Origin of the sequence: Rhodopirellula halodulae (assembly GCF_020966775.1) — a bacterium.
GTDB classification, from domain to species: Bacteria; Planctomycetota; Planctomycetia; order Pirellulales; family Pirellulaceae; genus Rhodopirellula; species Rhodopirellula halodulae.
The window spans coordinates 115221-172891 of the sequence record NZ_JAJKFV010000007.1; the positions used below are offsets into that span (position 1 = coordinate 115221).

General features: G+C 56.7%; 40 protein-coding genes and 1 tRNA gene (2 of these 41 cut by a window edge). 20 read left to right on the forward strand and 21 right to left on the reverse strand.

The window, feature by feature from the left end; translation table 11 throughout:
- Nucleotides 1–167, reverse strand: partial view of a penicillin-binding protein activator LpoB gene (locus LOC70_RS05895; RefSeq protein WP_315857205.1) — the start only. The gene continues 745 nt to the left of window position 1, outside the view; 167 of the gene's 912 nt are visible here — the first part of the coding sequence; its start codon is at nt 165–167; the stop codon falls past the left edge of the window.
- A 291-nt stretch (nt 168–458) separates the two neighbouring features.
- Between LOC70_RS05895 and LOC70_RS05900 the strand changes: the two genes are divergently transcribed.
- From LOC70_RS05900 to LOC70_RS05920, 5 genes are all read left to right on the forward strand, one after another.
- On the forward strand, nt 459–986 hold the full coding sequence (locus tag LOC70_RS05900; protein ID WP_230252490.1) for a hypothetical protein: 528 nt from the start codon (nt 459–461) through the stop codon (nt 984–986).
- Entirely contained in the window at nt 983–2293 is a 1311-nt protein-coding gene (locus LOC70_RS05905) for a glycosyltransferase family 4 protein (RefSeq protein ID WP_230252491.1), read from the forward strand. The genes LOC70_RS05900 and LOC70_RS05905 overlap by 4 nt, the downstream gene beginning before the upstream one ends.
- A 245-nt stretch (nt 2294–2538) precedes the next feature.
- Nucleotides 2539–3480 carry an SMP-30/gluconolactonase/LRE family protein gene (locus tag LOC70_RS05910; protein WP_230252492.1) on the forward strand — a complete coding sequence of 314 codons (942 nt, stop codon included), beginning with the start codon at nt 2539–2541 and terminating at the stop codon, nt 3478–3480.
- Between the two features lie 96 nt (nt 3481–3576).
- A complete protein-coding gene (locus LOC70_RS05915) occupies nt 3577–4875 on the forward strand; it encodes a metallophosphoesterase family protein (protein ID WP_230252493.1) in 1299 nt (432 codons plus the stop codon).
- On the forward strand, nt 4872–8963 hold the full coding sequence (locus LOC70_RS05920; protein ID WP_230252494.1) for an ATP-binding protein: 4092 nt from the start codon (nt 4872–4874) through the stop codon (nt 8961–8963). Before LOC70_RS05915 ends, LOC70_RS05920 begins: the two co-directional genes overlap by 4 nt.
- A 27-nt stretch (nt 8964–8990) precedes the next feature.
- Here LOC70_RS05920 and LOC70_RS05925 read toward each other — a convergent pair whose 3' ends face one another.
- The 3 genes from LOC70_RS05925 to LOC70_RS05935 are packed head-to-tail and all read right to left on the reverse strand — an operon-like array spanning nt 8991 to nt 10680.
- A complete protein-coding gene (locus LOC70_RS05925) occupies nt 8991–9443 on the reverse strand; it encodes a hypothetical protein (protein WP_230252496.1) in 453 nt (150 codons plus the stop codon).
- Complete coding sequence (locus LOC70_RS05930; RefSeq protein ID WP_230252498.1) at nt 9404–10360, reverse strand: HD-GYP domain-containing protein; 957 nt, start codon at nt 10358–10360, stop codon at nt 9404–9406. The genes LOC70_RS05925 and LOC70_RS05930 overlap by 40 nt, the downstream gene beginning before the upstream one ends.
- Before the next feature lie 59 nt (nt 10361–10419).
- Nucleotides 10420–10680: a hypothetical protein gene (locus LOC70_RS05935; protein ID WP_230252500.1), complete on the reverse strand. Its 261-nt coding sequence runs from the start codon at nt 10678–10680 to the stop codon at nt 10420–10422.
- Between LOC70_RS05935 and LOC70_RS05940 the strand changes: the two genes are divergently transcribed.
- The gene (locus LOC70_RS05940) at nt 10639–11835 is read left to right on the forward strand and encodes a glycosyl transferase (protein WP_306796883.1); all 1197 of its coding nucleotides are present in this window, start codon (nt 10639–10641) and stop codon (nt 11833–11835) included. The genes LOC70_RS05935 and LOC70_RS05940 overlap by 42 nt on opposite strands.
- A gap of 7 nt (nt 11836–11842) precedes the next feature.
- Here the strand turns inward: LOC70_RS05940 and LOC70_RS05945 are convergent, their stop codons facing one another.
- Together LOC70_RS05945 and LOC70_RS05950 are read right to left on the reverse strand one after the other, a co-directional pair.
- A complete protein-coding gene (locus LOC70_RS05945; protein WP_230252503.1) occupies nt 11843–13903 on the reverse strand; it encodes a hypothetical protein in 2061 nt (686 codons plus the stop codon).
- A 192-nt stretch (nt 13904–14095) separates the two neighbouring features.
- Nucleotides 14096–15547 carry a tetratricopeptide repeat protein gene (locus LOC70_RS05950; RefSeq protein WP_230252606.1) on the reverse strand — a complete coding sequence of 484 codons (1452 nt, stop codon included), beginning with the start codon at nt 15545–15547 and terminating at the stop codon, nt 14096–14098.
- 491 nt (nt 15548–16038) lie between these two features.
- Between LOC70_RS05950 and LOC70_RS05955 the strand changes: the two genes are divergently transcribed.
- The gene (locus LOC70_RS05955) at nt 16039–16860 is read left to right on the forward strand and encodes a DUF6690 family protein (RefSeq protein ID WP_230252505.1); all 822 of its coding nucleotides are present in this window, start codon (nt 16039–16041) and stop codon (nt 16858–16860) included.
- On the opposite strand, the gene LOC70_RS05960 is transcribed toward LOC70_RS05955, so the two are convergent.
- Together LOC70_RS05960 and LOC70_RS05965 are read right to left on the reverse strand one after the other, a co-directional pair.
- On the reverse strand, nt 16832–17830 hold the full coding sequence (locus LOC70_RS05960) for an NAD-dependent epimerase/dehydratase family protein (RefSeq protein WP_230252506.1): 999 nt from the start codon (nt 17828–17830) through the stop codon (nt 16832–16834). The genes LOC70_RS05955 and LOC70_RS05960 overlap by 29 nt on opposite strands.
- A complete protein-coding gene (locus LOC70_RS05965) occupies nt 17830–19152 on the reverse strand; it encodes a TCR/Tet family MFS transporter (RefSeq protein ID WP_230252507.1) in 1323 nt (440 codons plus the stop codon). Before LOC70_RS05965 ends, LOC70_RS05960 begins: the two co-directional genes overlap by 1 nt.
- 291 nt (nt 19153–19443) lie before the next feature.
- Here LOC70_RS05965 and LOC70_RS05970 point away from each other — a divergent pair, with 291 nt between their 5' ends.
- Nucleotides 19444–20475 (forward strand): DUF4261 domain-containing protein, encoded by a 1032-nt coding sequence (locus LOC70_RS05970; protein WP_230252508.1) that lies wholly within the window; start codon nt 19444–19446, stop codon nt 20473–20475.
- 301 nt (nt 20476–20776) lie between these two features.
- Here LOC70_RS05970 and LOC70_RS05975 read toward each other — a convergent pair whose 3' ends face one another.
- Nucleotides 20777–22054: an outer membrane protein assembly factor BamB family protein gene (locus LOC70_RS05975; protein ID WP_230252509.1), complete on the reverse strand. Its 1278-nt coding sequence runs from the start codon at nt 22052–22054 to the stop codon at nt 20777–20779.
- Nucleotides 22055–22116: 62 nt separating this feature from the next.
- Between LOC70_RS05975 and LOC70_RS05980 the strand changes: the two genes are divergently transcribed.
- Entirely contained in the window at nt 22117–22371 is a 255-nt protein-coding gene (locus LOC70_RS05980; protein WP_230252510.1) for a hypothetical protein, read from the forward strand.
- A 136-nt stretch (nt 22372–22507) separates the two neighbouring features.
- Here LOC70_RS05980 and LOC70_RS05985 read toward each other — a convergent pair whose 3' ends face one another.
- From LOC70_RS05985 to LOC70_RS06000, 4 genes are all read right to left on the reverse strand, one after another.
- Nucleotides 22508–23212 (reverse strand): hypothetical protein, encoded by a 705-nt coding sequence (locus LOC70_RS05985; RefSeq protein ID WP_230252511.1) that lies wholly within the window; start codon nt 23210–23212, stop codon nt 22508–22510.
- A gap of 400 nt (nt 23213–23612) precedes the next feature.
- Nucleotides 23613–24971 carry an amidohydrolase family protein gene (locus LOC70_RS05990; protein ID WP_230252513.1) on the reverse strand — a complete coding sequence of 453 codons (1359 nt, stop codon included), beginning with the start codon at nt 24969–24971 and terminating at the stop codon, nt 23613–23615.
- Nucleotides 24968–28447: an amidohydrolase family protein gene (locus LOC70_RS05995; RefSeq protein ID WP_390889002.1), complete on the reverse strand. Its 3480-nt coding sequence runs from the start codon at nt 28445–28447 to the stop codon at nt 24968–24970. Before LOC70_RS05995 ends, LOC70_RS05990 begins: the two co-directional genes overlap by 4 nt.
- A gap of 158 nt (nt 28448–28605) precedes the next feature.
- Nucleotides 28606–29076 (reverse strand): YaiI/YqxD family protein, encoded by a 471-nt coding sequence (locus tag LOC70_RS06000; protein WP_230252517.1) that lies wholly within the window; start codon nt 29074–29076, stop codon nt 28606–28608.
- A 297-nt stretch (nt 29077–29373) separates the two neighbouring features.
- On the opposite strand from LOC70_RS06000, the gene LOC70_RS06005 reads away from it, so the two are divergent.
- The 3 genes from LOC70_RS06005 (at nt 29374) to LOC70_RS06015 (ending at nt 34718) form a co-directional block, all read left to right on the forward strand.
- The gene (locus tag LOC70_RS06005; protein WP_390889003.1) at nt 29374–31557 is read left to right on the forward strand and encodes a sulfatase/phosphatase domain-containing protein; all 2184 of its coding nucleotides are present in this window, start codon (nt 29374–29376) and stop codon (nt 31555–31557) included.
- Nucleotides 31558–32053: 496 nt separating this feature from the next.
- A complete protein-coding gene (locus LOC70_RS06010; RefSeq protein WP_230252520.1) occupies nt 32054–33244 on the forward strand; it encodes a patatin-like phospholipase family protein in 1191 nt (396 codons plus the stop codon).
- Nucleotides 33245–33395: 151 nt separating this feature from the next.
- Nucleotides 33396–34718 carry an APC family permease gene (locus LOC70_RS06015; RefSeq protein ID WP_230252521.1) on the forward strand — a complete coding sequence of 441 codons (1323 nt, stop codon included), beginning with the start codon at nt 33396–33398 and terminating at the stop codon, nt 34716–34718.
- A gap of 42 nt (nt 34719–34760) precedes the next feature.
- Here LOC70_RS06015 and LOC70_RS06020 read toward each other — a convergent pair whose 3' ends face one another.
- Entirely contained in the window at nt 34761–36086 is a 1326-nt protein-coding gene (locus tag LOC70_RS06020; protein WP_230252522.1) for a polysaccharide pyruvyl transferase family protein, read from the reverse strand.
- 206 nt (nt 36087–36292) lie between these two features.
- Here LOC70_RS06020 and LOC70_RS06025 point away from each other — a divergent pair, with 206 nt between their 5' ends.
- From LOC70_RS06025 to LOC70_RS06045, 5 genes are all read left to right on the forward strand, one after another.
- Complete coding sequence (locus LOC70_RS06025) at nt 36293–36811, forward strand: sigma-70 family RNA polymerase sigma factor (protein WP_230252523.1); 519 nt, start codon at nt 36293–36295, stop codon at nt 36809–36811.
- Entirely contained in the window at nt 36808–38325 is a 1518-nt protein-coding gene (locus tag LOC70_RS06030) for a FecR domain-containing protein (RefSeq protein ID WP_230252524.1), read from the forward strand. The genes LOC70_RS06025 and LOC70_RS06030 overlap by 4 nt, the downstream gene beginning before the upstream one ends.
- Before the next feature lie 273 nt (nt 38326–38598).
- Entirely contained in the window at nt 38599–38892 is a 294-nt protein-coding gene (locus LOC70_RS06035) for an EF-hand domain-containing protein (RefSeq protein WP_230252525.1), read from the forward strand.
- A 97-nt stretch (nt 38893–38989) separates the two neighbouring features.
- A complete protein-coding gene (locus LOC70_RS06040) occupies nt 38990–41446 on the forward strand; it encodes a PSD1 and planctomycete cytochrome C domain-containing protein (protein WP_449314293.1) in 2457 nt (818 codons plus the stop codon).
- 49 nt (nt 41447–41495) lie between these two features.
- The gene (locus tag LOC70_RS06045) at nt 41496–43043 is read left to right on the forward strand and encodes a DUF1501 domain-containing protein (RefSeq protein ID WP_230252526.1); all 1548 of its coding nucleotides are present in this window, start codon (nt 41496–41498) and stop codon (nt 43041–43043) included.
- Between the two features lie 5 nt (nt 43044–43048).
- On the opposite strand, the gene LOC70_RS06050 is transcribed toward LOC70_RS06045, so the two are convergent.
- Nucleotides 43049–43741 (reverse strand): cohesin domain-containing protein, encoded by a 693-nt coding sequence (locus LOC70_RS06050; protein ID WP_230252528.1) that lies wholly within the window; start codon nt 43739–43741, stop codon nt 43049–43051.
- A gap of 216 nt (nt 43742–43957) precedes the next feature.
- Nucleotides 43958–45145, reverse strand: a complete 1188-nt coding sequence (locus LOC70_RS06055; RefSeq protein WP_230252530.1) for a cohesin domain-containing protein — start codon at nt 45143–45145, stop codon at nt 43958–43960.
- 440 nt (nt 45146–45585) lie between these two features.
- Here LOC70_RS06055 and LOC70_RS06060 point away from each other — a divergent pair, with 440 nt between their 5' ends.
- Nucleotides 45586–51267: a cadherin domain-containing protein gene (locus LOC70_RS06060; RefSeq protein ID WP_230252532.1), complete on the forward strand. Its 5682-nt coding sequence runs from the start codon at nt 45586–45588 to the stop codon at nt 51265–51267.
- Between the two features lie 198 nt (nt 51268–51465).
- Here the strand turns inward: LOC70_RS06060 and LOC70_RS06065 are convergent, their stop codons facing one another.
- The 4 genes from LOC70_RS06065 to LOC70_RS06080 all read right to left on the reverse strand — a co-directional run bounded on the left by LOC70_RS06065 (nt 51466) and on the right by LOC70_RS06080 (nt 54184).
- The gene (locus LOC70_RS06065) at nt 51466–52893 is read right to left on the reverse strand and encodes a BBP7 family outer membrane beta-barrel protein (RefSeq protein WP_230252534.1); all 1428 of its coding nucleotides are present in this window, start codon (nt 52891–52893) and stop codon (nt 51466–51468) included.
- Nucleotides 52894–53177: 284 nt separating this feature from the next.
- Nucleotides 53178–53259, reverse strand: a tRNA-Ser gene (locus LOC70_RS06070).
- Between the two features lie 45 nt (nt 53260–53304).
- Nucleotides 53305–53769: a hypothetical protein gene (locus LOC70_RS06075; RefSeq protein ID WP_230252536.1), complete on the reverse strand. Its 465-nt coding sequence runs from the start codon at nt 53767–53769 to the stop codon at nt 53305–53307.
- Between the two features lie 85 nt (nt 53770–53854).
- Nucleotides 53855–54184: a hypothetical protein gene (locus LOC70_RS06080; protein WP_230252538.1), complete on the reverse strand. Its 330-nt coding sequence runs from the start codon at nt 54182–54184 to the stop codon at nt 53855–53857.
- Between the two features lie 255 nt (nt 54185–54439).
- Between LOC70_RS06080 and LOC70_RS06085 the strand changes: the two genes are divergently transcribed.
- Together LOC70_RS06085 and LOC70_RS06090 are read left to right on the forward strand one after the other, a co-directional pair.
- On the forward strand, nt 54440–55873 hold the full coding sequence (locus LOC70_RS06085; protein WP_230252539.1) for a multiheme c-type cytochrome: 1434 nt from the start codon (nt 54440–54442) through the stop codon (nt 55871–55873).
- Nucleotides 55874–56157: 284 nt separating this feature from the next.
- Nucleotides 56158–57402, forward strand: a complete 1245-nt coding sequence (locus LOC70_RS06090) for a tetratricopeptide repeat protein (protein WP_230252540.1) — start codon at nt 56158–56160, stop codon at nt 57400–57402.
- 83 nt (nt 57403–57485) lie between these two features.
- Here LOC70_RS06090 and LOC70_RS06095 read toward each other — a convergent pair whose 3' ends face one another.
- Nucleotides 57486–57671: the end of a DUF1559 domain-containing protein gene (locus LOC70_RS06095; RefSeq protein ID WP_230252541.1), read on the reverse strand. 1044 nt of this gene lie beyond the right edge of the window; the window shows 186 of its 1230 coding nt (coding positions 1045–1230); the start codon falls outside the window, past its right edge; its stop codon occupies nt 57486–57488.

The window sequence follows — 57671 nt, forward strand, 5'->3', positions numbered from 1 at the left end:
GTTCCGATGGCCGTCAATCCGACGCCGACACCAAAGCGGGCCAAAGACCGCACCAGCATTTCGCGGCGGGAGCATTCAACCGGTGACGGTTGGGTTTCGTCCGGTGAAACCGGCGACGAATTTGATGCCGAAAGTTGCGACAATTTTGTTTGCAAGTTGCCATCCATGGCGGTGGGTCACCCAGTCGATTGGTGGGCCGAAACAACGTCATTGGCCGGAAAACCTGATTCAGAGCGGTTCTGATCAGCGAATTTCCGCGAACAATTCCGGGTTGTCGGCTTGTGAATGCTGTGCCAGTTAGCAAAATGATCGGCCCCACGTCGACCCGATCCTCGATGGAATCCCTGAAACCCCCATGGTTCGCCAAACCCGACCGGGTTCGCCAAACTAACGAAGGCTTCGAAAATAGCCTATCTTCTCAGTGGTCCATCTTCCCCATCCGCGATTGCCATTCGTTCATGCCTGCCACTTTGACCGCCCCCGTTGCTGACTCCGTCGTTTCCTCGCAACCAGGAAACGAGGCGGAAGAAACGCTGCTGTTGTCCAACCCGTCGCCCGTCGAGGTGATCGGTTCGGCCAATGTGCCGGTGTCGGTTTCAGCCGGCGTGTTGGACGCGACGGAGCCGGCACCCGCCTTCACGTTCCCACAAGTCCCAACCGTTTCGCCGACCTTGGTCGACGACGATGACGATGACGACGACGTGGATGACTCGGACGACGATGATGGCGACGGCGACGACAGCCCCGGAATCGGTGATGACCTGGACGACATCGATGACGACGTGGACGAGTTCGACGACATCGACGAAGACGACTTTGATGACGACTTCGACGATGACTTTGAAGAAGAACTCGACGACGACTACGAAATCGAGATCGATGATGAAATCAGTGCCGAGTTCGGCCTGAACACCGCTGGCGATGACGACGACGAAGACCTCGACGACGACTTGGACGATTTCGACGACTTCGAGTCAATCGATTGAAAATCGTCTTCCTGACCGCCGGTGCCGCGGGGATGTACTGCGGCAGTTGCATGCACGACAACGCGATTGCCAAAGCGTTGCGTGCCGGCGGTGACGACGTTCTTTTGCAACCGGTTTACACACCGATCCGAACGGACGAATCCAGCATTGCCTCGGACGAAGTGTTCTTCGGAGGCATTCATGTTTACCTGCTGCAGCAAATGCCTTGGCTGCGTTGGTTGCCTCGATGGACACGATCGTGGATGGATCGGCCGGGGCTGATTCGGATGCTGACCAAGAAGGCCGTGAAGACCGACCCGGCCAAGTTGGGTGCGTTGACCATTTCAATGCTTCGCGGAGAACACGGCCGACAATCCGAAGAGGTGTCTCGGTTGGTGGATTGGTTGGAACGAGACATCCAGCCCGACGCGATCATCTTCAGCAACCTGCTGATCGGCGGTGCGATCCCGACGATTCGCCGACGATTGCCGCAGACGCGTTTGGTCGTGACGTTGCAGGGCGATGACATCTTCTTGGATCATTTGCCCGACGATGCCCGATCCGAAGCAATCGCTCTTTGCGCGGAGCTGTCCCACCAAGTCGACGTGTTCGTGACGCACAGCGAATTCTATCGCGACAAGATGGGAGCGATCTTGGGCGTGGGGCCCGATCGATTCGACCTTCACCCCTTGTCAATCGATTTGCAGCCGTTTCAAACGGCGGCGGATCCTGGCGAGGAACCAGCGATGGTGGCGGGACCGGATGACGAGTTTCGGATTGGCTATTTGGCACGCATTGCACCGGAGAAAGGCCTGCACCACTTGGTCGATGCGTTCCTGCGAATCGGTTCGCGGCCCGAGCATGCCAATGTCACCTTGCACGCGGCAGGTTGGCTGGGCGAGCACAACGTCGCCTATCTGAACGAGTTGAAATCGCGTGTGGCGGACGCGGGATTGGCCGATCGATTTGTGGTGACCGAAAGTCCCGAACAATCTGAAAAGATCTCGCTTCTGAAAAGCATGGATGTGCTCAGCGTTCCGGCTCCCTACGAGGATCCAAAGGGTCTGTTTTTGCTGGAAGCCATGGCGTGTGGCGTGCCGGTCGTCCAGCCGGATCATGGAGCCTTCAGCGAATTGGTGCGATCGACCGGCGGTGGTGTTTTGTTCCATCCAGAAGACACCGAAGCCCTGGTCCACCAGTTGATCGAGTTGAAGAACGATCCCGACCGACGAGCGTCGTTGGGCGAAACCGGTCGGCAATCCGTTCACCAGCTTCACCACATCGAATCCGCCGCCGAACACATGCGCCGCACCTGCCAGCGCAGCTAGCCTGCACCGGCTGAACCTTCTGCCGCAAAACCTGTAGCTCGGCGGTCCCCCGCCGAGACGAACACCACCTCCACCGCGACGGCATTGGCGTTCGATGGAAAAGCCGTTCTCGGTGGGGGACCACCGAGCGTCAGGTTGTGGATTTCGAGCTGCGGGTAATTGGCTCTACCCCGCTTTCTCGTCTCGGGTTGATCTACAATGGCGGCCTTCCCCACTCCGTCTGTCCCCACCCCGAATGAACCTCCATGAATTCGCGATTTGCATTTGTCTTTGCCTCGGTCGCTGTCCTAATCAACGCACCCCTCGGCCAAACGGTCCGCGCCGAAACGATCGAACCCGTTGGTCCGGTGAAGCAAGTTCACACGGGGTTTGACTTCACCGAAGGCCCCGCCGCGATGGACGACGGACGTTTGTACTTCACCGACATCCCGAACACCGCGATTCATTTGCATTCGCCAGATGGCAAGTTGTCTTTGTTCACCGACGATTCGCGTCACGCCAACGGCTTGTGGCCTTTGTCGAATGACAAATTACTGGCGTGCGAAATGGACGGTGCCGTCACGATGTATGACTTGTCAGGCGACACGCCCAAGCGAACGGTTTTGGCTGACACTTACAACGGCAAACGATTCAACGCGTGCAACGACTTGGTGGTCGACAACCACGGCGGGTTGTACTTCACCGACCCGCAATACCGAGCCCCGGAGCCATGGCCGCAGACCGAACGTTGCGTTTATTACATCGCGAATTTTGAGAGCGATCCGAAGGTCACGCGTTTGACCGATGATATCGCCGCACCCAACGGAATTGGTTTGTCACCGGATGGCAAAACGCTGTATGTGATCCCATCGATGCAAGCGGAGATGCTGGCCTACGAGGTTTTGGGCCCCGGCAAACTCGGCCCGTCTCGCGTGCTTTGCAAGCTGGCTCAACCCGAAGGCGAGACCAACGGCGGCGGCGACGGGATGGCACTCGACGTGAAGGGGAACCTGTACATCACGACTCATTTGGGCGTGCAAATTTTTTCTCCCGCCGGGAAACCTTTGGGCGCGGTCGAGTTTCCTGAGATCCCCGCGAATGTGACCTTTGGTGGTTCAGAGTTCCGCACGATGTTCGTGACGGCCCGCAAATCGTTGTATTCGGTGGAAATGCCGCTGGCGGGATTCCGCGAGTTTCCCGCAAATTGATTTTGCAGGATCTCCGGAGTTTCGTTACAGTTTCACGCGAGCGCAGGACCTGGATCGGTCCGCGCGGCCGAAAAACGCCGTTTCAAGGAGGAAACGATGCCCGGAGAATCATTCCGATTCATTCACGCCAGCGATTTTCATTTGGAAACTCCGCTGGGTGATCTCGACCATCTGCCGCCGCAATTGCAATCCGCCATGGCGACGGCCCCTCGTGATGCGGCGGCGGCCGTTTTCGAAGCTGCTCTCGCGGAAAACATCGACTTTCTCGTGCTGTCCGGCGATTTGCTGCATCCCATCGCCGCCGGACCGCACGGCATGTCGTTGTTGCTGGATGGCTTTGAAAAGCTGCACGCGGCCAACACACCGGTCTACTGGTCCGCGGGGATCGCGGACGACCCAAAACAATGGCCCGAAGCGGTTCCGTTGCCACCCAACGTGACGCTGTTTCCTCGCGACCGTGCCGTGGCGATTCCTCATCAACGAGCCGGCCGAACGGTTTGCTCGGTGATTGGTCGCAGCAGCGAAGGCCGCAACACGCTGCACGTTCCCGGTTATCAAACCGAAACCACGGATGAGTTCACCGTCGGCGTGGGACACGGAATCGCGGACGCGAATGCTTTGGCCGGGGCTCGGATGGATTACTGGGCTCTGGGCGGTCCTCACAATCACACTGAAATCGAAGGCGGTGCCGAAGCCGGAGCCATCGCCCCCGGTTCCCCCCAAGGTCGCAGCAGCGACGAACCGGGACCGCACGGCTACGTCGTGGTCGACGTGGATGCCGAACACACCGCTCGCGTGCGTCGAGTGGAAACCGATCGATTCCGTTATCTGAATGTTGCCATCGATTCAGACGAAATTCGATCGGCGGGCAGCCTCCGAAACTTGCTCGGTCAAAAGATCGGCTCGCTGGCCAACGAACACGGTGGCCGGCATTTGTTGGTGTCTTGGGAAGTCACGCTGGACAACGCCGAGGTGTTGCCATCCGTGGGCGATCCTTCGGAGTTGTTGCGAAACCTTCGTCGTGATCATGGACAATCCAATCCCGCGGTTTGGACCACGCGACTCAGCGTGCGACCTCCTCACCATTACCCAAAATCTTGGCAGGACGAAGACACGATCCTCGGGGACTTCTTGCGAGCCAGCAAGAAATTCGCCGGAGCACGTCGTGTTGCCACCAGTTCCGGATCGGGCGGTGAGTCAACCTCGTCCTCAGAATCCAAAGATCGTTTGGACTTGATGCCTTTCACGGAAGAGCACGCCGAATTGTCCAGCACCGCGTCGTCATTGTTGGGTGACGTGCCCGCCGATCAACGCGAATCCATTCTCGCGGAAGCCACCTTGATGGGCGTCGAATTGCTTCGCGGTGGCAAACCCTCTTGGGGACGAAAATCATGAAGATCAAAGACATCCAAATCGACGGTTTTGGCGTCTGGACCGGATTGTCGGTCGATTCGTTGCCCGAAGGCATGACGTTGTTTTACGGCCCGAACGAGGCTGGCAAAACAACGCTGATGCAGTTCCTGCGAGCCATGCTGTATGGCTTCACCGAGGAACGCCGCCAAAAGTACTTGCCGCCCATTCATGGTGGAACACCCGGCGGTGCGATTCGCGTCACCGGTCCCGGCGGTGGATACGAAGTGCGCCGGCACAGCCAACTGACGGACACCGATGTGACCGGTCGATTGACGGTCACGGGATCCGACGGCTTGGCTCAGGGCCAGCATCGATTGCAAATGCTGTTGGGACAGATTGACGAGCCGATCTTCACCAACGTCTTCGCCATCGGAATTCGCGAATTGCAAGAGTTGTCGACGTTGGACGACACCTCCGCCGCGGATGAACTGTACAAACTCAGCAGCGGTTTGGACCGAGTTTCGTTGGTGGACGTGCTGCGCAGTTTGCGTGCCGGACGTTCGGAAGTCGTTGGCAAACGCGATGCTGAATCGGAAGACAACGAAGCCGCCGCAGGCAAACTCGCGTCGATGATGTCACGTCGCGAAAAGTTGCGTGATGAAATTCAGCGGCTTTCCGGTAGCACCCGTCGATGGAGCGAATTGGCGACCCAGCGTCGAACGCAAAGCCAAGAAATCGAAACCCTTCGCGGCCGCATGGTGGCTTGGGAACGTGAAGCTCGTTGCGTGGAAATCGCGACCAGCGTCTACGACAAATGGCAAGAACGCGAGCAGATCGAAGAGGAAATCGCCGCGATCGAAGGAGAAGCTTCCCTGCCCGATGAAGCTCCCGGGCAGCTGGTCCAGATCGAAGCCATGATCGAGGACCGTCGATCCAAGCTGGACGAAATCAAGAACAAACGTCGCGGGCTGCGTGACAAGTCCGAGCAATTGCCAATCAACAAACGATTGTTTGACTTGCAGGGACGCATCGAAGCGGCTTCGCAACAGGCGACTTGGATCGAAGCACTCGAAGAACAGATCGCTCGGTTGGACAGCCAGATCGAAAAGGCTCGTAACCAGGTCGATGCCGACGCCGATCGTTTGGGAATCGACGAAGACGATCGTTTGCGATTGGGCGACGGTGACGAAGGCGATTTGCCTGACTTGTCGCGTTCGACCTTGTCCGCTTTGTCGGAACCGGCCAAACACGTTAAAGAGCAATTGTTCTTGCTGAAACAGGCTCGCGCCGAAGGCAAGACCCACAAAGCTCGCAAAGAAAAACTGCAGGATCAGTTGCAGGAGATCCTCCAGCGTGCTCATGCGTCCGATTTGCAGCAGGCGATCCGACGCGAGAACGACAGCATTTCAACGTTGCGTCAGCGCATCCAGTTGGGACAACACCTGGAGAAACTGAAGCGACACCACAGGGATCTTGAACGCGAATCGGTGGAATTGACCACAGATGAAGCGGTGCCGATTGATCGGTTGTGGTTGTTGTCGTTGCCGTTCATCGCCGGCGGAATGCTGCTGCTGTACGGATTGTTCAACGTCTTCCAAATCACGACTTTTGTTTCGGAGCCCAACCCGACGCAGGGCATGCTCTGCATCATGTTTGGTGCGATGGCGTTGCTCGTGTACTACCTGTCACGAGAGAAAGGGCAACGCAACACGGCCCGCGATTTGGACGATTGCGAACGTCAAATCGAATCGGTCAAACGTCAGCTTCGTGAATTGGAAGCCGAACGCGAAGACCTGGATTCGTCGTTGCCGGTCAGCAATGAATCGCTCGAGGCTCGCTTGCGTGAGTCCGAGTCGCTGCTGGCGGAACTCGACGAGTCGATGCCGCTGTATCACGCTCACCAAGCCGCCCAGCAATCCTATCAAGCATCTTACAAACGAGCCCAAAAAGCCGGCGAAGGTCTGAAGGCGGCTCGGCGAGAATGGACCGCCACGCTGGATCGGCTCGGCTTGTCGACCACGTTGTCACCCAAGAGCGTCCGTGTGCTCGGCGATGGCTACGAAGCGTTGCAAACCAGTCTGCGTCGTTTGAACGAACTGAAGGACGAACGTGGTCAGCGAACTCGCGAACGTCAGTCGTTGGCCAAACGCATTGAAACGTTGTATCTGGAAGCCATCGACGCGTCCGACAACGCGATCGATGCGTTGAACGAGAAGAACGATCGCGAATCGGATACCGCCCACGGGTACGACGAGGACTACGCGACCAACTACGACGAGAGCGAATACGAGGACGTTGAAGAAGACGACTACACCGAGTCCTACGCTCGTTCGCAGCGAAAATCGTCGAAGAAGAATCGCAACGACAAACGAAATCGTCAGCGTGATCGACGTCAAGAATCGGAATCCTTCGAGGCGGCCGACAACAATCGTGGAAAGCGTCCGGTCACGATGCGATCCAATCCGCTGGATCAGTTGAATCATCTGCACGAAGAAGTCGCTCGCCAGCAACACTGGGTGAAGCAACGTCGTCAGTTGAAAGAGCACGACCAGCATTTGAAGAAGCAACAGCAGGCTCACGCTCGTGCGATCGAACGTGGCGAACAACAGCGTCGTGCCTTGTGGGCCAAGTGCGGTGTGGCAACTCCGGAGCAGTTCTACGAGATTGTTGACCGAAAATCGTTGCTGGTCGAGCACCGATCGCAATTTGATTCGCTGGATCAACAAGTGCGTTCGATGATCGGCAACAGCGTTCAATACGATGATGTCGCTCGTGAAATCGAAGGTGCAAAAGCGACCGATTTGGAACGTCGCTGGGATTCACTGACCACTCGCATGACCGAGACTGAAGCTCGCATCGCCACGTTGCAAACCGCTCAGGGCGAATTGGCCCAAGCGATGAAACAGCTTGGCGACGATGATCGTCTGATGACGGCGCGTTTGGAACTGGGATGTTTGGAACGTCAACTGAATCAGTTAGCACGTCGTTGGCAAACGTTGTCGATGGCGAGCTGCTTGCTCGAAGACGTTTGCGGAACGGTGGAAAACGAACGCCAACCCGAAACACTGCGAGAAGCATCGTCATTCCTGAATCAATTGACCGACGGCAAGTACGTTCGCATTTGGACGCCGTTGGGGTCGAATCAGTTGAAGATCGATGATGCCGATGGCAAGTCGCTGCCGTTGGAAGTTCTCAGTCGCGGAACGGGCGAAGCCGTCTTCATCGCACTGCGTTTGTCACTCGCGGCCGCCTATGCACGTCGTGGTGTGATGCTGCCATTGGTTTTGGATGACGTGTTGGTGAACTTCGACGGCACGCGAGCAGAACACGCGGCACGAACGCTGAAGACGTTCGCCGAGCTTGGCCACCAAGTGATGATGTTCACTTGTCATGAGCACATCGTTGACATCTTCCACCAAATCGGTGTCGAAGTGCGACAGATGCCAGCCCAGGGAACTCCCGGTCGTGCCCACATCCTGCCGCCTGCAGTCGAGGAAACTTACGAAGAAGAATACGAGTACGTCGAAGAAGAGGAGTACGTCGAAGAAGAACCCGAGTTGGTGGTCGAGGAACCGGCACCTGAACCGCTTCCAGTGGTCGAGTTGCCCGAACCTGAACCTGTTGTTCCCGAACCCGTCGTACCCGAACCCGTTGTCATCGTCACGCCACCCGTCAAACCCGAGCCCATCGAATTGGTCGTGGAAGACCGGCGTCCGAGCAAGCCCAAGTCGAAGTTCCACTTCAAGTTCCGCGACATGACGCGTCAGCATCGTCGCGTGCGTCCGCCTCAATTGCTAATCGAGCGACCAATTGTCGAGAAGAAAATCCAACGTCCGAAACCGGCACCGAAGGTGGAAGTGATCGAGGAGATCACCGAATCCGCGGATGACATCGGTTGGGCATGGTTCCAACGCGAACCCGCCGACGGACGAATCGATGCGGAAGAGGCCGCTGCGGAGATGGCTCGCAATCAATGGTTGGACGAAGAGGACCGTGAAATGCAAACGGTCGTCAACGAAGCCGAAGCCATTGGTTCGCTGGTTCACGACGAAGCCACTCGTTCACGTGCTCGCGATGGCGGCGATTCGTCCTCGTCGTGGTGGACCGGTGAACGCAGCAAGAGTTCTTAGGTTTTCCGTGGGACCGGGCCGACGGAATCAGGCTTCGGCAAAGCGGCCGCCGATCATAAAGGCGTCTTGAGACGGGTTGTTGCGGTGCAGCAAACGCATGCCGATTTCGTAGCATTTGGCTTGGTGGCGGAAGGCACGCACGACGCGAAGCTGAAGCCAAAAGGTGGGTAGGATCAGTCGGACGTCTTCTTCGGGATACAGTTCGATCGGTGTGATGATGCCACAGGCATTTTTCGAAAAATCTCGCGTGAAGATGCCCAGTGGTCGGCATGATCGCGGCATGCAAGGCAATGCGCGGTCGAAGTACAACAGCCCGCAGGTCCGCACAATGCGTCGCTGCGATTGACGTTGGTCGGAATAAGCCACCGGTGCCACGCCCGACTCATGAAAGAAGTCGGACCATTCTTCTGGCAAGTCGATGTCCCAGTGCGTGGCCCTGACTACTTGGGCATAGTGCTGTGGATAATCGAAATCCAACATTCCACCATCTCCGGGTCGAGGGCCTTGCCGCTTTCGCGACGAATCAGGTTACATGCATCCGAGCGTGACATAGGAGTCCTGTAGGGACGTTGGCTGGTCACGGCTTCGTAAATATCCACGACGGCGCAAAGCTTTGCCCATGGATGGATCTCTTGGTCGTGACTGCCGACGGGATAGCCGCCGCCATCGAGTCGCTCGTGGTGTTGGTACACCATCATCAATTGAGCGAACGTCAGGTCTTCGCGTCGTGCGAGTTGACGAAATCCTTCCGCCGGATGGCGTTTGATCTGTGCGAATTCGTCTTCGTCCAAACGTCCTGGCTTGGTCAGAATCTGATCGGGAATCTCCAGTTTGCCGAGATCGTGCAGCAATCCACCGGCGACCACCAGCTCAATGTCCTCTTCCGTGAAGCCCAACTCGCGGGCCAGCATCCCCGCGTACATGGCCACGTTGGCACTGTGAGTGAACGTGGCGTAGTCGTGATTGAGAACTCGGAACAGATCGCCCGCCGCGAAATCTTCTCGCGATACCAAACTCGCGGCGAGACCGCCCAGGTCGCTGGCGGCTTCCACGGTGTTGTCTTGGTCGTTGGTTTCAAAGCTTCCTTGCAGCACATCCAGCACGACTTCGTTGAGAGCCGCTGAACGCTGAGCGTTGTCAGCGTTTTCGCTGCCGCCACCGGCCGCCAAGTCGCGCAGGTAGTTCTGGTAGGAATCGCGGCCTTCGCGTTCGATGAACAGCTTGGTCACACCTCGGGACTTCAGCTTGTTCAAGTCCTGCGGCTTCATGGGGTAATCCGCACCGCGATACAGTTTGGCCTCATCGGTTTGGCCGACACGGCAATACAGATCCGCACCAATCGCCGATGACGGCGACAGGGTGGAGACGCTGATTGCGATGAGGTCCGATACGAGCATGAGTGACAAGAACCGCTGACACACGAGTGGGGGGTGTGGACCCATCGGTTTGGATCCATTCAAACGTACAGCAAGGAAAGATGCCGGTCGGGATTGGCAGTGATTTCTTCAGCCATTTCAGTTTGGCTCGTTGTTACAACCGGACCTTCCGATACCACGAATACGATCATTCCGCGAGAAATTTGCACTCGTTGCTCATCTGACGACATTCGTTCAGACTGCTGCGTTGCCGGGATGGTGCCCGAATCACTTGCTTTTGGACGACGAGAAAGGTTGGCATGCCAGACTTCTATCAGCACGATATGATCACGACGATCCACGATCTCCGGTCGGCGAAACTGGAGAGTTTGGAGTCGATGCTTCGCGAATCGACGCAAAACCACGCGATTGGCTTGGTTTTGCCCGTGACCGCATCGGACATGCGTGCCGAACCGTTCGACGTGATCGTGCGAGAACTATCACAAGCGGACTACATCGCGTCGATTGTGGTCAGCCTGGGCGTGGCGCCCGACCAAGCGGATTACGACGAAACCTGCGCGAAGATCGCACCGCTGGGTGACCGAGCGAAAGTGCTTTGGACCGACGGCCCAGAAGTCCAGGGGCTGTACCAAGAGTTGATCGATGCGGGGATCGACGTTTCGGTGCCCGGCAAAGGTCGAAGTGTATGGACTGCGTTTGGATACTTGTTGGACGATCCCAACATTGAAACGTTCGTGCTGCACGATTGCGACATTGTCGACTACGACCGGCAATTGCTGTCACGCCTGTGTTTGCCGATGGTGCACCCCGGATTGGACTTCGAATTCTGCAAGGCATATTACGCTCGCGTCACGGATCGGATGCACGGCCGCGTTGTCCGGTTGTTGGTGGCGCCGTTGTTGCGTGCCTTGATGCAGTGCTTCCCCGAAAATCAGTTCGTGCGATTCCTGGGGAACTTCCGTTATCCGTTGTCCGGGGAATTCTCGCTGACTCGCAACTTGGCGCGAACCAATCGAGTCGCCAGCGATTGGGGATTGGAAGTCGGGACGCTCGCCGATGTTTACCGCAACACGTCGCACAAACGAGTGTGCCAAGTCGATTTGGCTCGGCTGTATGAGCACAAGCATCAAACGTTGGCGGTGGATCAACCGTCCAGCGGTTTGATCAAAATGGCGCTCGACATTTTGACCACGATCTATCGAACGCTGGCCAGCCAAGGCATTGTGTTTGGCGAATCAACGTTTGTGACCTTGCGAGCTTCGTTCCTGCGGATCGCTCAAGATTGCATTCGCCAATACGCCGCCGACGCGCGAGTCAACTCGCTGCACTACGATCGTCACTCCGAGGAAATGGCAATCGAAGCCTTTGCACAATGCGTGACCCAAGCCGGGGAAGTCTTCGCGGCGGATCCGAGTGGTAACCCGTCGATTCCAAACTGGACTCGCGTGCGAGCTGCCTTCCCCGAGTTCACCTCGCGGCTTCGCGACACGGTTTGAAACGCGATCAGTTGGCCTGGGACGCATCCAATGCATCCAGGGCCACATTGCGGTAGCGAACACGGTCGCTGGCGGTCAGGCTAGGCAAGTGTTCGCGTCGACGACTGTCCAGCAACAGTTCGTACAAACCAGCGGCCGAGCTGGGTCGCGGCATGGAGCGGATCAGTCCCGCACGAAGCGACTCGTCAGCCCATCGAGTTTGGCCGATTAATTGCAGGTCCAGTTCTCGCTTCTTGGTCCAATCACGGTCGACTTCCCCGTAGAGCAGGCTCCGCTCGATCTTGACATCCAGGGATGCGATCCCGCCGCGGACACCAAACTGATCCGGCAAATTCGCGTCAAATGCTTTTTGAGCCTCGGTGCGTTGATCCAGCTCTTCTTCAATGATTTCAGGTCCTTCGATCTCGATCGCCGGGGAATAGATCAACAGCGGAATGTCTCGGCCGAGCGGTTGTCGCCGGACCACGTCGATCATCTCGATGGCGGATGCGTCTTTGGGTTCGCGTTTGGAAACCACCAAACGAACGTCATCGCCCAGTGCAATCATTCGCTCCAGCGATGCCACCGTCGAAACGATACGGGCATCGTAGCCAGCGCTGTTCATGATGCGTTCCCAGCCCGAGATGATCTCGGGGCGGTTCTCGAGCACAACGGAAATGGGGCGGTTGCCGAGCGTGGCCATCTGTTGCCAACGTTTTTCGACTCGCGACATCCCCGCGAAATTGAGTTGCGGATCGGAATGGAGCAATCGAGCGATCGCGGAAGCGGCTTCGTATCGGACGGTCGCATTGGGATGGTCCACGGCTTCGACCAGCACGCTCGCGGTGGCTCCATTTCGAAGCAACGCGTTGGCCAGCGAGCGATCAAGGTCACCATCGATCATTCGAAGCATGCCCACGGCGGCGGGATCGTTTTGGGATTGCACGCTGAATTTCAACACGGGCAAGGTCCAGGTCTGCAGCACGGCGGTCGCGTCCGCATCCGCAAAGAAGCTCTGAATGAACTGTTCCCGATTCTTCGCGTCGCCCCAATCCGGATCGTTTGCGACGCGGTAGGCCAATTGAGCGGTCAGTTGAGCGATGACACTGGAGGACTCTTGGTCACCAATCTTCGCTAATCGCGAAGCCGCATCGGCCGCGTCGCGAAACGCCAGCACCCACGTTGCCGCTTGGGTTGGCTGGACGCCGTCGCGTTGAGCGTTGATCGCCCAAGCCGTGACGTTTCCGAAATCGTGTTGTGTGTGAATCGAATTGTCCATCGCGTCGGCCAGCGATTGACGCATCATCCGGATCGCCGACGCACGCAGATCTTCGTCCGCGGATGATTCCAATCGCTTGGTGAGGAGATCGATTTGCACTTCTTCTATGTTGAGAAGCTGCAACGCCTGGATGGCTTGGTTGCTGGCGGATGCTGTGCCGTACAAGGCGACTCGGCGAAGTCCGTTGATACCGGCGGACCGATCGATTTCGAGAAGCACACGCAGGCATGCGTTTCGTTGATCCGGATCGTCGGTGCGTACGATCTCGGTAATCAACGCGGCGGAAGCGGCTTCGCCCCCGCGGAACAGGGTGCGATACGCGGCCAGCTTTTCATCCGGGCTGGCGGAAGTCAATTTGGCGATCGCGGGCTGCAGACGCGTGGGGGACTGAAGATCTTTCTTGCGAGCGGCGAAGAGAGCATCCAGAGCTTGTTTGGCTGGCTCGGAGACTTCCGTTGCGAGTGAGATCCGAACGCGTTGATCGGTTCCGATCTCCGATGCAATGCGTGAGGCACGTTCGTCGGCGGGGGCATTCTCTGCCAGCGGAGAAAGCAATTGATCGACTGCGGACCAGACTTGCATGCGTGCGAGCGAATCGATGCTGCGTCCAAGGGCTTCCGGTCCGCCGGTGGCTTTCAACAGCAATTGTTCCACGGCCGGATCACTGAGGGCCGAATCGCTGAGGGCGGGATCATTTTCCGTTTCAGCTTCCTCCTGGGCGAAGGCAGGCACGCGTGTGCACAGGCTGGCTGTGGCAACACCGAAAAAGAGCAGCAGGACGATTGGGCGACTGAAGATGCGGTCAGCCATTCGGAAGGTCCACGAAATGGGCGTGAAATCAGATGAGAAGTGGCCCATTCTAATCTCTCGTTTTCCAGAATCACGCTTCTTCCGGCTTGCTCACGGCGGTTCGAGAAGGCGTGTTTCTTGGTTGTCCGGGGGGACCGAATTTGCGGGCTGCCGAGGGGCCTTCTTGGATTGCTCGCCGCGAAATTTTGCGGTTTACGTTTCGGGTTGTTCCGATTGACGCAGTTCTTCCAGCCGAGCGTGGGCTTCATCGGCCCAGGGACTGCCGGGAGAAAGTTGGAGGAAACGTCGCCAATGATGCTCGGCTTCGACGCTGCGGTGCAGGTCTTCCAAAATTCGGGCCAAGTTGTAGTGCACATCGGGGTAATCGTCGTGCAAAGCCAACGCGCCTCGATAGGCTGCAACGGCAAGCTCAAGTTGGCCGGTTTCCGCCAACACGCCAGCCAGACTCGATCTCGCTTCCACGAAATCTGGATCGACTTCCAACGCCGCGTAGTAGCGTTCTCTCGCTGCGATCGGTTCGCCGATTCGGTAGAGCAACTCGCCGATTTGAAAATGAATGTCCGATCGAACACCGTCGCGAGCCAGCACGGCGTGATAGCAATCGATGGCGATTTCCAATTCCCCGGAGTCCTCGGCTTGGTAGGCCGACAGCAACAGCTCGTCCTCTTCGTCCGCGGGAGGCTCCGCCGGAGGAAATTCCATGTCGTCCGCGCTCGACGCGATCGAAATGCCGAGATTCGTTTCATCGGAAAACGGGGCTTCGACAAAAGGGAAGCCTCCCGCTTCGTGATTCGGATCCACCGGGCGAGCGAAACGCAGGATCGTTTCGTCGGATTCAGGCGTGTCGGAATTGGATTCGGGCTCTTCCAACGCATCGAAATCGAAACGCAGTTGTCCGCCTGGCTCGATCAAGCCTTCGCCTTGACGCAGCAAGACTTGTTTGCCCTCCACCAGAATCGACAGTTGATCCAGAGGTCGGCGAAGATTGGGGACAACCTCGACCCACTGCATGATGCGTCGCTCGATCGCTTCCGGGCTGGCACCGGACGCAACCCAGGCCGCCAATCGCCGCGCGGTTGCGACCTCTTGAAAATCGAAGTACGGCAGTTTGTGCAGTGTGCGGACGGGTTGAATCAAACCGCGTCGATGCCAACGTCGAATCACACGAACTGAAACGCCCAGCAAATGAGCCAACATCGCCGGCGTGTGCAATTTGCGGATGGATTGCTCGGCGTCGACCAAACCGAGCTGTTGCCACAAATCGGTTTCATGAAGGATCTGCAGGTCAGCCAGCTCGCCACGCCGCTCGGTCGCTTTTTCGATCAGCTCAGCCTCCGCCAAAGGAGACTCCTCGGCGCCGATCACAATGCAATTGACGGACGACGATTCGCTCTCCGCAACCACCGCTCCGTAGGACCTCAGCAAATTGGTCGCTTCTCGACGATTCATTCCGCCCAAGCGACCCACAATCGCGATTCGCATTCCTGCCAACGGGTTTTCTGCGTCATCACTATCGGCATGGGCCGGGATGTCATCGTCGGACTCATCTTCCGTCGAGCCATCCTCGTTTGATGCTTCACGATCGTCGTCTCCGGACGGGGCGCTTGCCTGAAAGAATCCAGAGAGCAATTCCGCCGGTGGCATCCGCTCGCTGAAACCAAGTTCGTCGTTTGGCTCGTCCGATTCGTTCATGTCTGCGTTGCTCACGTCCGTGTTGGCATTCATGTTCGAGCTGGAAGGAATCAGAAAGGAATCAGCGTGTCGGTTGACGCAGTCACAAGATATCCGATCAATGCCGCGTCACCACACCGCTTGCGGGGTGAAGCCGATTTTCAGGCGTTTGCATTCTCAAGCGTTTGCTTCGTGCGGACCTGTCAGAGAGTCAGTATCAGGCAACGAATGTCCGTACGAGCGATGGAATGTACGTTGCGGACCAAGCCCGTCGTTCTGAATGCAGTGACTTTGCCGATTGAAGCACCGATTCGGAAAGGCTGGTTGCTAGCGGTCCCGCGGGCAATTGAAAAATGGGGCGACTTTGCGTGGCAGGTAACCGATACCGACTCCGGGCGAACTCCTTTTCCACCCTCTTCCCCTGTTCGCCATCACCTCCCAACGCACTTTCAGGTTCACCGGTCATGCTCGTCACTCGCCTTGGCAAAATCACGGTCCTCGCCGTCGCCGCCGGGGGACCCTACATCGCGTCCGAAACGGATTGGGGACGCAATGCGGCGGGATCCGTCACCAATGTGTTTCGAGCCGACGGAACCGAAGTCGCAGGATGGGGATCGGGGGAGGCACCGCTGGGCGGAGTCACCCATGATCCCGAATCGGATCGTTATCCGGTGCACTCGCACCACCAAGTCGAAACGCTTCGTGGTGTCTCGTCCAAACGATACCGCTACGAACCGGAGATCGCTCAAAAGCTGGGTGCGATGCCGGCTTCGGATCAGGCTCCCGGACTGGCGGGAAACAATGTGGCTGATTTGCGTGAAGTTTTGCGTTTCGACCTGACGACGCACGCGGTGCTCAATCGATTTTCACGAGTGTCGACGGTCTTGGCTGACTTGCAATTGGAAGGGCTGCGTGTGCCGATTGTCACCGGCACGCAAGCCACCGATTTGGCGGGCACGCTGACGTACTACTTTGATCGCACCGGTCAGATCCAACGAATTTCGCTTCACGGCTTTACCGGAGACCCGTCCCGATTGGTCACGACGCTGCAGTCGTATTACGGTTTGGTTCGGGAACCAGCGTTGGAAGCAGGCGTCTTCACCAAACGTTGGAACGGCACCCCGGTTCACTTCTTGCGATTGACGCACGCTCCGGTTGTCTTCAGCGATGCGGTGCACCAAAAGTACACGGTGTTCTTGGAACTGAACCAACCCAACTTGACCTACGGAATCAGCGATGAAGCCAAGCGGATCGTGGTCACTGACCAGTGGACGGGGCGCTGGTGAGCGTTTGCAGGCCTTCGTCCATGTTGATGAGCGGTCGGTAGCCGAGTCGCTCTTTGGCAGCCGAGATGTCAAACGAGTGATCCTTCGCAAGCTGAGCCGCGACAAAGCGAGTCATCGGCGGTTCAGAGCGACGTCCCGTCCAACGATAGATCCGTTCCAAGGTTGCCCCGATTCGATAGGCGGCTTGGAACGAGATCGACTTCTTTGGCGGAGGCACGTCATGTTGTTCGCATAGCTGAGTGATCCAGTCCCAGCAATTGACCGGTTCGTCTTGCGTGATGAAGTAGGCTCTGCCCGCTGCTCTCTCGGGTTGGTTTTGCAACGCATCGATCGCATTCAGATGAGCCGCCGCGGCGTTGGTCACATGGACCGTGTCGATCACATTTTTTCCCTCGCCAATGATTCGCAATCGACCACGACGAGCACGGTCCAAGACTCGTGGAATCAGATGCGGATCTTCGGGGCCCCAAATTAAATGCGGACGCAGCGCCAACGTTCGCAATTGGTTCGGTTGATCCGCATCCAGGGTTTCCTTTTCCGCGATCGACTTTGTGTGCGGGTAGTGACAAAGGAACTCGTCCGGATACGGTTCGGATTCGTCCACGTGGGTCTGGTCTTCGCCTCCGAATGTCACGCTGGGGCTGCTGGTGTAGACCAATTGCGACACGTCGTTTTGCTGACATGCTTCCAACACATGACGTGAGGCAACCACGTTGTTGTCAAAGTAATGCTGCCATGGTCCCCAGACGCCAGCAACGGCTGCGGTATGCACGACCACGTCAGCACCTGGGATGACTCGGGCCAAGTAGTCTTGGTCCAACAAGTCACCGCGATGGTGTTCCATGCCGTCTCGAACCAAATCCGGCGTTTCGCGTCGCGACAATCCAACGACGTCATCACCACGTTGCAGAAGTTGACGGACGATCTCCCGTCCCAGAAAACCGCTGCATCCCGTGACCACGACTCGCATCAAGTCGACTCCAGAGCGGTCGATGAAGTGGTTTCCGATGACGCGGCACCTGGATCGTTGCTTCCGTGCGAAACACGATCAGCCGGTCCGGATGTGTCCGGATCGGAGTCCTTTGCGACGGTGTCTTCGCTCGCGGGAAACTTCATGAAGACCCGAGCCAAAATCACCACCGCGATGGCGAGCAACAGTGAGCCGAACACGAACGGTGCCCCCGGAAACTCAAACGGTGCATCGTCTGATGTGAAGTAGCCGAGCAATCCGCTGGTGAAAAGCAGCGGCGCCGGAATGTTGGTCAGGCTGATCAGCGAGGTCAGTGCACCCTGCACCTTGCCTTGCTCGTCCGGGCTGACGCGTCCCGCCACCAAGCTTTGAATGGCTGGCCCCGCCAAACCGGCGAGTGAACCAAAGATCACGATGCATGGGATCATCCAACCTTGTGTGGCCAAGCCATAACCGAGGAAGGCAATGCAAGAAACACATGTTGCCATCAAAGCTGTTTTGCGTTCGCCCAAGCGTTTGATGGTCGGACGCACCATTCCGCCTTGCACGATGGCGGCCATCAATCCAACCAATGCCAAGGTCAATCCATTCGTGACTTCGTTCCAGCCAAACCGGAATCCCATCGACAGGACCCAAACGTTTTCCAAGCCGCGTTGAGCGAGTGACGAAAACATGAACGCGACCGCCAGCCCGGCAATCATGGGATAATTGCGAAGTCGCGAAACGGTTCCCAACGGGTTCATGGCCGCCAATGAAATGCTGCCACGTTTTTCCGGTGGCAGAGATTCCGGCAGGATAAAGAAACCGTAGAGCCAATTGACCAACGACAAACCCGCGGCGACGAAAAACGGCAACCGAATATGAATGCCTCCCAAGACGCCGCCCAGAGCCGGACCGATGATGAACCCCAGTCCGAACATCATGCCCACCAAGCCAAAGTTTCGGGCTCGGGTTTCTTGTGTGGAGACATCCGCGATGTAAGCATTCGCCGTGGAGAAACTGGCGCCCATCACTCCCGCAACAATTCGGCCCAAGAACAGCCATCCAACCGAAGGTGCGAGACCGGTGACGATGAAGTCGACGCCTAAACCGAACAACGATGCCAGGATGACCGGTCGCCGACCGAAACGATCCGACAGGGCACCCAGCACCGGTGCAAAGAAGAATTGCATCAACGAATAGGTCGCACCAATCACGCCGACGTAGCGGCTGGCGCGGGACGTGTCGCCGCCAACGAATTCTTTGACCAATTCGGGCAACACTGGGATGATGATCCCGATCGCCAAGATGTCGATCAGCAGCGTCAACAGAATGAACGCCATGGCCGCCGAACGTCGCTGGTGCGGAGGCGTGATCAATGCATTCTGGGGGGCAAGAGGCGGTGGGACGGCCGATCGGCAAGCCCACAACTTACGATCCGCGCGGCTCTGCGTCGAGGTGGGCGAATCGCTCCCGTCCGCAACCAAACGCGACCGAAATCGACGCTGGCAAGGACGCCCGCTCAGCCGAAGTTTGAGCGTGGTGGTCCCGGCTTTCGGACGTTTCAGTGGGCGTCTAAACTGTTTCGTTTGTCCATCAACGTTCTGTTGACGGTCGTTTGGTGTGCTGGAAGCATGCCACGCACGCAGAGCTTTCTCGCGGTGCACGGTCGTCATCGCGTTCTCGGCGTTGCCAAACGGATTTCGCTCTTACGAAGGTTCTTTCGGATGCCCCAAGGCTTCTACACTCAATGCGTCGTTGTTTTGCTGCGCGAACGCGTGTCGATGCGAAAAATTGCCGCCGCGATCGATGAATTTGAACCGTCGGACCCTCTGCCGGCGACGGCGGATTGGGCCATCGCCGGGCCTTCGTTGGTCATGGACATGGACGAAGACACGCCGGGTCATTTAGCGATCGATTTGGTCGATCATCCTTGGCCTGACGACATGGAATTCGACAACGCGGATTCTCCGGTCCGCCAAGCTTGGTCCAGTGGTTCCTTTGGACCGATCACGTTCCCCAACTCTCTGCAGCGAGCGCTCGAACAATTGTGGGTTTGGGATGACGGGAAAACCGAAGTGCCAACGCACACGCACTTTTTGCGGATCCGCAGCAGCTACGTTTTGAAAAGCGATCAAGACGACGCACCGCTGACGCCCGAAAACTACGAACCCTTTGATGAGTTGGCCTTGATCACGGAAGTCGCCGCCGCGCTCGCCGAAATGCCGCAAGCCATCGCGTACTTCAACCCCGCCGGAGAAACGATTCGGAATTCCGAGGGGTTGAATCAGGTGATTCAGGAATCGGAAGAGAATGATTTCCCGCCGCTGGATCTGTGGGCGAACGTTCGTCTGTACAGCCTCGACGACGGGTTCGCCGCGATGGACACCGTTGGCAATGGGCAGCTTGATTTGCCAGACATTGAAGCGTTGTTCTTCGCCGAGTCGTACGACTTCAACGACGTCGACGAGATGCTTCGTTTGATCACCTGCCATCTGATCGAAAGCGACGAACCGTTTGTCGATGGCGACACGGTGGAGGGGCCTGGCGGGAGGACCTGGGAAATTCATTTCCAGTCCAACAGTATCGCTGATCCGCAACGAGCGGTCCTGCGCTGCACACCGCAAGACGACCACCCGTTGCCGGAACAATTTCAAGCCACATAGCCCGCCGTCACACAGGTTGCCAGTTTGTTGAATGTTCAGGGTCCGGTGGAACCGGACCTACGTGGCGACGGGCACTCGGCAGGTAGGTTGGCTACTCATGGCCGACACCACTCACTCGACGTAGCACAGGCTGCCAGCCTGTTGAATGCTCAATGTCCGGTGGAACCGGACCTACGTGGCGATGGGCACTCGGCAGGTAGGTTGACCACTCTTGGCCGACACTGTCTCACTCTACGTAGCACAGGTTGTCAGCTTGTTGAATGCTCAACGTCCGGTGGAACCGGACCTACGCCAGCAGGTCTCACTCGCCGATGCAGATCAGGTACTCATTGCGTTGATCGCCTTCTTGGTAACCAACGCGATGATAAATTTTGCCATCGCTGATGGTGGGCGTCGAATAGACCGAGTCCCCCAATTTGTTCTTGACCACCAGTTCGAACTTGTCCGGATTCGCCCGAAAGACTGAATATTCGCCGGCTTCGTTGACGGCGAAAATGTGGTCGCCCACCAGGACTGGTGATGCGGTGAAGTCGCCGCCCAGACGAGCTTTCCACTGAGTGTCGCCTGTCTCACATTCGACGCACATGGCAACGCCGGCATCCAACGTCATGTAGAGGAAGCCGTCTTTTTGCAACATGGAAGGGACGTAGACTCGCGTGTTCACCCGCCAAGCCACCTCGCCAGAACCTTCTGCGACCACCGCCGAAATGTGATTGTCCGGGTAACCGCCACTGGAGAACACATGCGTCCCGTCTGTCACGGTCGTGGTCACGCACTCCGTGGTTGCACCTTCGATCTCCCAATTCACGTTTCCGGTAAGCGGATCCAGGCTGGTGACCAAGTCGCATCCGGTCAGAATCAATTGGTCTTTGCCGGCAACAGGCAGAACAACCGGCGAGGCGTAGTTCGGCTCTTTGGGCCGGGCGTGTCGCCAGACGACCTCGCCGGAATCTCGTTTCATCGCGACAACTTGACCGCCTTCTTTGTTGTCGGCCGTCGAAATCACCAAGTCTTCGTGGATTGTCGGAGAGGATCCATACCCTTGGTGGATGCGGTAATCACACAGTCTTTGTTGCCACCGAAGCTTGCCTGACAAGTCAACCGCCGAGGTGTAGACCGCTTTGTCGAAGTAGAAATTGACGAAAACGAGTTGCCCATCGGTGGCTGGCGTACACGAAGCCCAGGACGCCTTGGTGTTCGGTTCGCGTTGATGCGTCGTGTCGTAGGCACCTTCGTGAACGACGCAGTCCCACAGCTTTTCGCCATTGTCGCGTCGGAAACACACCAGCAACAACGACTGACGCGACTTGTCCGCGATCTGCAAGAAAACCTTGTCAGCCAGCAAGATCGGCGAACCATGCCCGCGTCCCGGAATAGCGGTCTTCCAAAGAATGTTGTCCGCCGTTTCCGCTGAATCGTCCCAAGAGAGTGGCGGAAGCGTGTCGGTGGTGGCATGACCCTGCCGTTGTTCACCACGCCACCACGGCCAGTCGGTATCTGAAAATGTTGGTGTCTCTGCCGAAGTGAATTGACACGACATTAACAAACAGACGATTCCCGTCAAAAGCATCTTTCTCATTCCATCATCGCCCTGTTTCACCGTGTTGACAATCATCGTGATAGAACCCGCTCGATTCGCAAATGATTGAATTGAAAAATCTTCTGGTTGCGTGGCGGAACAGTATATCAAGCCACTTCTTCACGCGTGGTAACCAAAGGCTCAGTGCAATTGAAAAGGAAAGCGGCCTGAATCGAAGTCGCATCCAGCCAAGTCTCGCCTGCTTTGTCATCGATTCGGTAGAAGTAAGCGCGATCAAACACGGGTGTGTGCGCCACCCTTCAGCCTCGGGACGCGACCCTCAATCCATGTGCGGCTTCACACCTGTTGATTTTTGAGTGTCGCCTGTCACTCCGCGACAGCGGCGTCGGCAAACGCTGCTTTTGCGGAGCATAAGGCAACACTGCTGAGTGTGATTCAAGAAGGTCACCAGGCCGCTAATTGACCCCGTCCGCATTTCGTCAGCTGTCGCAACTACTGAATCCGTTCGAATCCGGTTGGTGAAACCTGGTATTCCACCGGCGTTCCATCCGGGAGATGGCAGCCAACGAGGTATTGATAGGGTGGCGGGCTTTGTACTATTGCCCCGCTGAGTTTTGATACCCCATTGAAATTCTTGATCATCACGTGGTCGACGATAGAAAGTGAATGGAAATCAACAACGAACAAAACGGCTTTGGCTTCTTCTAAACGAGCTTTGGTTTCCTTCGAAGAAATCGGTTTGGCAGCATCGTATTCCAGCTTTTGGGTATACCAGAGCAACTTGGTCTCTGGCGATTCCGCTAAGTCGATCATCTTGCAATTCAGAGATCCGACCGGTGTCATGCCAAGAAATTTGAAAACGTCGTTTCCGGATTTGGATAAAGCCAATCGACAAAGCATGCTGGTGCCGAGCCGTGAATGAGCCAAGTTCTCATCTCGACTTTCAACCAAGCATTTGTAGGATTCGACGGTTTCGGTTAGCTCAGAAACCTCGGCTTTCAACGTGAGGTTCTCGCGATACGCTCGCACGAAAAAAATGGAGACAATTGAAGAGATCGTTAAAAGGAAAGCTATTAAAAGACGTTTCATAAGCCAGGAAGCCATCAAGAAGGACGCACGTGGTCCATCCATCCTACTGCAAGGGAGAGCAGCGTTACCAATCTTGCTAGCAGAGGTGCGGATGCTACTCGTGAGCACCACACACGGTTTGCATCAAAAAGGCCCGGTTGCGTTTAAAGTGGCAATGGTCAACGGGGGCCGTGCAGCATTCCCGTCCGTGCTTTCGAAGGTGGCTCGCGAGTGAAGAGGGACGCACACATGTGTCTTGCCATTCGATGCAGTGGAAGCGACACCGTGGCGACGGTAGCCAGTGTCGTGGCGGTTGCATCCTTTGGCTTGTGGTCTGATCCGGAGAAACGCTGGGACCGGCTTGCTGAATCCGGTTCAGGACAGCCTGAGCCTCGCGTTTCGTGGATAGACTGATTTCGAATGGCCGTCCTTATCGCGACGTTATCGATTGCGTTCCGGCTGACTCAATCAGCAGCCTGGAACGCGGCCGGTGAGGAAAGGAAGAGTCGTTCACATGCGATTTGTCGCGTCAGGGTTTTGCTTCGTACTTGCGATACAGTTGTTTGTGTTTGTTACTGAGGTCGACCTTGCGGCCTTGGACGTAAGCATCGACCACGCGCGAACCGGTTTCTAGCACATCGCCATCGACCAAGATCAGCGTGGCATCGCGTTCCGCGGCCAATGAACCGACTCGGTCAGCGACCCCAAGGATTTCAGCGGGGGACTGCGTGATGGCACGAACGGCTTCTTCGTGAGGCAAACCGTGAGCCACCGCAACGCCAGCATGATACGGCAAGTTGCGAACGTTGGATGCTCCGCCCGGATACCCGGCACCTTCGCCCGCGATGGCGAAACGCACACCCGCGTCACGCAACTTGGCTGGCAATGAATACAACGCGTCGACCGCATCATGTCGCCGACGAGGCAAACGGTAGGTGGCAATCAAGATCACCGGAATGTCATGAGCGGTCAAACGATCGACGCAGTGCATCGCGTCCGCACCACCGCACAGCACCATTGGAATTTGCCGTGAAGTGAAAAACGAAATCGCGGAATCGATGGCAGCGAAACGATCGGCTTGGACGAACACGGGAAGCTTGCCTTCGATGACCGGAACCAGGCTCTCCAATCGCACATCGGATTGGAAGCCAGCACCGTCGCGGTCTTGCTCCGCATAACGTCGGGCTCGCTCCAGCAACTCATCCAATTCGCGAATTTTGTCGTTGTAGCGTTTGGCGTTTTCTTTGGTATCGCCGCCTCGCGGAACAAGCGAATCCCAGTTAATGCACATGCCTGCGGGACCACTGAGCAGCATGTCTCGCGCGGACCATCCATCCAGTTGCAGCACTCCGGATTGCCCTTGCAGCAAACGACCGCCGGGCACCACGTGAGTCATCAACACGCCGCCGGAACGAGCCACCGGAATCAGCTCGCTGTCCGGGTTGAACGCGACCCACGAACGAACGTTCGGATTCATTTCGCCTCGCTCCACATTGTCGACCGTCACGTCCACCGCCGTGATTTCTCGAAGACCAAGATCGGTGTAGGCATCGATCAATCCGGGATAAACGTGTTGTCCGGAAGCATCAACCAGCATGGCATCGCCGGGAATCGCAACGGAGGCACCCACCGAGACGATTTTGTCTTTGCGGAAAAGCACCGATCCATTCTCGATGACGGAACCATTGCCGACATGCAGCGTGGCATGCTGGATCACGACGGGCTGAGTTTGAGGCTTTCCCGGAATGATGTCGTGAGCGTGAGCCGTCGTTGACAAGTATGATGCGATGGCACATCCGACCAACATGCCATTCAACGTCGACAACCATGAACCAACCAATCGATTCATCGTGGATGTCACCGGAGCGAGAGTGGTAGGAACGTTCATCGGCGTGCCTCCGTCTGTTGAGTTTGAGCGTTTTGTTGGGCGCCTTTGGAGTTGCAGTATTCGTCGTACCGCAACCAGCGTTCTTCTTCCGCGAGTTCAACGTGGCGAGAGGACTTCTGTGAACTCGGTGGTGCGTTGTCGGACTTGGGTTTGCCGTCAAGCAATTCTTGAATCAGCTCGTTCCGCCAAGCTTCATCGCGTTGCTGCAACTCCGCGTTGTCTTCCAATCGGAACATGGGGCGTCCGTCGATCCAGGTTTGTTCACAGCGAGTGGTGGTCGCCATCGGCGGGCCGCTCCAGACCACCAAGTCCGCATCTTTGCCGACTTCGATGGATCCGACGCGATCATCAATGCGAAGTTGCTTCGCGGGGTTCAACGTCACGAACTTCAAGGCTTCCGTCGCGGGGACGCCGCCATACTTGATGGCTTTGCCGGCTTCCGTGTTCAGGTGACGACCGAGTTCCGCATCATCGCTGTTGTAGGAAACGACAATGCCGCGGTTGTGCATCAGCACACCGTTGTAAGGAATCGCGTCGTAAACCTCGAACTTGTAAGCCCACCAATCGGCGAACGAAGACGCCATCGCACCATGTTCGGCCATCCGATCAGCGACCTTGTAACCTTCCAAAATGTGCTGCAGCGTTCCGATCTTGATGCCGAATTCGTCCAGCACGTCGAGCGTCGCCATGATTTCGTCTTGTCGATAGCTATGGCAGTGAATCCAACGGTCGCCGTTTTGGATTTCCATCAGAGCTTCCATTTGCAGGTCGATGCGAGGCGGCAGCGTTTCGCGATTGCCGGAATTCCACCGACGATGTGCCGCCGCATATTCGCGTGCCGCCAAGAACTGATCGCGAAGCAATTGTTCGACGCCCATTCGCGTGTTCGGATAACGCGAGGTGTTTCGTTTGACGTTCTCGCCCAGAGCGAACTTGATGCCGAGCGGTGCGTCTCGAAAACGGAAGTCATCCATGGAGTCGCCCCAGCGAAACTTGACGACTTGGTTTTGTCCGCCGATCGGATTGGCTGACCCGTGAAGGATGTTGGCCGTGGTGACACCGCCTGCTAACTGGCGATAGATCGTGATGTCGGTGTGATCGATGAAGTCACCCACGCGAACTTCGGCGGTGACCACCTGTCCGGATTCGTTGACGCCACCATCGGTCGCGGCGTGAGAATGGCAATCGATCAAACCCGGCGTGATGTGTTTGCCGCTGGCATCGATCACCAAGCATTCGTCACCGGTTGGAATGGTGATGTGATCCTCGACCGCAACGATCTTTCCGTCTTCAACCAGAACGTCCATCGGCGTTTCGGGAACCTTCAAGTTCGCTTCATCGCGACAGGTCCACACCAGAGCACCGCGAAACAGCACGCGGGTGGCGGAGGCGATGGGTTCCGAACGTCCATAGGCACCGAGTGGGCGAACGATCTGCAGCGGAGTCGCCGTTTGCGACGTGTCGGATTCCTGCGTTTCATCAGTGGGTTCGGAGGATTCGCCTTCCTCGTCGCTCGCGTTGTCCTCGTCCGTAGCAGGCTGCGGTGGCGGTTCGCTGGCGTCAGACTCGTCGTCGGAGGTGACTTCGTCGGATTCGTTGTCGGTTGTCTCTGTTTCCGTTTCCAACCAAGTCGTCTCAATTCTGCGAACCGGTTGGCCGATCGCATGGATTTCCATGGTCAGCGGGTATGCCTCGGAAACTTCCGACAACGATTTTGCCGACGAACGAACAACGATTCGGTGTGTGCCGGGCGGAAGGCTCAACGCTTGGCAAAGAGGACTGTCTTCGTCATCGCAGGTCACCTGTCCGGCGAACTGGTCGATTCGCTGAATGATTTTCTGAATCTTCAGTTTGTCGGGTTTGGGTTCGTCTTCTTTCGCGTCCTCCGGTTCTTTCGTGTCCTCGGGCTCCGTGCTTGTGTCTTCCGTGTCGGCATCTTTCTGCTCGGATGATTCGGTTTCGTCACCAGAATCACTGGCCGGCGTGGACGACTCGTTGATTCGTTGCAGTATCTCCGCCGACAGGTTGCCGCCTTTTTGCGTGAGCTTCAGTTCCGCTTCGATTTCGGCTTCGGCGGGCAACAGCAACTTCCAAGACCCAACCAGCGGTTGCACTTTGCTTTCACCGGAATCATGGATGTCAAAGGATTGCCCATCGACGAAGACTTTCCAAATTTTTGTGCCGTCATCAAAAAGGTCGCCCTCCGCAACGATCAGGTTGGCGGACATGCCCGCGGCAATCCGACCGTGAGTGCGTTCCAGTCCCAGCAATCGTGCGGGAGTGGTGGTGACCGACGCGATCGCGTCTCGTTTGGAAAGGCCTCGCTTCACGGCCGTTCGCCATCGGTCGAGGAATTTGCCCACGTCGTCCAAGCGATCGGCGGTCAAGCAAACCGTTGCGCCGCGACGAATCATTTCGCCCGGATTGGTGGGGGCGAATTTCCAATGCATCAAGGTGATCAACTCAGTTTCGCGAGCCGCATCGGGCGTCGAGACATCGGGTGCCTCGGGAAAGTTCAGCGGCAACAGCAGGACGCGGTCAAGATCACAGATCAAATCTGCTTCGCGATACTCTCGTCCGGATCCTCGAAGCATCGCTTTGAGAGAAAACTCTTGAGCGATCTTTTGTGCACGCATTGCCATGCGTTCGTTGGAAGCATCGAACACAAAGGTTGATGATGGAATCGCGGCTTGCAAACGTTGCAGTGTGGCACTTCGGTCAGGACTGGGCAGCGACGGGTTGGCTTCGTGTGCGGCCCTCGCATCGCGGTACCAAATCGCGTCGTAAAGCGATTGGCGAAGCAACGCCACCGCGCCCATTGGTGAATTGGGATAACGTTCGCCAGCATCATTGGGACGAGGAACGCTGAGTGCCGCCGTCATCCATTCCAGCTCACGCAATCGTTGCGGACCGTCGTGGGCGTTGTCCGCATCGTCATCGTTTTCGTTCAGCGACCACACCGACGGTTGGCCGCCAAGAATGCGTCCTTTCGGAGCCAACACGGTGGTGGTGAAGCCTTGCCGTCGGAGTTTGTCAGCATCTGGAATTCGCGAAAGATCTTTGACTTGACGGTTCGTGACGACGTTGGCGTTCCAATAATCATCCGTTGCGTTTGGATTCGTCAGCGAGTCCGCACCGACTTCTTGATACGCGTTGATCCAACCGGCGTAGATGGTTTTGCCGGAGCAATCCAGGACACGACATCCCGGAGGAGGTTGCAACGAATCTCCCACCGCAACGATTCGACCGCGGCGGATCAACACATCGCCCGTGGAGTCATCGGCCTCGGCATCTTCATCCGTTGTCGGACGTTCCGACACAGCGTCTGGTCCGACGATCAATGTGGCATTGGTCAGCAGCAGCGTGTCAGGAGCATTGGATCGCAACCCAACGGTGGGTTGGACGTTGCGAATGTCTTGAGCGGAGGCCAGCGGAATTGTCGCGGCGATCCAAAGAGCAAACGCGAATTGGCCCATCACGGTTGGACCCAGGCAATGAAACGGTCTCAAGGAACTCACTCGACGAAAAAGTGGACAACGATCGTTGAGGGGAAACCAATGGGGAGAGCCTGCTGTGAAATGCAGATTGGTCCTGGGCAGGATAGTCGCTCGGCGGCGGTGACGCGAACCACTCGCTACGAGGACGAGCCTGCCCGCCGAATGGCCCGAGTCAGCAAACGATCAAACGTCGAGGCAAATGCCTTTTTGTCTTTGGGACCGTACGGCGCACTCCCGCCGGTTTCCATTCCGGCACCACGCAGTTCGTCCATGAAGTTCCGCATCGAAAGGCGACTGGCGATGTTCGCGCTGGAGTATTCCTCGCCGCGCGGGTCCACGACCGCCAAACCTTTGTCCACCAACATCCCCGCCAACGGGAGGTCGGCTGTGACCGCGAGTTCCCCCGGTTCGCCGTGACGCACGATGTATCGGTCGGCTTGATCGGCACCGTCGCGCACGACGACGCAGCGAACGGTGGTCGCATTGGCCGGAGTCGTCACCATCGAATTGGCGACCAAAATGGTTTCGATTTGCAAACGATTCGCGGCACGAAAGACCACCTCTTTGACATCACGAGGCGCGGCGTCGGCATCGATCCAAATTTTCATCGTGGCGTTTCTTCCCGCAATACAACACCTTTCCTGCCAAACCGAACTTGGATCCATCTCGAAGCCCGCTTCGCGTCCACAATGGTGTGGCCGTTCGGTTTAAACTAGCCGGTTCCTACCAAGTTTCCCACCTCCTACCACGGCTCCGTCATGATTCACACGCCGGGATTGCGCAGCTTCGAGCCCCCGCATCGGTTGTCCTCTTTGTCATCACGTTTTCAATCGTTCGCTCGCAAGCGTATCCCGTTGAAGGCTCGGCTTCCGTTCAAGGCTCAACGCGACGCGGTGAAAGTTTCGTTGATTGCGTTGACGTTGGTCTGCGGTTTGGTCGCGACCAATACGGTGGCCGCACAAGACGCGAAGAAGAAACGCCCCAACATCGTGTTTGTCTTTTCAGATGACCACGCGTTGCAAGCCATTGGGGCTTACGGATCCAAAATCAATCAAACGCCGAACTTGGATCGTATCGCCAACGAAGGCGCCGTCTTTCACAATTCGTTTTGTGCCAACTCCATCTGTGGGCCATCGCGAGCTTGCATCTTGACGGGCAAGCACAGCCACATCAACGGTTTTCTTCGCAATGGCAATCGCTTCGACGGAACGCAGATGACGTTCCCCAAGCTGTTGCAGGATGTGGGTTATCAAACGGCGTTGATTGGCAAGTGGCACCTGGGTACCGATCCCGTCGGCTTCGATCATTGGGAGATCCTGCCGGGGCAAGGCAACTACTACAACCCAGACTTCATCCAAATGGATGGCAGTCGAAAACGGTACACGGGCTACGTCACTGACATCATCACGAACAACACTTTGGATTGGTTGAAGAACCAACGCGACGCAGATGAACCCTTCGTGCTGATGTGCCAACATAAAGCACCGCACCGGAACTGGTCGCCTCCGCCCCGGCACTTTGATCTCTACAAAGGCGTTGAGATCCCCGAACCCGATTCGCTGTTTGACGATTACTCAGGACGCACCAAGCTTCTGAACGAAAGCGAGATGTCTTTGGAGCGGCATTTCTACTGGGGGCACGACATGAAGTTTCATGGAGAGAGTCTGTTCCCCGAGCACTTCCTGGCGCGTTTGGGCAACGGCGAATACCGCCGGATGAATGACGAGCAAAAGGCCGAATGGGATGCGGCGTACGAACCCGAAAATCAGAAACTGATCGCCGACATGCAAGCCGGCAAGATGTCCAGCAAAGACGTCACGAAATGGAAGTACCAGCGCTACATGAAAGACTACCTGGGGTGTGTCCAAGCGGTCGACGATAGCGTGGGTGAGTTGTTGGCGTACCTGGATGAGTCCGGTTTAGCTGAAAACACCATCGTGATTTACAGCAGCGATCAAGGTTTCTACTTGGGCGAACATGGTTGGTACGACAAACGATGGATGTTCGAGGAATCATTGCGAATGCCGTTCTTGATCCGTTGGCCGGGCGTGATTGACCCCGGTACGCAGAGCACCGCGATGATTCAAAACATCGATTACGCACCAACGTTTTTGGAAATCGCGGGAGCTGAAATCCCAGAGTCGATTCAAGGTCGCAGCATGGTGTCCATGATGCATGATGATTGCCGAGCCTCGACGACTTGGCGCGACGCTATTTACTACGCGTACTACGAAAACGCGGCTGTGCACATGGTGCCGGTCCACGATGGCGTGCGAACGGATCGCTACAAGTTGATGTTCTTCCCACGTGGCCGACAGTGGAACTTGTTCGATCTGGAAAAGGACCCGCAGGAGATGCAGTCGGTGCATGACGATCCGGCGTACGAAGCCATTCTGGCTGGACTGCAGAAACGCTACTACGATCTGCGGGATTTGTATGACGTCAACACGGCGGTGATTCCGGCGACGCGCGGCGATGAGCCTGGTTGGCAGAAACGCAACGCTTCCATGAACAAGTTGGCGAAGACCGCGAAACCGAAGTTGGCGTTCATCGGTGATTCCATCACCCAGGGATGGGAAGGACGTGGCAAACAAGTTTGGGCTGACAACTACGCCCAGTACGACGCGATCAATCTTGGGATCGGCGGTGACCGGACCGAGCACATCATTTGGCGTCTGACGCACGGTAACCTTGGCAAGATCAAGCCTGAGGTCGCCGTGTTGATGATCGGTACCAACAACACCGGCCACTTCATGCAAGACCCAACGCAAATCGCGGACGGTGTCGAGGAAATCTTAGACATTTTGCGTGAGCGTTTGCCGAACACCAAAGTGGTGCTGCAGGCCATTTTGCCGCGTGGGAAATCGGAGTTGGATTTGCAGCGTTTGAACAACATCGCGGTGAATGACCGCATCGCGAATTTTGCCGACGATGAACACGTGGTCTACGTGGATCTGGGGGATCATTTCCTGAACGAGGACGGAACGATCGACCCAGCCATCATGCCCGATTATCTGCACCTGTCCGAACGCGGTTACGAAATCTGGGCAGAAGCCTTGGCCCCCACGCTTGAGTCCCTCGGGCTGTGAGGTCTGAGGTCTGAGGTCTGAGGTCTGAGGTCTGAGGTCTGAGGTCTGAGGTCTGAGGTCTGAGGTCTGAGGTCTGAGGTCTGAGGTCTGAGGTCTGAGGTCTGAGATTGTCGCGGATCGCTCCGCGGTCCGCGCTCGAACACGTTGCAAAAGTCGGCCGCACCCGGCCGACTACCAGAGTAGAACATTTGTCTCAAATGTTCCGCTGAACCAATTGGCATCGCCGCGTCACGTACTCCTCGCATTTTGTAGGTCATGGCCCCGCCTGACGCTTGGTGATCATCCGATTGATTTCGCTTGTCGTTCAATTGGATGACTGGAGACCTCGCTTTGTTGTCACAAAGCATCGGCCGGGGCGTCATGTGAGACATGGCCTACGGCGGTCATTCAACCCACGCGACAATTCGCTTGGATTGAGGTGGCGGTGGAGGCAGCAATCTCGGTACTCTCGGCAGCTCGGACCGCCTCGCCTCTTGGAACTCATTCGCTCATTCAGATGAAGATCGCACTGGCCTTTTCCGGTGGAGGCGTTCGCGCCACGGTGTTTCATCTTGGCGTGCTCGCGCGACTGGCACGCGAAAACCTGCTGGGGAATGTCTCTTCCATCAGCAGCGTCTCCGGCGGATCGTTGGCCGCGGGATTGGTGTTCGCGACCACCGGGCATCGATGGCCGTCCAGTCACGAGTACCTGCACGAAGTCGTGCCGGAAATTTTGCGGCTGCTGACCACTCGAAACTTGCAACGATCGTATGTTTTGAAATCGTTGATGTTTCCGTGGCAAATTCTCAGCGGCCGAGCCTCGGTTTTGGGGGACGAATTGGAACGCCAATGGAACATCCAAGGCGACCTGTCCGATTTGCCGGAGTCACCTCGTTGGTTGATCAATGCGACCTGTTACCAGACCGGCAAGAATTGGCGGTTTGAACGTGACTTGATGGGTGACTATCAAACCAAATACATCGTCGACCCGAAGTTTCGGTTGTCCCATGCGTTGGCAGCCTCCGCGGCGGTTCCTGGGTTGATCGGCCCGTTGATTCTGAAATCCAAACACCATCGTTGGAATGAATTCCGCCATGACGAGTGGAAATCGATTCCGCCCAAATACAAACGTCTGCATCTGTGGGACGGCGGCGTCTATGACAACTTGGGTGTGGAGGCTCTGTTCAAGCCTGGATTGGGGTTGGCTGATGGAAGCGACTTTTTAATCGTGTGCGATGCATCGCGTCCGTTGGCACATGAGACACGTCGGTCACGTTGGCGGCCAGGCTATTTGAAAGCCTCGATGCGGTTGATCGATGTCGCGACGGATCAGGTCCGCAGCCTCCGAGCCAGAATGCTGATCGAATACTTCAAGCAAAACCCTGGCACCGGCGCTTACCTGCGGTTGGGATTGAAGAACAAACGTCCGGGTCCCCAAAGTGAATCGCCGTTGTCATCAAGCGACCCCGCTCTTCAGCGTGCAGGCAAATCTGCCAGCAAGGCTCATTGGAACGAGCAACCATCGCTCACCGATGACGAAGTCAAACGCGTTGCGAAAATCGAGACGACGCTGCGACGTTTGAGTCATCATGAATTCAGCCTGTTGTTTCGCCATGGCTATGAAGTCGCCAATGGCACGTTGGCTCGCTACGGTGGTGAATCACTCGACCAAATCCCGCGTCATCGAGTGCGTTTGCGAGCCGCGTGAATTCGGGGCATCGGATTCACACACTCATCGATGAAGAAACCGTGAACCGCGGGCTTGGGGGTCAGGCAACGAGGCCACAGGTTGCTAGAATTCGGCCCAGCAACGGGGCCAATCTCGTTGTTTTCTTCGTGCCATTCACGCTCACCTGCTCATGACGTCTGGTTCTTCCTCCGGTCCCAACGAACTACGCCGCGATGTGGGATTGTTCGGAGCCATGATGATGGGGCTGGGTTCCATTGTGGGAACCGGAGTGTTCGTCAGCATCGGAATCGCGGCAGGGATCACCGGGCCATCGGTGGTCTTCGCCATCGTGGTGGCGGCTTTGGTCGCGACGTTCAATGGATTGAGCAGCGCTCAATTGGCGGCACAGCATCCGGTCAGCGGCGGCACCTACGAGTATGGCTATCGATGGTTGTCGCCATCGCTGGGATTCGCGGCCGGATGGATGTTCTTGTGTGCAAAATCCGCGTCCGCAGCGACCGCCGCACTGGGGTTTGCCGGCTATGCGTTGCAACTATTCCATGTGGAACGAACGGAATGGATCGTCCCGTTGGCTTTAGGGGCGGTGGTTGTCATTTCGGCGTTGTTGCTCGGTGGGATTCGTCGCTCCAATTGGGCGAACATCGCGATTGTCAGCACGACGTTGATCTCGCTCGCGGCGTTTGTTCTAGCCGGTTTGCCCAGCGTTTTCCGCGAAGGAGCGAGTCAGATGACGCCACTGTTCGCTTCCTCGGAGGCTCCCACTGCGATGCGGCAATTTCTGGAAGCTTGTGCGTTGATGTTCGTCGCTTACACGGGCTATGGTCGAATCGCGACGTTGGGGGAAGAAGTCCACGATCCAAGACGAACGATCCCGCGAGCGATCATCTTGACCTTGGCGGTTTCGTCATTGTTGTACGTCGTTGTCGGTGGAGTCGCGGTAGCGGCGTCGGGCACCGAGTTGTTGAGTGGTGAGGCTTCCCAACAAGCTGCGCCGTTGCAGTTGGTCGCGGATTCGCTGAACGTTCCTTTGGTTGGGACGCTCGTTTCCATTGGAGCCGTCACCGCGATGTTGGGCGTGTTGTTGAATCTGATCCTCGGGCTTTCTCGGGTCGTTTTCGCGATGGGACGGCGAGGCGACTTGCCCTCCGCCGCGGCAAACGTTTCATCGACCAACGCGACACCGAACGTCGCGGTGGTGTTGGTTGGGATTGGCGTTTCCGGATTGACGTTGATCGGAGACGTCAAGACAACATGGTCTTTCAGCGCATTCACCGTGCTGGTGTACTACGCGTTGACAAATCTCTCCGCGACGCGGTTGACGAAAGAGGAGCGGTTGTTTTCTCCGGTCATTCCTTGGTTGGGCCTGCTGTCGTGTCTGGGGCTCGCCTTTTGGGTGCAGCCGGAGATTTGGCTTATCGGGCTGGGGTTGCTGATCATCGGTTGGGCGTTTCAAGCGATGATGCGAAAGCTGAATGCTCGCAACGTTCGGTGACAGAGTTTCTCAGGTTGATGTGGCTCAGGCGGGTGATGTGGCTCAGTCAGGCGATTGCAACTCTTGTCGCAGTGCCGCCATGGTTTCTTGTTGACGTTTTGAAACGAACTGCCGTGCCTGTTCCGTTTTTGCTAAAGCATCCTCGCGAGCGGTGACCAAACTCATGACCGTTGGCACCAAGCGTTCACGATCGGACACCGAGTCCAGGTCAAACAACCAATCGCCCAGCCCGATGTCTTGCCACATGAATCCTTTGGTGGTTTGTTCTTCGAACCGGCAGACGATGGCGGGAACACCGTGGCCGATGCACATGATCGGCGAGTGCATTTCATTGCCAAACAAGCCCGCACTTTGCGTGTAGACGCTGACCGCTTCGCCGGTGAGCCAATAGTTGGGCCGCCACACGACCTTGGGTAAGACGTCGTTCGGCAAGCGATCCATCAGCATTTCTTTGCCAACGGCCATCTGCGTGCGATCTTCCGGACAAACCAAGACCTTGTGGTCCGTTTCGCGAGCGATCCGAACGATGGCCTCTCGCAGCAACACATGATCGTGTTCCTTCATGGCCTCGTTCCGAGTGTGTTTGATTGGATCGAATTTCCGGCCTTTCTTGATGGTCCAGTAGGGCGTGTAACGAAGTCGCGGAATGCAGCAAAGGAACTTTCCTGGTTGCAGTTGATTCGCTTCGAGGAAACGATCGGCCGCGGGTTTGTCTCGCAGGTCACACGCGAAGGCACCGTCGGGACCGAACTCCATGATGGGTGATGACGCACCAAGACGCTTTGCCAAGTCCAGTGACTTGCTGTCGCGGAAGAAGACGAAACGTGCCTGCGACAGCACGTCGACCGAACGAGCCATGGCATCCTCGTCACGGTTGCTCGTCGCCGAGGACTTTTTCATTGGGAACGTGATTCCATAGATGCCGTAAGGTTTGCCGGTCTCTTCGTGCCACCGAACCAAGTCTCGTTCCGCGACGATGGACGCACCGGATCCATGCAGTAGAAAGTCGCATTCTTGGAAGGCTTGTTGAAGTTCTTTTGAACGCGGTTTGGCGATCTTCAGTCGGGGGAATTCGGTTCGCAACAACGCTTCCACTCCGTTGTCCACGTTGGATGGCCACAGCGTGACTTCGGCTTCGGGAAGATGCTCGCGCAGCAAGCTCAGCACGCCAGGGGTGTGAGCGATGTCGCCGATGTTGACGGTCTGCCACGACGATCGAAGCAGAATGCGTTGGGGCGATTCACCCGATGCTGCAAACAAAGAACGCAGAGGGCTCAAGTTTGCCGAGCAGCCGACGGATGCTGCCGCCCCGGCGATCAGGCGACGACGAGAAAGCGAGACGCGAGGTGGGGTGTTGTTGGAAGGCATGAAAAATGGCGGGGAAAGGTGGGGCAGGCTGCCGTAGGAAAGTGGGGCAGGCTGTGTTGCGGGAATGCCAATCGTAGTTGAGTTTTGAGCGTGAAGTCGTGGTCGAGGACCGAAGCCAACGAGAATCGAAGAAAGTTTTGGTTTTTCCTGTCATGATTTCGGGGCACCGGATAAGGAACCCATGAAGGCAAATTTTGGGAGTGAACGTGGACGATTCAACACGCAACGCGACACGACTGTGGACCTCGGCTCAACCGATGGTGGCCGCATTTGTGGCTTCTGTTGTGAGAGACCGGCGCGATCGAGAAGACGTGATGCAAGAAACCGCTTTGGCGGTGCTGAATTCGTTCGAGGCCTATGATTCGTCGCAGCCTTTTCAAGGTTGGGTGATTGGCGTGGCTCGCAACCAGATCGGTTTGTACCTGCGTCGCCGTCGGCGGGACCGATTGGTGTTCAGCGAAGAGACCGTGACAAATCTGCAGTCGGCTTTCGAACAAACACCGGCTCCAGATGAACTGGATCACTTGCCGGGTTGTTTGGAACAGCTACAAGGACGTTCGAAGGAACTGTGTGATCTGAGGTACAAGCACGGATTGAAGCCGGCGGCCATCAGTGATCGTGTTGGCATGTCGGCCAATTCGGTGGCAAAGGCTTTGCAACGCGTTCGCGAACAATTGCGTTCCTGCATCGAAGCGAAGTTTGCATCAGAAGGAGTCACAGGATGAGCGACTCCATGCAAACATTGATTCACGCCTACTTGGATGAATCGCTGACAGCCGAACAGTTCCGCGAACTGCAAACTTGGATCAATGCCGACCCGGCCAACGCGAAACAATTCGCACAGCAGGTCTATCTGGATGAACGATTACACGCCGAGATCAGCTGGCAACAATTCAGCGAAGACGAGAGCAAACCAAACGAATTCACTTCCGTGAAAACCCGACCCGAGTCGGTGTCGCTCTCAACACCCAGCCCAGCGAAACCCGAGCGTCGTTGGGCGTGGATCGCGACGGTCGCGGCGGGATTGCTGTTGGCACTGAGTTGGGCACTTTGGTCAGACGCTCCTTTGCCGAATGGGCGTGACATCGCGGAAAAGGGCGATTCCACTCGACCATTGCTGGTCGAGTCATCGGACGCTGAGATCCAGGACAACGCCGTTGCAACGCTTGCACAAATTCGCGATGCGGTGTGGGAGCCAATCTCCGACTCCGACGGTGACGTTGACCGGCGTGAAGGTGATCGCTTGGGCGTGGAAACACTGCGTCTGCGATCCGGAATCGTTCACTTGGAATTTGACAGCGGTGTCGAAGTCATTTTGGAAGGCCCCGCTTCGTACGACATCCAAACGATGGATGAGACTCGCTTGGCTTACGGTTTGTTGACCGCGACAGTCCCACCGGGAGCAGAAGGATTTCGAGTCGACACACCATCGGCGCAAGTCATCGATTTGGGAACCGCGTTTGGGATTGAACTGGACCGTGATGGATTGTCGAAAGTTTCGGTGTTTGATGGTGAGGTCGAGGTGGTTCCCGAGGGGCAAACCACAAAACGATTGCTGATAGAAGGCGAGAGCATCGAATTGCAGTCCGACGGAAGTATGAACGACATCGCGTTCGAACCACGACGTTTTGAAAGACTTTGGCCGATGGTCAGTGGCATCGTGAAGTCGAGCGGCGCGTTCCGATTCGCCCCGCCTTGGCCGCGACAGGTCAAGCGTTTGCAGAACGACGAACACGTGTTCGTTTTGCCGGAAGGTTACGCGACGCGATTGGTGGCTCCGTGTGCCATCGATTTCTCGGAGCCGGGACTGTACGAAAACGAAAGCCAACTGTCGCCTTCGGAGATTCCAACGGATCAACGAGTCCGATCGTTCTTGCTGGTGTTCAATCCGGTGCCACCCAAATCCACGGATGGTCGTCCACGTCGATTGACGATGCGTGATTTGGAAATGATCGAAGGCAGCATCACGTTCCAACATCCAATCCTGGGTGTGATGGTTCGCGATGAAACTCTGTTTCAATCCGATGGCCGTTTTTCCATGCGAAGCGCGTCCACGGTGCCGTTGCAACAAGGATTGGAATTGAAGCCATCTCGTTTGAGCGATTCCATCACGTTGAGTGACGACCGCCGAACCTTGAAGTTGAAGTTGGCCGGAGTGGGCCGACGGGGCGACCAAGTGCGAGTGATTGTGGATGCAGCGATTCGCCGTCGCCCGTCAAGAAGACCTTCACACCATTAGCCGCCAACCTTCCAGCCGCCGCTCTTCGAACCGCCGATGTTTCAGTCGCGATCTTCTTGATCGTCGTAATCCAAACCAATTGTTGTTTTTCCTTTGTCCTTTTTGTTGTTTTGACCACCGGAGAGAATGATGAAATCCACTCTGTCGACCCCTGATCAAACTGTGTCCCAACCCCAACGCCGCGGATTCCTCGTGAAGCTTGTTGCGGCGGGATTCGCTTTGCCAGTTGTTTCGTCCGTCGCGAATGCACAGAACCCCCGTCGGAAAGGACAGATGGAAGACGGAGCTGAACGTCGTCGCGGAATGGCCGGGCAGATGGATCCATCGAAAATCGCGGCCCGCTTGATCAAAGAACACGACAAAGATGGCGATGGTGCTCTGAACGAGGCTGAGTTGGTTGCTGCGTTGACTGCGATGCGAAACTTGCGTGGTCAAGGCATGCGAGGTCAAGGCATGCGTGGTCAAGGCATGCGTGGTCGGGATGGCAAAGAAGGTGGACCGCAAGGTCGCGGTCGAAACGTGCAAGCGGAAGACAAGGGTGTGACTCCCAAACGCCCCGGTCAATGATCCAGCAATCGAACCGCGGATGAGTTTGCTTGTCCGCGGATCGTTGATTCACCGCCACTCTTCTTCGTCTCTTTTCTTTGCCAGCGGATTGAACCTCATGCCTGCACTTATCAAAAGGTGCCTGACGATTGTCGTGCTCGGTTGTGTTCCTTGGAACGCGGCCGGCGCAGAGGAATCGTCGATCACGCCTGAACAAATGGAGTTCTTCGAGAACAAGATTCGACCGGTGCTGGTGCGTGAATGCTACGAATGCCATTCCGCTGAATCCGGGAAGACTCGCGGCGGCTTGCGGTTGGACACGCGAATTGGGTTGCTGCAGGGTGGCGAGTCAGGGCCGTCGGTTGTTCCTGGGCATCCCGAAGACAGCCCGTTTTGGGATGCGATCACTTACAACGGTTGGGAAATGCCGCCGCGAGGGAAGTTGCCCGACAACGTGTTGGCGGATTTCAAAGTGTGGATTGAGATGGGTATGCCCGATCCTCGCGTCCGCGAAGCCGTGGTCGTTGAATCCACGATGGATGTGGAAGCCGGGCGAGATCATTGGGCGTTTCAATCGCTGAAACAACCGACCGTTCCAGAGGTCAAGGATTCCGGATGGGCAAAGGATGACTTGGATCGTTTCGTGCAATCCAAATTGGAGTCCAACGGTTTGTCGCCCGCGGAAGAGGCTGATGCAGCGACGTTGCTGCGTCGTTTGTCGTTTGACTTGATCGGTTTGCCACCGACCCCGGACGAAGTTCAGCAGTTCCTTGATGCGATGGCCGATGATCGCGAAACCGCGGTTGCTGAAAAAGTGGATGAGTTACTTGATAGCCCGCGGTTTGGCGAACGTTGGGGACGGCACTGGATGGACGTGGCTCGCTATGCCGAGTCATGTGGCAACAGCACAAACAATACCTTCCCACACGCTTGGCGTTATCGCGATTACGTCATTGATTCGTTCAACGATGACACGCCGTACGATCGATTCATCGCGGAACAAGTCGCCGGGGACTTGTTGCCCGCCAAGACGGATCAGCAGTGGCAGGAAAACTTGATCGCCACCGGTTTCTTGGCACTGGGGACCAAAAATCTAATTGAACGCAATCCACGGCAAGTCACCGCTGACATCGTGGACGAACAAATCGACACGGTTTCCAAAGCTTTCTTGGGTTTGACCGTTGCGTGCGCACGATGCCACGATCACAAACTGGATCCCATTCCAACGACGGACTACTACGCCATGGCGGGGATCTTTCTCAGCACGAACACGTATTACGGCACCGCCTCGGGCATTCAAAACCGAAATGCGTCGGACTTGTTGAAGCTGCCGATCGCGAACTCAACATCCGCGGGCCGAACCTATTCCGAATCTGATTTGGAAGACCTGAGAGAACGTCAGGCCAGTTTGCGTTCGCAAATGTTCGATGCGGTTCGTGATCGCGAAAATCCGTCCCAACAGCAAATGGTGATTCGTCTGCGAGCTCAGATGGCGCAGATCCAAGGCGTGCTAGCAGAAGTCAACGACGACGGCACGCCGAAGTCACTGGCGATGGGAGTCCAAGAGGCCAGCGACTTCCGAAACGCACCCGTGTTGGTGCGGGGCGATGTGGAGTCACCCGCACAAGAGGTTCCACGCGGCTTCATCCAAGTCTTGCCGCACAGCGAAGCGTATCAAATCCCCGACGAGAGCAGCGGTCGCATGGAGTTGGCGAAGTGGCTGGCCGACGAGAAAAACCCGTTGACCGCTCGCGTGATGGTGAACCGAATTTGGTTGCACCTGTTTGGCGAAGGCATCGTGTCCACGCCGAATAATTGGGGGCTGACCGGACAAGAACCAACGCATCCTGAATTGCTCGATCACCTTGCGATTCGATTCATGGACAATGGATGGTCGGTCAAGTCCATGATTCGCGACATCGTTCTTTCGCGCACCTATCAAATGAGTTCGCGAATGAATGAGGATCACTACGAGATCGATCCCGAGAACCGGTTGCTGTGGCGAGCCAGTCCGCGGCAATTGGATGCGGAATCGCTTCGCGACGCGATCTTGGCAATCGGCGGATCGTTGGACTTGCAGCGTCCTCTCGGTTCACCCGTCGCACGATTTGGAAACAACCGAGTCGGGCGGACGTTGGACGCCTCGTTGATGGACGGACTGGACGATCATCGTTCGGTGTACTTGCCCATCTTGCGAGACGCGTTGCCGCGATCGCTGTCGTTGTTTGATTTCGCAGATCCCAGCATGAGCAATGCGAAGCGGGATGTTTCGAACGTGCCCACGCAAGCGTTGTACTTGATGAACGATTCGTTTGTCATCGACAACGCGAAACAGCTGGCTCGGCGGTTGATCAACGACAACGGAAATGTTCGCGAAGGCGTGATGCACGCGTTCCTCACGATCTATGGGCGTCCGCCAACACGTGAAGAGATCCAAAGCAGTTTGGAATTCTTCAGCCGCTTTCGTGATACCTCAACACGACGTTTCCGTCGCGGGGCCACGCCTTCGGATTTGGCTTTGACCGCATTTTGTCAGGCGTTGATTGCGTCGGCCGAATTCCGTTCGCTGGACTGAACTGTTTCTCTTCTTTGCTTTTCTCTCTTTCTCTTTCCAAGGTGTCGTGATGACCGATCCCAATGTGAGCTCTCGCCGCGGAGCACTGAAAACCATCAGCAGTGGTTTTGGCTATCTCGCGTTTGCCGCTCTCGCCACGGAGCAAGCACGCGCGAGCAATCCGCTGCAGGTGAAGCCGGCACACTTTGAAGCGAAAGCGAAACGTGTGATCTTTTTGTCGATGCGTGGTGCACCGTCGCACGTCGACACGTTCGACTACAAACCGCAGTTGATCAAAGACACGGGTAAAGTCGGCAAGTATGGCGGTTCCGGACGGTTGCTCGGATCGCCTTGGGAATTTCGTCAGCGTGGCAAAAGCGGGCTTTGGATCTCGGACCTGTTTCCGGAATTGGCATCGCAGTCGGATGAGCTTTGCTTGCTTCGCGGAATGCATTGTGATCAACCCAACCATCCGCAAGCCACCACGCAAACCCACACCGGAAGCTTTCAGTTTCCACGTCCTTCGATGGGCGCGTGGACGTTGTACGGTTTGGGGACCGAGAACGAGAACCTGCCTGGTTTCATCGTTCTCAATCCGACGGCGGGTGACAGTGGGAACTACGCCAGTTCGTTTTTGCCAGCGATCTATCAGGGCACCAAAATGAATCTCGGCGGCCGCGGTCGAGGACGTGGAGGCTTTGCCCAAAACATGATGCAAGCGGCCGATGAACGGCGGCGGGCGATGCAAAGAGGGATGGAAGGTGGCATGCGCCGCGGTCGTGGGATGCGTGATGCGATGGTGGGCGAACGGATGGGGATGCAGGGAAGACCCATGGCACAAATGTTTCGCGACCGAATGGGGGCTCGCGAAGACAGTGCGATTCCCAACTTGACCAACGACATGTTGGGGCCGGAACAGCAACGCATTCAACTGGATCTCATTCAAAGTTTGAACAAGAACAAACTCGATCGCGATGGGCACCAGCCTCAGGTGGAGGGCATGATCGAATCGTTTGAGTTGGCTTACCGAATGCAGTCGGAAATGCCCGAAGCGGTGGATCTGTCCGACGAAAGCGACGAGACATTGCGACTGTACGGCATCGATGGTTCATCAACGGATGATTTCGGTCGTCAGTGTTTGATGGCTCGGCGTTTGGCGGAGCGAGGAGTCCGCTTCATCGAATGCATCAGTCCCGGTTGGGACCATCATCGCAATTTGCGCGATGAGATGGAGGATCATTGTTCGCAAATCGATCGACCGATCGCGGGGTTGCTTCAAGACTTGAAACAACGTGGCTTGCTGGAAGAAACGTTGGTCATCTGGGCGGGTGAGTTTGGTCGCACCCCACACGCGCAGAACGGCGACGGTCGCGACCACAACAACAAAGGCTACACAACGTGGATGGCTGGTGGCGGCGTTCGAGGTGGGTTCAGTTACGGTGCCACGGACGAACATGGTTATGAAGCAGTGGACGGCAAATGCCACATTCATGATTGGCACGCCACCATCCTGCATTTACTCGGTCTGGACCACGAGCGGCTGACCTATCGTTACGCGGGCCGTGATTTCCGTTTGACCGATGTTCACGGAAGTGTGATCAAAGACATCGTCGGATAGTGTCGCTACTGCGAAAGGAATTCTTCGGTCAAAATCAGATCGACGTGCGCCGGTGGTGGCAAATCGGGATGAATGGGACCGAAGAACGGTCGGTGATCGACCGGGAATGCCAACGGTTGGCCCGCGGCTTCGGTTGAAGCGATGGAGTTCAATGTGGAAGGCAACAGCTCAGGCTCTGCGACCGATTCACCGGCGGGTAAACGCCTGCCGATAGGACGGGCATGCAGCTTGCCGGAATTGACGCTGTGATCCGTTGGATCGGGACCGTCGGTGGGATCATCTTTCAGCAGGATTTCGCCTTCATTCAGGCGGACGGAACGCAAATCGAGTTCCAGTTCCGGAGAACAAAGCGATTCGGGAGCGGGATCCAAATCGACGTCGATCAAGTTTCCAGTTTGAGCGTTGATCGGACGCGTTGAGAAGATGAAGGCGTGCACGCTGCCGGCTTCTTCATCCACATTGGCGATCAAGGCCGCTTGGTTGTTCCACGCGGATCCGGGGCGGATGTCGTCCTTTTGGATTTGGACTTTTTGCGGGTCGTAGTCGAAACGAATCTCCGCCGATCGCAATTCGCCGGCGTCAGAAACTTCCACCGAGGCCGTGGATTCTTGCGGAGGCAACGTGGGCGTTGCACTGACAGACACACTGGCGGTCAGTTGCCGAGCTTCCAATTTCTCGGCGGATATTTTGCGAAACACGTTTGCCTTCCTGGCACCCATCGACGTCTCCGAATCGAGCACATGATCCACCGCGAAAGCGACGAACATCCTTCGCTGTCAGTTCATGGAAGTAGCCCAGTCTGAACATTTGTGTCAACGTCACTCGGCGTCTTGGTCGGAAGATTCCAACTGCGCGACGCGGCGTTTCCAATGGCTGATGGGGGGCGGGTTCGAAGCCGCCTGCAAAGGTCTCGACTAGAACAATTGATTCGCGAACAAATGATCGATCGCGGCGTGTTCTTCGTCGTCGTTTGTGCTGTGCGTCGATGAGGGGGCGACCGCGGCCGCATTGGTTTGGACATCGATCAGGATGGGTTCGCCCGCTTCTTCGCGAGTGGACGAGGCGTCTTCATTTGCCAGCAACCCAACCAGAGGTTCGCCGCTGGCGGTGCTTTCGCTCTGGGACGACTGGGTGGTGCCGCTGCTGGCCGTGCTGGTGGAAGCGGCCGCTGCGGTGGAGCTTTGCGAAGTGTCCGCTTCCGCTTCGGCAACGGTATTGATCATGGTGATTGCGGCGGACCAATTGTCGGAACCGGGAGGCTGGACCGTGTTGGTGTGCAGTCGATTGAAGATGTATTGAGGCAGCAAACCAAGTTCGCGGAAGTCTTGGTCTTCCAATGCCGTGCCTTCGACCAGAGTCACGTCCAACTCGTTGTCCCCACTGTCCAAGTAGGCCACGGGCTGAGTTTGAAGTATTTCGTATTCGCCCGGTGCGAGATCGACGAATTCGTAACTGCCGTCTGCGTCGGTGGTTGTCTGGCGTTCGGTTCCCGTGGCGGAGTGGATCAAGGTGATCGTGACGCCTGGGATGGCTTCACCGGGATCCAAAACGTTGTCGGCGTCGGCGTCGGCGTATACAAATCCACGGATCACGTCGTCGCCAGTGGCGGAGGCAACGATGGTCAGCAAACCGTCCGTTGAGTCGTCACCGGAAACAGGAGCCGGATCGACCGCGATTTGACCCTCGTTCAAACGGACTTGCGTCAAGTCGAACACGAACGTGCTGTTGACGACCGCGTCACCGTCCACTGAAAACGGAAGTTCCACGAGGCTGCCGGATAGGTCAGCCAATTCACTGGAGGAGGAAACGAAGATGACCACCGTTCCAGCGGCATCGTCCACATTGGCGGTGATTTGCGTGTCAGAAGCGGAGCCCCAAACGCTTCCCAGTTCGATGTCATCGTCATCCAAGTCCAACATGGTGGTGTCGTAGGACAATCGGATCTCGGCACCGCGAATGCCGGCGGATGTATCGATGTTGACGGGAACGGAGACGACTTCGGCGGGAGCAGCCGTCAAATCATCCGGGATTTGAACCGCGGCCAGCAATCGACGGCCTTCCAGCGATTGAATGGCCAAGCGTCGTTTTCGAAGAGGTTTCATCAAAGGTTGCCAGAGTCTTGTTTGTATGTTCACAGCGAAAGGCGAGCGTGGAGCCACATTACGATACGGCCGGTTCATGGAGCCACGTGATCGGGTGCTGAGTGACTGGTTGCCATGCGATTGCCCACTGAGGCCACCAACGGTGTGGCAACCAAGCAGCGAGGAAAATGACCGCGAATCGATTGACCTATGCTACGGGGAGTGATCTTCCAGGTGGAAAAAGTCACCCTTCAACGATACCTCTGACGCACTGAGCCACAAAAAATTTCCAAAAAAATCTAGAAAGCCCCGTGACGAAATGGCGTGAATGTCGTCATAGATGCACCTCGGGCTCGTTTTGAGCATTCCGTTTGTCGCCAGGGACCGTGTGACAATTGACATTTCAGCAGGGACGGCAGTCTGCTTTTCAATCGACTCTGGTCGCTTAAGGTCCTTGATCTATGAAACCCGCTGTTCAGCGTTTGCTTTCTCGTCTTGCCTCAAAAAAGAATCGTCGGTCTCGCGAAACACGCCGTTTTTCCACAGGAAAAGACAGGCGACTGAAATTGGAATCGTTGGAATCGAGACGAGTTCTCGCCGCGACGATTGCCTCGTTTGATCCCACGCCATCGGGGTTCACTGCTGAACTCAGCGAAGAGGTCAACACACAACTGATCAGCCTTTACGACACCGAAGCGGGCGTTGCCGGCGCCGCCGATGTGACGTTGGAGGGAGCCACCACAGGCAGCGTACGTGGTTCACTCGTTGTAAACGGTACAACCGTCACATTCATTTCTTCGGATGGACCGCTGGCGGCGGACACCTACACAGCCACGCTGAGAAGTGCCAGCGACGCGTTCACCGACTTGGCCGATGGCGAGTTGCTCGACGGAGACAACAACGGCACCGCCGGCGGAGATTTTGTGACCAACTTCACGGTGTCCGAAACCGCCTCGTTGGTGGTGGGATTGCCGGACATCGTTCGCGGACCCACTCAATCAATTCAATTGCCCGCCGTGGGCAGCGGCAACGAACTGCCGGCTGGTTTGCCCATTCAACTGAGCAACGCGGACGGGGTCACCTCGGTCACGCTGACTTTGCAGTACGACCCGGCGCTGCTGAACATCAGCGCCGTGCAATTGGGTGAGGACGCTCCGACCGGAAGCCAAGTCGAAGCGAACTTGGAAACGCCTGGTGTCGCGACGATCACGTTCTTCAGCTTGGATCCGATGGCATCCGGTCAGGCCAACATCATTGACCTGATTGCCGACGTGCCGGAGGACGCACCCTATGGCGCGTCGCAGACTTTGCGAATCAGCTCGCTGGATGTGAATGCGGGAGCGATGGACGCGGCGGCGGATGATGCCTTGCAGGTGGTGGCGTTCCCCGGGGACGTGAACGCGAACCGTCGCTATGACGCCGAAGATGCCCGCTTGGTGGCTCGCGTGGGCGTCGAACTTGACGGAGGCTTTGTGGTCACTGACCCGACCGGCTCCGGTGAAACCTTTGTTCCGTTTGCCATGATTGATCCTGTCTTGTTGGGGGATGTCACGGGACAAGACGGTTTGAGCCCGCTGGATGCGAGTGACTTGCTCCGACGAGTTGTTGGACTCTCGACGCCAAACATTCCTGATTTGCCCGATGCCCAAGCACCGACCAGCATTTCTTTGTCGAGCAGCACGGTCGCCGAAGGCCAAGCGGTTGGCACCGCGGTTGGCACTTTGACCAGCATGGACCCGGATTCGGGCGACACGCACACTTACGCGTTGGTCGCGGGAACGGGAGACACGGACAACGGTTCGTTCACGATCTCTGGCAACACGTTGTTGACCGCTGCGGTGTTCGATGCATCGGTGCAGGACAGCTACACCATTCGGTTGCAGACCACGGACTCGACGGGACGCACCTATCAACGCGTGTTCACGATTTCGGTGACGGAACAAAACGTTGCTCCGACCGGTGTGAGCATCAGTGATTCCACCATCGCAGAAAACGAAGCCACTGGTACCGCGGTCGGTACACTGAGCACGACCGATAGCAATGCGGGTGACACGTTCACCTACAGCATCGTTTCGATTGACGGCAGCACCAGCGACACGACGTTTGCGATTTCTGGCGATGAATTGGTTGCCAGCACGTCGTTGGATTTCGAAACGAAGAACAGCTACACGGTGGTGGTTCGCACCACGGATCAAGGTGGATTGAGCTTCGATCAATCTCTGACGATCACCGTCGCGGATGCCAACGATGACCCGACCGCGATTTCCTTGAGCAACAATACACTCGCGGATGATTCGGTTTCCGGCACGGTCGTTGGCACGCTGTCGTCGACCGACGCGGACGCTTCGGACAGTTTCACCTACACCTTGGTGACCGGGACTGGCGATGACGACAATGCATCGTTCCAAATCGTTGGTGACGAACTGCAAACCGCGACGACCATCGATTTCGGTTCACAAAGCAGCTACAGCGTTCGTGTGCGAACCACCGATGCCTCGGGCGGAACATTCGAAGAAGTCTTCACGATTACCGAAGACAGCCAAGGCCCGACCGCCGTGGCTCTGGACAACTCGACCGTGGCGGAGAACGGATCGGCCGGTGACGTGGTTGGCACGTTCACCACGGCAGACCCAACGTCCGGAGACACCTTCACCTACACCTTGGTGACGGGGGACGGGGACGACGACAACGCGTTGTTCCAAATTTCCGGCGATGAGTTGCAGGCCGCCGGTGCGTTGGACGCGGAAGCCGAAGGCACGTTGAGCGTTCGCGTTCGCAGCACGGACTCGGGTGGCCTGTTCGTGGAACAAGTCTTCACGATCACGGTTAGCAGTGTGAATGAGGCGGCTACGTCGATCAGTCTGTCGGGAACGACGGTCGCCAATGGCGAAGCGAGCGGCACCGCCGTTGGTAGTTTCACCAACAACGATCCGGACACGAACGACACGTTCACTTACACGTTGGTTTCGGGCCAAGGGGACACGGACAACGCGTCCTTCACCATCTCGGGTGATCAGTTGTTGACCGCGTTCGTCGCGAATCAACAGACCCAGACCGCGTACAGCGTTCGTGTTCAGGTCGAAGACGCGGGTGGACTGACCACGGAAGAAGTCTTCACGATCACCGTGACCGAAAGCAACGTCGCTCCGACCGCAATTGCTCTGGATAGCACGACGATCGCGGAAGACGCCGACGTAGGGGCAACCGTGGGAACGTTGAGCACCACCGATGCCAATTCAACGGACACCTTCACCTACACTTTGGTCAGCGGCCAAGGCGACACGGACAACGCATCGTTTGCCATTGATGGTGGCAATTTGGTGACCGCGACGACGTTGGATTTTGAAACACAAGCGTCCTATTCCGTCCGAGTTCAAAGCACCGATCCGTTTGGATTGTCGGTGGTGGAAACTTTCACGATCACTGTGACCGATGTGAATGACGCTCCGACCGCGATCGCTTTGGACACCAGCAGCATCGCGGAAGATGCGGCCAGCGGATCGACGGTGGGCTCGTTGAGCACAACCGATGCGGACTCGGGTGACACATTCACCTACGCGTTGGTCAGCGGCGAGGGCGACACGGACAATGCTTCGTTCACGATCAGTGGTTCGGACGTTGTCACCGCGACGGATTTGGATTTCGAAACTCAATCGTCCTACTCGATTCGCGTTCAAACGACCGACTCGGCAGGCGACACGTTCGAGCAGACTCTCACGATCAGCGTGACGGACGTGAACGATGCCCCAACGGCGATTGCTTTGGATAACACCGCGATTGCCGATGATTCACCCAGTGGCACAACGGTCGGTGCACTGAGCACAACCGATGCGGATGCGGGCGACACGTTCACCTACGCTTTGGTCAGTGGTGACGGCGACGCGGACAATGCTTCGTTCACGATCAATGGCGGCAATTTGGAAACGTCGGCCGTGTTGGATTTTGACACGCAAACTTCGTACAGCGTTCGCGTGCAGAGCACCGATGCGGGTGGAGCGACGGTCGAACAAGTCTTCACGATCACCGAAGCCAACGGCAACAATGCTCCGACCGCGATCGCTCTGGACAATAGCAGCATCGCGGAAGATGCGGCCAGCGGATCAACGGTGGGTTCGTTGAGCACGACCGATGCGGACTCGGGTGACACATTCACCTACGCGTTGGTCAGCGGTGACGGCGACACGGACAACGCTTCGTTCACGATCAATGGTTCGGACGTCGTGACCGCGACGGATTTGGATTTCGAAACTCAATCGTCCTACTCGATTCGCGTTCAAACGACCGACTCGGCAGGCGACACGTTCGAGCAGACTTTCACGATCACCGTGACGGACGTGAATGATGCTCCAACGGCGATTGCTTTGGACAACACCGCGATTGCGGATGATTCACCCAGTGGCACAACGGTCGGTGCACTGAGCACGACTGACGCGGATGCGGGCGACATGTTCACCTACGCTTTGGTTAGTGGTGACGGCGACGCGGACAACGCTTCGTTCACGATCAACGGCGGCAATTTGGAAACGTCGGCCGTGTTGGATTTCGACACGCAAGCGTCTTACAGCGTCCGCGTGCAAAGCACCGACGCGGGTGGAGCCACGGTTGAACAAGTCTTCACGATCACCGAAGCCAACGGCAACAATGCTCCGACCGCGATCGCTCTGGACAACAGCAGCATCGCGGAAGATGCGGCCAGCGGATCGACGGTGGGCTCGTTGACCACGACCGACGCGGACTCGGGTGACACGTTCACCTACGCCTTGGTTAGCGGTAACGGTGACACGGACAACGCTTCGTTCACGATCAGCGGTTCGGACGTCGTGACCGCGACGGATCTGGATTTCGAAACTCAATCGTCCTACTCGATTCGCGTTCAGACGACCGACTCGGCGGGCGACACGTTTGAGCAGACTTTCACGATCACCGTGACGGACGTGAACGATGCTCCAACGGCGATCTCTCTTGATAGCAGCACCGTCGTGGACGATTCGCCGAGCGGAACTGTGGTGGGATCATTTGTCACATCGGATGCCGATGCCGGAGACAGCTTCACCTACGCGTTGGTCAGCGGCGATGGTGATATTGGCAACGGTTCGTTCATGATCGATGGCAGTAACCTTGTCACGACCATCACTCTGGACATCGATACGCAAGCTTCCTATTCCGTGCGAGTTCAAAGCACGGATTCCGCCGGTGCAACGGTGGAAGAAGTCTTGACGATCACGGTGGTTCTGCCAAACAACGCACCGACAGCCGTTTCGCTCGACAATCTGACGTTGGCGGAAAGTGCAGCCATCGGAACCGTCGTGGGAGCATTGAGCACGACGGATGCGGATCCGTCGGACACGTTCACGTACACGCTCGTCAGCGGCCAAGGTGACACAAGCAATGCGATGTTCGCCATTGATGGATCCAACTTGACCACCGCGTCGGAGTTCGACTTCGAAACTCAGGCGAATCATTCGGTTCGTGTTCGCAGCACCGATGCGGCGGGTGATTCCGTGGAGGCTGTGTTCATCATCACGGTCACTGATGTGAACGAAGCTCCGACCGCGTTGGTGTTGAACTTCCCGGCCATCGCCAGTGGGCAACCGAGTGGCACCGTGGTCGGAAATGTGGGAGCCGTTGACCAAGATGCGAACGAAACATTCACCTATTCGCTGGTCTCCGGCGAAGGCGACTTTGACAACGACGCGTTCACCTTGGTCGATGGTCAACTGCGAACCGCGGAAGCCGTCGATGATGCGATCCAAGCGTTGTATTCCATCCGTGTTCGCGTGGAAGATTCCGGTGGACTGTTCTTCGAAGACACGGCAAACCTGATCATCACGGAAGAAAACGTTGCACCGACCGGAATCACGCTGGACACCAGCAGTGTTGCGGACGGGGCAGCGAGCGGTACCACCGTGGGAACTTTTGCAGCACTCGATGCCAACGACTTTGATGAGCACTCGTTTGTTTTGGTCGCCGGTGACGGGGACGATGACAACGCGTCGTTCGTGATCGAAGACGGTGTGCTGAAGACGAACTTCGAAGCCGACCAAGCCACGAAGGCTTCGTACAGCATTCGAGTTCTGGCGCAGGACCGTTACGGATTGGTGTTCGAACAGGTGATGACAATCACTGTCGAGTCAGCTGTCTGATTCGGTCGCTGGCCGGTCATCGGTGAGCATCACGCCACCAAAATTCGCTCGGCTTGGTCGCATGAATCTTCTTGCGACCAAGCTTCAGGGACGAATCAAAACGTAACTCCAGTTCCACCGGACAAGGTGCCGAAATGTAGGTCCGGTTCCACCGGACGAGCCGCCGCCAGAGCACGCTGCGTTCTTGCGGTCCGTGTTTCAGAAGCGGAACGTGGCACCAAAGTTCAAACCGTGAGCGATGAAACTGCTGGTTGTCAGTTCATAGGCCGGTTGATTCGTTCCGGTGGGGGCTTCCGGTGGGAATTGCGACACGTTCCGGTCGATGGCCTCGTCCACTCGGACGGCATCGGACCAGACCATCATGCTGTAGCCCAGTGTGAGTCGCAGGTCGCGGTGGACTTGTGCGGTGAAGTTCAATCCGATCTCGGGCAGCACCATGAATTCGGATTCGTCATAGGTTCCGATGTTGGTGGATTGCGCCAACAAGCCACCCGCGAAGGTTGACGAGCCACCGCCGGGAACGGTGTTGGTGGTTTGGCCGGCGATCGTGGTTTCCGCTCGGTTCACCCCAAAGGCGATTTTGGCGTGAGCGTCCCAACTGGTGATCGAGGTCCGACGTTGCAGTTGCAATCCAATTTGCGCACCGTGGAATTGGTTTTCGGCATCGAATTGGTCGAACAATTCGACCGTTGTGCCGGAAGGAATCGATCCGCGGGCGGCAGTGTAGACCGACGACTGATCGATCCGAAGCATCTCATCGAGGTTGCCGTATCGATAACCCACCAACAAGTTGACTCGTTGGCCACGCATCGCTGAAAGAACATGTCGACGATTGAACTCGAAGGACGAAAGCTCGTTTTCTGATCGAACCTGAACCGAACCGGTCAGGAAGTCAGGGTGTGCGACCAGCATGGAGGACTCCGACCCGGCCGTGGTGTCAAATACCGGTCGAGCCAGAAGACTCGCGTTGCTTTGGAAGACCTCGTCGTCGTTGAAGATTCCCATGCCGCTGAGTTCGAATCCATTGCCGCGAGAATCATCGTCCCAACCCACGGTGACACGCAAACCCGAACGCATGGAGTCCAGCACCGAATTGTTTCCATACAACGTTCGAGTGTTGGGTTGATTCAAGACGCCTGTGTCGTCGGGGTCGGTACCAGCGGAGCTTGTCGTGACCAGCGGGGGCAGATCCATTCCGTCAAGCGACCACAACAGATACTCGGCACGCACCCAAAAGCAGCGTGCCGTTCGAGTCGAAACGCATTGATTGCACGTGCCGCATCCGTCGCAGGCACTCGTTGAATGGTCGTACTTCTCAAAGACCGTCGAATGGTCGTAGTGACCACCGTCCTCGTAAATAATTTCGCCTTCGATCGGTTCGTATCCCACCTGGGCGATGTCGGAATCGTCTTCGGACGCACCGACCGCTTTCCCGTTGATCGTTTGCGGGAACCAATTCATTTTTTCGGTCGGCTGCGACGCCTTGGCTCGCGCGGAGGCCCCACCATGATCTTGAGCGAATGTGTTTTGTAGCAACATGCCGCTGAGCACGACCACGCACACCATCATCCAAATCAGGAGGTGGTTTCGCGAAGCAATCGGGGGATCGATTCGAGCTGTATTCATGGATGAGTGGAAAGCAGAGGATCGTCCGGTATTTCAGCTGACGGAAACACATTGCGCGGGCCGCGACGCATCGTCGTCGAGGTGCGCAATCATGCTTTAGTACAAAGCGACAAAGCATCCCAACAAGAGAGGCTGGTGGGATTTCGAGCAGAATCGACGAAGAGATCTTGACGCAGCGAAGTCCGGTCCGGGCTGTGACGCCGGAGGCTTCGTGGTTTGCCAGAGTCGCATGGCATAAAAAAAGACCTCGCAAAGCAAAAGCTTCACGAGGTCGTTCCTTTGAGCGGAGGACACGGGACTCGAACCCGCAACCCATTGCTGGGCAACTGATTTCGAATCAGCCTGCTAGCCATTCGCTTATCCTCCCGGGCAGGACGGACATTCTGACAAAAGCGTCCGTCCCGTCAAGGCTCATCCGATCAAGTCATTGGCAGTTGCCACGGTTACGTCGAAAGGCAGTGACGAAGACCTTTGAAAATGATGACGTAGATCCGACATCAAAGCAGAATTCTGGGACAACTGATCCTCCAATTCCGCGGCTCTTGGGTGGTCCGACGCGACTTGGAGCTGGTCAGATTCCCACTGCAGTGAAATTTCGGATCCAGGTTCCAATCCCAACTCGCGAAGGAATTGACCGAGCGATTCTCGAATGCTGTCCAGGCTGACCGATGAGTTTGATTCCGCATCGGTTTGGCCCGCGAAAATTTCTGCGAAGCTGCCATCGGAGTCTTTTGATTCTCGCAGATTTTCAACGGCCTCGCTGGCGGATTGAAACGTGTGAGAGGCAATTTGCCCGACCGCGTGAGCGGCACGGATCGCCAATCCTGTGTAGGCGGGCAGCGACATCTGCGGAAGGAACAAAAGAGACGACTTCATCCGAGAAAGTTCCGTTGGTCAGAGAGACTGGAACGGCAAGAAAACTGATCTGGCAAAACGCGAACGAGCGCGTTTGAGCACGCGATCAGTGTTTGTGTTGGGTCTCGAAGCCGTATTCCTTCAACCAAGCTTCCCACTTGTGGGCTTCTTCGTGAGTCTTCAATTGCAGAGTCTTCCATTCTGGACAGCGATATTTCAGGTCGTCGTGACCGTTGTGCGCGTGACGTTGCACTTCGCACTTCAGCGTTTTCAACGTTTTTTCGATGGTGTCCGCTGCTTTCTTTTCGTGGATGTGCTTCGCCTTCCACTCTTTGCAGCGATAGTTGACGGTTTCAGCAGCGGAAACTTCGGCTGCCGAAGGGGTGGCCAACGAACAAACGGCGACCATCGCGGTCAGCATCATCAAACGGAACATGAGGTGGGATTCCTGGGGAGAACATTTTGTGGATCGAACACAATGTGTTGATTACCCATTATCCCACAAACGGGTCAAGCCATTTCGCTCAAACGTCTTGCAATCCCGTAATCCAGTAAACTCCGGCCATTTGCCCCGAATCGTCGGTGGCTTCGCCTACAATCTGGGGTTCGCAAGAGCACGAGAAATCGTGTTTGCCCAGTGGGTGGACCCAAATTGTCAGATGAACTTCGTTGATTGGAGAAGGCGTTTTCGTTGGCTAGATCATCAAACAATCGTTGGAAGGTGATTGCTGCGGTCGTTCTCGCTTTTGGGGTCGCCGCCATTTGGTCAACGCGAGAGGACGCCGATCAAGCGAAGCTTGCGAAAGACTTGGCGAGGAAAGTTGAATCGCCAACGTCCACCGTCGTGGAATCCAATGCCGAGCCTGATGTTGTTCGGTTGTCGTCGAAGCTGATCGCCCAAAAAGATGTCCTGCCAGGTGCTTGGGTGCTGCAGCGAGACGATCAGCCCAGGCCGCGAATGATTTTGCCATTTGAGTCGCTGGAAGACGGGCCTCTTTCCGAGAAAATGGCAGAGCAAGGATCCGAACGTTGGAGCAACGAAGCGGGATACCTCGGCGCAGACGCCTGCGCCGCGTGTCATTTGGAGCGACATCAGGGATTCGTGATGACGGCTCATCATCAAACCAGCAGTCTCGGCTCGGCGAAACAGATTCATGGTGCTTTGACGTCACCAGCCAATGAATTGCCGACGAGCGATCCCGAGCTGTCTCTGACGATGTACGAGAAAGCGGACTCCGCGATCCAGCGTGTGTCATTCCATGGTTGGAACGTCGATATACCAATGGACGTGGTCACTGGATCAGGCAAAGTGGCGCAAACGTTTCTCTATTGGGATAACGACCGATTGTTCCAGGCATTCGCGTCGTACTTCAGTGGTCCCGACAAGTGGTTGACCAGCCCCGGGTTTGATGAACTAGACGTCAATCTGGGCAGGGTCATCCGAACGGAATGTTTGGTGTGTCATGTCACCTACATCGAGCAAACCGAACCGCCGAATCATTATCGACGGTCGTCCGCGATTTGGGGCATTTCATGCGAGCGTTGCCATGGACCAGGGCGGAAGCATGTCGAATATCACCAGGCCAATCCGGAATCAAAACAGGCGAGACACATCGTCCATCCGAGTGATTTGCCTCGAGAGCGACAATTGGATGTTTGCGGGCAATGTCATTCCGGTGCCTTTGACTTGAAGAAACCTGCATTCAGCTTTCGTCCGGGTGAGGATTTGAATCAGTTCCATCGATTGTTAAAACCCGAATTCGATGACAGCGGGATTCATACGAGCAACCAACTGGCTCGTTTGCGATTGAGCGAGTGTTTCCAGCAATCTCAGATGACTTGCACGGATTGCCACGATCCCCACGTCGCGCAGCGTGGCGACGAAGTCTTCTTTCGAGAGGCATGCTTGAAATGCCACGAAGTCGAGCATTGTGGATTGCAGCCAGAGTTGTCAGCCGATGTTGCTGGCAAGTGCGTCGAGTGTCACATGCCAAGCACAGCGATTGATGATTTGGCAGGGATGAAGTTGCAGGGGCTGACGCTTTCGATGGCGGACCATTTCATCCGAGTGGATCGAGACCATGCCGATGAAGTCATCGATCGATCGAACGACTCCACCGAATGATGCATCAAACAAGCTGTGCACCCGTGTTCGAGTTGGCGGCGTCCGACGATAATGAAGCTTGGATTGATGGAAAGCTTGAAGCGAGGTCGTGATCGACCACCAGCACACCACGTACAGAAGGTCGTTGCCGGGATGCACCAGTTCTATCCAAAACGAATTGCGGAGCCAGTTTGAATCAGAACACACCTAGCGAGCGTTTGATGTTGAAGTGGACCTGTGGTTTTCGCGGCTCGCATCCCTCAACCGAAACGCGATCCCAATTGGCCGCGACGAAAAGATGGTGCGTGCCGTTGGCGATCGTGATGGCCGTTGTGGGATGCAGCCAGACAGAACATGCCGAAACGGCGAAGCGAGCCCCGCGTCCGCGTGGCGAGTTGAAAGTCGCAATGCGAAAGCAGAATTGGCAGGAAGCGTGGTCTTATTCGGACGCGGTGTTAGCAAAACACGCTGACGATGCGGACGCCATTGCTGACGTGGCCCAGGTCGCTCAAAACCTGGGGAAGACGGACGAGTTGGCTGACTTGCTGGTCCAAGCGTGTGAGGTCGAAGCGTTCGAAAACGACGATCGGGTTCGCCAGGCAATGATCGCTTTGGTGGGGATCGGCCGGCTTTATGATGCGATCGAATTGCTGGAGCAAGCGGTCCAGGCTGAACCCTCTCGTCATTCAACCAGACGTTTGCTGTACGACCTGTATCTGAACGCTGGGAATGAATCGGCGGCAACGCCGCACGGCAGACAGCTCGTCTTGGACCGGCAGTTCGATGCCAAATTGTTGGTGTCCGTTGGCATGGGGACAATCGAGTCCGATGATCCCGGGGCCACGCTAGAAATGGTGCAGCGGAACCCCAATGACAAACGGCCGTTGCTGCGTCAGGCCAAACAGCAATTCGATGACGAGCACTTCGCGCTGGCGATTACAACTCTGGAAGAAATCACCGCGCAGCGGAAAGGCTTTTTGCCCGCTCAAACGCTGTTGGGACTCGTTTTGGCGATGGACGGCCAAACGGAAGCATTTGAGCGATGGGAAGAGGCATTCGATTCGGAAGATCGAACGACTCAGGCCGAGTACTGGCTCGCGAAAGCGGAGATCGCGTCGGCTAGAGGTGACGAGCGTGAAGCACGACGTGCTTATTGGCATTCAACTCACCTTGATCCAGATCGGATTGCCGCATGGTCGGGCATTTTGCGACTGGCGAAAGACATGGACACGGATCGGCCAGAGTTGTCCGAGGTGATTCAGCAACGCATCGACCGACTTCAGCAATCTCGGTCGTCGATGAGTCGCTTCGTTCGCACCGGAGCCATTTCACGACGTTTGGCCATCGAGATCGCCAACTCGCTCGCTGATCTTGGAAGGCTTTGGGAGGCGGAGGCATGGGCGTCCATGGCCACGACTCTGCCAGAGGACGATTCCGTCGATGTCGAAACGGTTCGCAAACGGATCGTTGATCGATTGAGGGACCGTCCGCCATGGCAACAAGTCGAGGGGCATCCGGAACTCGATCCCAAGCTGCTTTCGAGCGAATAGGTCGGGAAGTTTGGCATCGAAAAAAACAACCGCTCTCCGAATCGAAGAGCGGTTGTTCGAAATCGATCACGATCGAGTTGGAATCAGAATTCCATGTCGATCACTTCGCGGCTGCCGCGAGTACCCAACGCTCCCCAGATTCCGTACGGGCTTTTTTGGCCCGGATTGGGGAACGGAGCCGATGCGTTGCCCGCATCGATGGAGTCCGTGATGAACTTCACCGCTCCATCGCCCATCAGGATGTGAACGCCACCCTGGTGACGACTGCT

Excerpts from the sequence above, each read along its gene's own strand:
- LOC70_RS05900 (WP_230252490.1), top strand. The coding sequence starts at position 459 with ATGCCTGCCACTTTGACCGCCCCCGTTGCTGACTCCGTCGTTTCCTCG.
- LOC70_RS05910 (WP_230252492.1), top strand. The coding sequence starts at position 2,539 with ATGAATTCGCGATTTGCATTTGTCTTTGCCTCGGTCGCTGTCCTAATC.
- LOC70_RS05915 (WP_230252493.1), top strand. The coding sequence starts at position 3,577 with ATGCCCGGAGAATCATTCCGATTCATTCACGCCAGCGATTTTCATTTG.
- LOC70_RS05920 (WP_230252494.1), top strand. The coding sequence starts at position 4,872 with ATGAAGATCAAAGACATCCAAATCGACGGTTTTGGCGTCTGGACCGGA.
- LOC70_RS05925 (WP_230252496.1), bottom strand. The coding sequence starts at position 9,443 with ATGTTGGATTTCGATTATCCACAGCACTATGCCCAAGTAGTCAGGGCC.
- LOC70_RS05930 (WP_230252498.1), bottom strand. The coding sequence starts at position 10,360 with ATGCTCGTATCGGACCTCATCGCAATCAGCGTCTCCACCCTGTCGCCG.
- LOC70_RS05940 (WP_306796883.1), top strand. The coding sequence starts at position 10,639 with ATGCCAGACTTCTATCAGCACGATATGATCACGACGATCCACGATCTC.
- LOC70_RS05945 (WP_230252503.1), bottom strand. The coding sequence starts at position 13,903 with ATGGCTGACCGCATCTTCAGTCGCCCAATCGTCCTGCTGCTCTTTTTC.
- LOC70_RS05950 (WP_230252606.1), bottom strand. The coding sequence starts at position 15,547 with ATGCCACCGGCGGAATTGCTCTCTGGATTCTTTCAGGCAAGCGCCCCG.
- LOC70_RS05955 (WP_230252505.1), top strand. The coding sequence starts at position 16,039 with ATGCTCGTCACTCGCCTTGGCAAAATCACGGTCCTCGCCGTCGCCGCC.
- LOC70_RS05960 (WP_230252506.1), bottom strand. The coding sequence starts at position 17,830 with ATGCGAGTCGTGGTCACGGGATGCAGCGGTTTTCTGGGACGGGAGATC.
- LOC70_RS05965 (WP_230252507.1), bottom strand. The coding sequence starts at position 19,152 with ATGGCGTTCATTCTGTTGACGCTGCTGATCGACATCTTGGCGATCGGG.
- LOC70_RS05970 (WP_230252508.1), top strand. The coding sequence starts at position 19,444 with ATGCCACGCACGCAGAGCTTTCTCGCGGTGCACGGTCGTCATCGCGTT.
- LOC70_RS05975 (WP_230252509.1), bottom strand. The coding sequence starts at position 22,054 with ATGAGAAAGATGCTTTTGACGGGAATCGTCTGTTTGTTAATGTCGTGT.
- LOC70_RS05980 (WP_230252510.1), top strand. The coding sequence starts at position 22,117 with ATGATTGAATTGAAAAATCTTCTGGTTGCGTGGCGGAACAGTATATCA.
- LOC70_RS05990 (WP_230252513.1), bottom strand. The coding sequence starts at position 24,971 with ATGAACGTTCCTACCACTCTCGCTCCGGTGACATCCACGATGAATCGA.
- LOC70_RS05995 (WP_390889002.1), bottom strand. The coding sequence starts at position 28,447 with ATGGGCCAATTCGCGTTTGCTCTTTGGATCGCCGCGACAATTCCGCTG.
- LOC70_RS06000 (WP_230252517.1), bottom strand. The coding sequence starts at position 29,076 with ATGAAAATTTGGATCGATGCCGACGCCGCGCCTCGTGATGTCAAAGAG.
- LOC70_RS06010 (WP_230252520.1), top strand. The coding sequence starts at position 32,054 with ATGAAGATCGCACTGGCCTTTTCCGGTGGAGGCGTTCGCGCCACGGTG.
- LOC70_RS06015 (WP_230252521.1), top strand. The coding sequence starts at position 33,396 with ATGACGTCTGGTTCTTCCTCCGGTCCCAACGAACTACGCCGCGATGTG.
- LOC70_RS06020 (WP_230252522.1), bottom strand. The coding sequence starts at position 36,086 with ATGCCTTCCAACAACACCCCACCTCGCGTCTCGCTTTCTCGTCGTCGC.
- LOC70_RS06030 (WP_230252524.1), top strand. The coding sequence starts at position 36,808 with ATGAGCGACTCCATGCAAACATTGATTCACGCCTACTTGGATGAATCG.
- LOC70_RS06035 (WP_230252525.1), top strand. The coding sequence starts at position 38,599 with ATGGAAGACGGAGCTGAACGTCGTCGCGGAATGGCCGGGCAGATGGAT.
- LOC70_RS06040 (WP_449314293.1), top strand. The coding sequence starts at position 38,990 with ATGCCTGCACTTATCAAAAGGTGCCTGACGATTGTCGTGCTCGGTTGT.
- LOC70_RS06045 (WP_230252526.1), top strand. The coding sequence starts at position 41,496 with ATGACCGATCCCAATGTGAGCTCTCGCCGCGGAGCACTGAAAACCATC.
- LOC70_RS06055 (WP_230252530.1), bottom strand. The coding sequence starts at position 45,145 with ATGAAACCTCTTCGAAAACGACGCTTGGCCATTCAATCGCTGGAAGGC.
- LOC70_RS06060 (WP_230252532.1), top strand. The coding sequence starts at position 45,586 with ATGAAACCCGCTGTTCAGCGTTTGCTTTCTCGTCTTGCCTCAAAAAAG.
- LOC70_RS06065 (WP_230252534.1), bottom strand. The coding sequence starts at position 52,893 with ATGAATACAGCTCGAATCGATCCCCCGATTGCTTCGCGAAACCACCTC.
- LOC70_RS06075 (WP_230252536.1), bottom strand. The coding sequence starts at position 53,769 with ATGAAGTCGTCTCTTTTGTTCCTTCCGCAGATGTCGCTGCCCGCCTAC.
- LOC70_RS06080 (WP_230252538.1), bottom strand. The coding sequence starts at position 54,184 with ATGTTCCGTTTGATGATGCTGACCGCGATGGTCGCCGTTTGTTCGTTG.